This window comes from Bacillus sp. FCW2, assembly GCF_021228595.1.
GTDB lineage: Bacteria > Bacillota > Bacilli > Bacillales > Bacillaceae > Bacillus > Bacillus velezensis.
This window is the reverse complement of sequence record NZ_CP089436.1, coordinates 2912136-2969806: the sequence shown is the minus strand read 5'-3', so window position 1 is coordinate 2969806 and position 57671 is coordinate 2912136. Positions and strand designations below refer to the sequence as shown.

The following is a 57671-nucleotide window of genomic DNA, read 5'->3' as shown; positions in this document are numbered from 1 at the left end:
CTGATCTGTTGCCGGCAGTGTTTTCACTGTTTACAATCGGATGTATTGTCGCGTTTTATATGTTTTTTTCGCGCGAAAAGAAAGACCGGTTACCTGACAGCCGCTTAAGAAGAAACACTTACTCCTTCCGGGTTATAAATATGATAAATACAAATCTGGAAAAGAAATATCGTACACTGGCTTCTTTAGCGGGCGGTAAACAAAGTGATGATACACTCGAAGAAAGCATGAAGCAGATTAGCTCTTGTAAAAATGATGAAGAACTGATGAAATGTCTTGAAGAACAAGATACTGAGAAGTTATTCAAGCTGAAAAATCAGTTTTCCAAACCTGACTCCTCATTATTTGATTTTATGAAATGGATTTTTATCGGAAGCGTTATTGCTATGTTTCTGACTGCACTTTTCTCAGGTCAAGTCAGCTATGTTCATGTTCCCCGCCTGCTTCCGTATCTCCTGCTTTTTTTATTCGCCAGGGGCTTAATATATCTAATAAAACTGCTGAAACTGTACCAAAAAGGGCCTTTGCACTCCATTCCTCACTTTACAAAGAACGCTGAAAACACCCGTATCACCGGAATGATAGACTTTGTCCTCGAACAACGATACAAAGACATGATCAGTTAAAAACCCCTCTGCTTAAGGGGTTTTTTATTATGCAATTCCTTCACCCCCCTTATCAAAAAAGGCTCTTCCCCTTTGGAAATAACCGGAACACCCAATTTCGTTTTCAATATAATGAGGTAGTGGATCTGCAAAGAAAGAAGGGCGACATGATGGGTATCATTAATGGCAAAATGTTCATTGACCGATTAAATCAGCTTGGAAATGAGATTTGGCTCGATGGTGAAAAGATCGAGGGACAGATTTCTGAACATCCCGCATTTAAGGGCGTTCTGGAAACGAAGCGCTCTCTTTATGATTTGCAAACGAAACCGGACATGAAAGATCAAATGACTTACAGTCTTCCCGGTAAAAAAGAACGGGCCGGGCTTTCATACCTGCAGCCGAAAACGAAAGAAGACGTAAAAAGAAGAAGAAACATGTTCGAACATTGGGCCAGACACACGCACGGAATGATGGGACGAAGCCCGGATTATATGAATACCGTGCTGATGAGCTTCGCCTCCTCTGCCGCGCTTTTGAAAGACCGCGAGCATTGTTTTCCGGAACATGTTCAAGCGCTGTACGAACGCGCTGCTGCTCAGGATCTTTCTTTTACGCACACGTTTATCACCCCTCAGGTGAATCGTTCACAAATGGGTGTAAACGTATCGCCGACACCTATCTCGGCAAAAGTCGTCGATAAAAATGAAAAAGGCCTCATCATACACGGCGCCCGGATTTTAGCCACACAAGGCGGCCTGACGGATGAAGTGCTCGTGGTTTCTCTGCCTAAAATGTATTTTGAATCGGATGAAGCGTTCGCTTTTTCAATCCCTTCCAATACAAAGGGAGTAAAATTCATCTGCAGGGAATCTTTCGTACTCGGAAAATCATCGTTTGATTATCCGCTCAGCTCAAGATATGAAGAAATGGATTCTATCGTTGTATTTGATCACGTTTTGGTCCCTTGGGAACGCGTATTTTTTTATAATAATTACGAGGCGGCTTTTGATTTTAATATGAAAAGCTCTTTTAACGCCTTCGCATTTCATCAAGTTATCACGAGACAAATTGTAAAGACGGAGTTTCTCCTGGGCCTCGCCCAAACGCTTGTCGAAGCGATAGATGTGGGCGAATATCAGCATATTCAGGCTAAGATGGCTGAAATCATCACCGGTCTGGAAACGATGAAAGCCCTTTTGGAAAAGTCGGAGAATGATGCGGAAACAGATGAATGGGGTTATATGCGCCCGAGTGTCACTCCGCTTCGTGTGGTCAGCGCGATTTTTCCCGACATCTACCCGCGCTTCACGGAAATCATTCAGCTGATCGGGGCAAGCGGAATGGTGACTTTGCCGACTGAAAAAGCGTTCCGTTCTGACATCAGAGGAGACCTTGACCAATATTTGCAGGCGGCCGAATTGAACGCCGAAGACCGGGTAAAAGTGTTCCGCCTCGCATGGGATTTGACCATGAGCCCCTTCGGAACAAGACAGACACAATATGAGCGGTACTTCTTCGGTGACCCCGTCCGCTTAACCAGCCATCTGTACAGAAGCTATCCGAAAGAAGAACAGACCGCGGTCATCAAGGAATTCCTGCACATTCATAAATAAAACAAAGCAGAGAGCGCATCTCTGCTTATGATAGCTGGATCGGCTGCCGCCGATCCTATTTTTTATTTTGGCTGATCACCACCATCGTAATATGCGATAACGCGAAAGAGACAAGCGTATACACAACGGCCCACCCGATAAACGAGAAATTCAATACGGTAAATGTGCATATAAGGCAAACGGCTAAAGCGGCAGCCGGCATAATGAACGCGTTTTTAAACAAATACGTTCCGGCGACTGACAAGATGATGATACAAAGCGGCAGAACACCGAACGCAAAATCCAATTCATCAATCAACAGATGCACTCCCTTCGCTTTTCTTAGTTCGGCCTAACACATCTTATGCCTGAGTACAAAATCGAGTACTTCAAATCTTTCGCGCTCCGGCTGATATTCCCTCCGGTTATTTATTCAAAAAAATGAAAACTTTCCTTAAAGCGTTTACATTCACGTCAGACTGTGATAATTTAAGAAAGCGCTATCATACACAAGTTAATGATTTTTGGATGGAGATGAGGAGAACCAGGAAACCCCGCCCTTTCACAAGGGTGATTTCTGGTTCTTTTTGTCATTTTCAAGGAAAGGAGTCATACATACATCATGATAGACGTTCAGCAAAGGGGAGGATATGATGTTTCAATTGTTTAAGCCGGCTCCGCATATTGAGAGATTGGATGATTCAAAGACGGATGCGGCCTATAAACGGCTCAGGCTGCAAGTATTTTTGGGGATTTTCATCGGGTATGCCGGGTATTATTTGCTTCGCAAAAACTTTGCTTTCGCTATTCCTTATTTTCAGGAACAAGGGTTTTCAAAAGGGGAACTCGGCTTGGTGCTTGCGGCCGTATCAATCGCTTACGGCTTCAGTAAATTTATTATGGGGATGGTGTCTGACCGCTGCAACCCGAGGTATTTCCTTGCGACAGGTCTGTTTTTGTCAGGTGTCGTAAACATTTTATTTGTTTCCATGCCATGGGTCACGTCAAGCGTGACGATTATGTTCATTTTTATGTTTATTAACGGATGGTTTCAAGGAATGGGCTGGCCGCCTTGCGGACGAACGATGGCTCATTGGTTTTCCATCAGTGAACGCGGCACGAAAATGTCGATATGGAATGTCGCCCATAACATAGGCGGAGGTATTCTCGCCCCGCTCGTGACTCTCGGCATCGCCATGTTTGTTACTTGGAAAAGCGTGTTTTTCTTTCCGGCGATTATCGCCATCGTCATTTCATTTGTGATTGTTCTTCTCGTTCGGGACACGCCGCAATCCTGCGGGCTTCCGCCGATTGAAGAATACCGGAATGACTATCCGAAACATGCGTTCAAAGACCAGGAAAAAGAGATGACGACCAAAGAAATTCTTTTCAAATACGTGCTGAATAATAAATTTCTGTGGTATATCGCATTTGCCAATGTCTTTGTTTATTTCGTTCGGTACGGTGTCGTTGACTGGGCGCCGACTTATTTGACGGAAGCGAAAGGATTCTCTCCTGAAGATTCCAGATGGTCTTATTTCCTTTATGAATATGCGGGAATTCCGGGAACGATTTTGTGCGGCTGGATCAGCGACCGGTTTTTCAAAAGCCGCCGCGCGCCGGCAGGCGTACTGTTCATGGCCGGCGTATTTATCGCTGTATTGGTCTACTGGCTTAACCCTGCCGGTCATCCGCTCATCGATAATATCGCGCTGATCAGCATCGGCTTCTTAATCTATGGACCTGTCATGCTGATCGGGCTTCAGGCCATTGACCTTGCGCCTAAAAAAGCGGCGGGAACGGCAGCCGGCTTAACCGGGTTTTTCGGCTACATCGGAGGCTCTGCTTTCGCCAACGCCATCATGGGTTATGTCGTAGACCGCTTTGACTGGAACGGCGGCTTTATCATGCTTATCTCCTCATGCGTGCTGTCCATCGTCTTCTTGGCTATGACGTGGAATACGGGCAAGCGGGCGGAGCATGTGTAAGAAAACAACATAAAAGATTAATATTTTTGCAGTACAGCATTTACAACGATTTTCTACACTAGAGACAGATATTGATTTTTAAGGGGGAAGAAAACATGCGGAAACATAAATTGTTTGCTTTGGTATTGCTTTCATTCGGTTTATTGTCATTCATCGTCACGCCTGTATCGGCGGCGGGAAAAGGAAACCTCTTGTCTCCTGACAGAATTTTGACCATTGCCCATCGCGGTGCTTCGGGGTATGTCCCGGAGCACACGATCCTTTCTTATGAAACTGCGCAAAAAATGAAGGCTGACTATATTGAGCTGGATTTACAAATGACAAAAGACGGCAAGCTGATCGTCATGCATGATGAAAAATTGGACCGCACCACAAACGGACAAGGCTGGGTGAAGGATCATACATTAGCCGAGATTCAAAAGCTCGACGCCGGCTCTTGGTTCAATAAGGCCTATCCGGAAAAAGCAAAACCGCAATACGCCGGACTTCGCGTTCCCACACTTGATGACGTGTTAAAACGGTTCGGCAGACATGCAAACTATTATATTGAAACAAAGGCGCCCGAAACATATCCGGGTATGGAAGAAAAACTGATCGCTTCACTGAAAAAATACAAATTGGCAGGTAAGCATGCGAAACTTGGACAAGTTATCATTCAGTCTTTCAGCAGGGACAGCCTTCTGAAAATCAAACAGCTCGATCCGAAACTTCCCGCCGTCCAATTGCTTGAAGCGGAACAGATGACGTCAATGACTGACACAGATTTAACGGACATTAAAACATATGCCGTCGGAATCGGACCGGATTACAAAGCGCTGAACGCTCAAAATGTCCGAAACATTCGCAGCCACGGCCTTCTGCTTCATCCTTATACCGTGAACAGCGAGGCGGACATGCGCCGTCTGCTGAATTGGGGCGTAACCGGTGTGTTTACCAACTATGCGGATATATTCCAAAAGGTTAAAAAAGAATACAAATCATAAAGCCAGCATGGGTTCGGAGATGATGCCGAACCCGTGTTTTTTTGCCCGATAATGCAAACGCATCATGGGTTATGTAGCGGGCGGAGCATATTATTAAAAGGCTGAGACTCACCTTAATTGTAAAAAGGTATCACTGTAATGATGAATTACTTGTGATACCTTTTTAAACAAAAGGATATAATTATTTATTTCTATTATCTATTTTCTTTCTTATACTATTTGTAATAGACGATAATACAAGTGATACTAAACCATAGACAACCACCCATCCCCAGAAGGATAGATTAAAAACAGTGAACATTAATATGACTGAAACAACTATACTGACAAGCGGCATTATATACACTTTTTTGAAAATATAAGTGAATATAATCGATAAGACGATAATAGAAAGTGGTAAAATACCAAAAGCAAGATCTAGCTCATCCATTATTATTCTCCTTTGTGAATTTAATTTCCCCTTAAGTATACTCACTCAGCTGTCTAGCCATTTATATCTAATCACTCCATATTTCTTTGTTTTTCTTAATCATAAAAAAGTCATATTCAGAAACATGGGCATTGTTAATAATTTTTTCAAGTCCTCTGATAGGAGTAGATTTTAATTTTTTTCCGTTTTTATAAGAGTAAGAATTAATCACATATTTCCCGCCCTTGCTTATTTCTAACAAGAAAATTTTAGACTCGTCAAAATAAGTGAATTTTGCTTGGTTTTCAAATTTTGTCGACCTATTTAACGGGATTTTTTTTCCCGGCTTCATACTTTTCAGATCGAAAGTATAAAGTATTGAATTAGCTGCCAAATGATATAAAGTGTCATTTTTCACAAAAAAGTTATTAGTGGAAAGAGGAATTGCCAGTTGAGAAATTTCCTCAGGGATATTATAGCTGCCTAAAGGAAAAGCCCCTTTGTACTTATTATGCTTTAAATCAATTTCTGCTACTTTGAATTGTACTTTGTTTGATTTATCCGTTTGGTTATATAGTATAAAAAAGGCTGAGCTTTTTTTAACTATTATCTGTGAATAAACACTCCAATTTTCTTCATTTAATATAGGAATTGTTGTTCCTTTCCCTACTGTAACTTTATCTTTATCTATTTTAATACCCTGAAAAGTCGGTGTTTTGATTGAAGAATCTTCATTTATCACGTAAATATATTCACCGTCATTACCGGTACTTGTATAGAAACCCGGAATAATCTTTTCATGAAATCCACTGCCGTTACCCCATCTGATTAAACTATTATAATGGTTTTCACCGACTCCTTGATTATTCAAAAAATAAAAGATATTTCCTTTTATTAAATGGCCTGATGATTGCCCATAACTTGTATGTACTTGATGTTGCATCGGGAATTTTTTAAAGTTACCGCCTATCATATAAACTTCTTTTTTGTCCTGTCTAACTATGTTTTTTTCATCTTGTGCAATGGTTCCAACTTCAATAGCATCTCCTTTTACAGCTGTTGCCTTTCCTTTTTCATCAATATATACAGTATAACTCCCATCTTTAGGGTAATCTATTGTAGCTGAATAATATATAGCTGCAATTTTATCCTTCAAGAAATACTTTTCCTTTTCTGTTTCAGTTTGTTTAACATCAGAAACTGTATTAGTATATTTAAAAGTTCCGATACATATAAATATACCTATTAATACTATGACCGCAATTATAATTAACCACTTAATTTTGTTCAAATATAATCTCACTCCTTAAAATAATAATGACTCCCTAAATAAACTTAGGGAGTGACGATGCAGAATGTTACAAAAAATTTTCGCTTTTTCATACTTATTACCATCGACTATTTGTTCATTTTTCTATATTTTAATTTATTATACAATTATTTCAAACACGACTTACGTACTGTATTTTCTCTATGGTTAATTATTTGTTTTGTCTCTAAAACTTTGACTTGAAGTACAGGAAAAAGAATGAGCATGGAGAAGAAGGAAATACATAAAAGGATTAATAGTTGCCCAACATATCTTTACATTCATTGTTTAGTATGGAAGACAGTTATTGATAGGGTGGAAGAAACATGCGGAAACATAAGTTGTTTGCTTTAGTATTGCTTTCATTCAGTTTATTGTCACTCATCGTCACGTCTGTATCGGCGGCGGGAAAAGGAAACCTTTTGTCTCCTGACAGCCACGGCCTTCTGCTTCATCCTTATACCGTAAACAGCGAAGCGGACATGCGCCGTCTGCTGAATTGGGGCGTAACCGGTGTGTTTACCAACTATGCGGATATATTTAATTTTGTTAAATCTAATAGGGATCAATAGGTTTACGAATCTAAAGATTTCAAAACAAAAACTGCACGTATATCGCGTGCAGTTTTATAATATTAATTTTAAATATTTCTCCCTTTAAATAACGGTCTTAGTATATTCTTAACTTTTGCTTTAATAGATTTGCCCTTATAAATAACAGGAACACTTTGTTGCAAATGACCAATAATCACTTCTGCATTCTTTTTTAGCCTAATTTGTTTTAACTCCTGCTTAGTTACTTCAAAACTAAAGTCATATGACATTTTTTTTCGGGTAGAATCTTTAAGTACCACATCAGGTTTAAACACAAGAAACCTTCCAAAATTCACCTGGAAAGAATTCTGTTCTTCAAAACTTAAATCTGTTTCACAATCAAAATGTCCTTTAATCCTAGAACCGCTGCAGGTTAACACAAAGTTTTTAAAATGTAACATTTGATGTTTAACAACAAGAGAAAGATTACCCCATTTAGTTAGATACGAGTTTATAACGATAGGTTCTTTACATCCTTTTGCAATATAAGAAGCATTTTTTAAATAAACGCTTTCTTTCGATTTTAATCTCAATGATTTCGTATAATCTTCTATCTTACTAATTAATCTTAAATCTAATATACCATCTTCGCTATTTAAATGGAGTAAAGATTCTATAGAAATATATGCATAAAAATAAGTAACTTTTTCTTTTTTTATAATTTGCGTATCTATTTCAAAAGGATATTTTTTTTCAAAAAGGCTTCTATAAGCTGGAAATGAAATTGTTTTATCTTTTTGTTCTCTCAAAGAGACTTCGATAAATAAACGCTCATTTGAGGAGTCAACATGTGAATGATAACAAAAACCCTCTAACAAAACGGCATTCTCTAATTTCTCTATTTTTGTTATTTCTCCTTCAAATTTATTATTACGATGAAAGGAAATGGACTCATGCAAGGCCAAATTGTATGCTAATTCTGGTTTTGGATAGACCTTCCCATGTTGTACTACCATGTTACCAGGTTGTTTTTCAGCGTACCAGAAAGCAATTAAATCCTCCAATTGTCCTTTCTCAATTAAACGTAATAAGAGTTTATGGCGGGAAGAAAACTGCTGGTAGTAATCTAAGTATTGATACTTGTCAAGCATTTTCTTTAATGTATTAAAAATATAGATTTTATCTTCAATTAGAAAAGACTTTGAAATCAGAGCGCTTAACTCCACTTCCATAATCCTTTCCCAGTAATGAAAGAAAATCAGCCGTTTTTTATCTGTTTCAAGGTTCAGTAATTCAATAGATGCCAATGTTTCTTCGATTCTGAACATAAAACTTTTACCTGATAATGGTTTCTTAGTAAGTTGAACCCTTCCTATTGTTTGATGATTGGTCAAATAATAACACGGGTAATCTTTAACAAGGGCTATGGAATTTGAATATGCATACGCTTGAATCATAAACGGTTGATCTTCTCCTAGAGAGAAGTGTTCCGGAAAACGAATATTATGTTTAATTAATAACTCCCGTTTAAATAGCTTTTGAGCACTCATAGTAAAAAGAGCATTGGAACCAGGGAAGGAAAAACAATCTGGATTCTTTTTAAATACAGCCACAGGAACACCTCTATTAATTCCTTCATAACGGCCGATAATTATATCACTTTGATACTGAACTATTTTTTCTTCCATCTTTTCTAAAGCTTCAGGTCCTAAATAATCATCTCCGTCTAGAAAATAAATATAATCACCTGTTGCTGCTTCTATAGCTTTGTTCCTCGGTCTGCCAGGTGCGCCGCTATTCTGCTGGTGAATTACTTTAATAAACTTGTACTTGCTCATGTATTCATCTAAAATATTACCGCTTTTATCAGTTGAACCATCATTTACACAGATAATTTCAAGTTTGTCCTCTCCAACTGTTTGGTTCACTACGCTATCGAGACAATCTCTAATTGTGTTTTGATCATTATAAACCGGAATAGCTACAGTAAATATCATCTTTTTTCTCCTTAATTATTGTTTCCTATATAAAAACAAGTCCAGAATTATTCGAATCCAATTTTAAAAGTTTACCATAATTTCTTTCTTTTATAAATATGGGTTAAAAATTTTAATGTGTTTTTAAACCTAGCCACCGTAATCTAGATAATAAGATGGAATATTTCCAGTAATTAAATCGGATTTTCCATAAGATCCCTAACAAATGCTTTGATTCATTTCTCTTTGAATTTGGAAAGCTCACTTCATTTAATCCTAATTACGATACTTTGCGGATTTTTAATTTACCCATAAAAAAACACCTCTAAGTCGTTTTCAGGTATGATACCTGCTTTTCAACTTAAAGGTGCCTTTGTCCTGCGCTTACAGGCCCAGACTCTCAAAAACTTCAACTTTTTATAACTTACTCTTTTCCGGCAGCTGCTTCCGCCTGTCCGCCTTTTAATTGATCGTTGATTGCTTTGGCGTCTTTCAAATACTCAGTCTTGAATCCGCTCTTCAGCGCCCACGCATAGAAGGCAAGGGCAACGATTGCGATCAGCCCCATATCCCAGCCGTACGGAATGATGTTCAGACCGCCGAATTTTTCACTTCCGAGCCATGAAATGACCATCATGCTGAGCAGATAGACAACCATCCAGACGCCGCCTTTAAAGTTTCTGCGGAATCCTTTCCACTTCGCTTTCGCTTGGTAGTAGAAATAAATCGGAAGGCCGATCAAAATGATAAACAGCACCTGCCCTGTTAACGGCCAGCGCGCCCAATACAGCACGAGAGACGCGAACACGAAGCCGAGCGGTGCAACCACGCTGAGGCCTTTCAGACGGAGAGGCCGGTACAAATCCGCCGCCGTCCGCCGCAGCGTCATCACCGTCACGGGACCCGTGATATAAGAAATCAGCGTCGCAACGGAAATGATTTCAGCAAGCACGCCCCATCCTCTGAATAAAAACAAAAAGATAAACGATACGATCAGATTGAAAATCATCGCTTGGCGCGGCACGCCGTACAGCGGATGAAGCTTTCCGAAAATGCTCGGCATATATTTATTTTTTTCCATGCCGTAAATCATGCGTGACGTCGTAGCGGTATAAGTGATACCCGTTCCTGACGGAGAAACGAACGCGTCCGCATAAAGAATAATGACAAGCCAGTTGATATTCAATGCGATCGCCAAATCGGCAAATGGAGAGTTGAAGTTCAGGTGACTCCAGCCGTGAACGATCATGGAAGGTTCAACCGCACCGATAAATGCGATTTGCAATAGGACGTAAATGACGGTTGCGACCAGCAGCGAACCGACAACCGCAATCGGAATCGATTTGCCGGGATTTTTTGCTTCTCCGGCCATGTTAATCGGGCTTTGAAACCCGTTAAACGCAAATACGATACCTGATGTGGCCACCGCCGTCAGCACGCTTGCCCAGCCGTTCGGCGCAATGCTTGAACCGGATGTGAAGTTTCCGCCGTGAAAACCGGTAAACAGCAGCGCTCCGATTGTCAGCCCCGGAATAATGATTTTAAATATGGTAATCAATGAATTCGCTTTTGAAAATAAGTTAACTGTCCAAAAATTCAGTAAAAAGTAAATAATCAGTAATACGGATGCGAAGCCGAGCCCCTCTCCCGTAAGAGTGCCGTTGTGAACGAGATTGCTTGTCCATTTTGCCCATTCCCACGGCCATGAGCTCATATATTGAACAGACGCAACCGCCTCCACCGGAATAACGGAAACAATCGCAATCCAGTTTGCCCATCCTGCGATAAATCCAATAAATGATCCGTGAGAATATTGAGTATATTTTACCATTCCCCCGGCTTCCGGGAACATTGAACCCAATTCACTGTAAGAAAGTGCGATAAACAAAATAACGATCATACCGATAATCCAGGAAATAATTGCGGCAGGTCCCGCAATCTGAGCCGCCCGCCACGCCCCGAATAACCAGCCGGAGCCAATCATCGACCCAAGTCCGACCATCATGAGTGCAAACGTTCCCATTCTGCGATGTAATTGATTCATAAAGTTAACACCTTTCAATTAAAATATGACTCCAGCGCTATCATATATTTATAATATTATTCTGAAAATAGATTTGTCAATCTTTATCGCATTAAAGCGGAAAGCCAAAATTACCCTTCAGATGTTTAAACAGCCGTTAAGCGGGAATAACTACTGCAAGCCAGAAATAGAAAGGAGTTTTTATCGTGAAACAAAAACTGCTCATTTCAGGACTTGCCGTGTCGACTGTCGGAGTGACTTCCTACCTGCTCAAAGATAAATCAAACCGCCAAAAGGTGATGAACTTTATCCGCAATATGAAAACATCGCTCTCCGGGAAGCAGGATATTGAATCATTCCCCGTCAACAAAGCAGGCAACCCGCATCCCGAAGATATTGAAGATAACAAAATGGTATCCGAAGGCTCCATGTACCCGGTTCAATATTATGATGACAAGAAGAAATAATCTGTTCCCGGGCTGCCCGGCCGTATCAAACGGCGGCAGCTTTTTTTTATGCAGACGGCGTTTTATAGGTCCGCCAATATTGGCGCGATCCTTTCTCCCGCACAGTAATGCCCAGTTTGGATATTTCCGCTTTCAGCTCTTTCGCATCAGCCTTTTCCTCCTCTTTCAGCGCCTTTTCTCTCGCTTTTAAAAGAGCATTTGCCCCCGGCTCCAAATCCGGCGTGTCCGGCACCCACCGTTTGTATTCTTCTTTAAAAGGATCTTCCGTCCCCAGCCAGACATACCCATGCGCGCGAAACGCATCAGCCGCTTTTTCAACCGCCGGCTCAAGCTTCTCCCGAAAAAGCTCCTGTCCTTCAGTGCCTAATAAGACAAGATACTTCTCATCCGTAAACACACCGGAAATGCTGTCTTTCGAAAACACGCTTTCTTCATTATATATGGTTAAGGACACCTCGCTGTCCGTCACGACCGCCGTAAGACATTCTTTAAAAACAGTCCGCGTCAGCCACATTCCCCCGATTAAGCCGATAACGGCGATGACAGCCGCAGCCTTCCATCCGTGAAAAGAAGCGATCATTTCCAGCGGCCCGATAACAGGCAGCCAATCCAATGTTACGGCCCACTTCGCAATGACCGGCAGAAACCATCCGATGACCAGCCCCAATAATGGCGGCACCAGAAAAACCAAAGCTTTTTCAACCGATGATAACTCAAGAACCGTCTGTTTTTTTATTTCGTTCATGTTTCTCCTCCGTCTGTTTTTTTCACAACTATCCATTATACAAAGGGTTGGATGATTCTGTAAACTGTTTCCGAAACAATAAAAAGCCTCCCGACCGCCGGGAGGCTTTTTAAAACAGGAGCTCATATACTTCATTCAATTCCATCGTGCGCTTCTCATCCTGCTCGTTCTCAGCATATTTGATTTCCTTTTCAAGCACCTGATTCAGCGCATCCATTTCCAAATCATTTAGATCTTTCACAAACTCGCCCTCATTTTCATAATGCTTCACCTGAAGCTTTTTATAAATCCCTCGGCACACATCATGCTCCAAGTGGTTCGAAAGCGACTCGCGCAAATATCCGAGTGTCCTGTCCATCATGTAAGCCCTCCCTTTTCTTTAGGAATAGCTTCCCGGAAAGAGAGAAAAACTATACATGAAAGCACCGGGCGGCTGTTTTAACTCTGTACCTGAATGGAGAAAAATCCGCTGCTTAACGGTGTGTACGGCCCGTTCAGCCCCGTTGCGGAGAAAGAGAACGTTCCTGAACTGACATAAGAAAGAGGAACACTGTAATATTTAATATAGCCTGTAACGATATTGCCGTTTTTCGTATATTCATCTTCCAGCGCTTTTGACGTAAGATTTGTAATATTCGTTCCGTTGTTAAACGCCTGGATCGTGTTATTGTTCGGATAGCCTTGGAAATATACGGCTAAATAACCCGTTGTACCCTTCATCGGTTTTGATGCGCTGATTTGGTTCGGCCCGATATTTTCCCATTGGTAACTCTGACCGTCAGACGTCACACCGATAATGCGGATTTGTGTTAAAGCAGGAGCCGGCGCCGCAGACGCTGATGGAGCCCACAACCCGCTCACAAGCAACAAAACAGCGGCGGCCGCCGCGAATAGCGTAACGAGTCTCTTTTTCATGTTTTTTCCCCCTCTTATTCTTTTCGTAGAATCCTATACTATTTTACACGATTTACAAGGAAAAAGATTACATTTTATAAAAGAGTCCGGAACACTTTGTGAACTAGATATGAAACGCTCTTGAAACGCCGTTGATCATGAGAAAGATGCCGCAGATTCTTAACACGACTCTCGAACTTCTGTCATCTTTACCGAAAAAGGTTTTTCCGAGCCTCCCGATCCATACGTTCATTGCGGCTCCCGCGAGCAATTCTATGATTCCGATTATTTCTGCCATATACAAAGCAGCCACCCTTCTAACCGTTTTTTTTCATATGACGGTTTATCATATAAAGTGATAAGACTAATGACGCTGCACCGGCAGCAAGAAACAGGCTCAGCGGCACGATCTGCATGCTGCCTCCGCCATTGTTTTGAAATGAGCCGATCGCCCATTTTTCAGGAGTAAACAACGACAGCATCCGCATGTACTCCGGAGCCGCGTCTAAAGTGAAGAAAGCCCCTCCCAATAAACCCGTGACAGCTATAAAAACGGAAGCAAGCGACGTGAATTGCTTTTGGCTCTTCATGAACGGTATCACGGCCATCGTTACAGCAGTCAGCGCAAACGAGCAGGCCGCAAGCACCGCTCCCGCAGCAAAAACATGATCAGCAAAACGGATATGCAGCATGAATGTTCCGGCAGCGAGGATCACGATAATATGGAGAAGTCCGAAAAGATACGCCGCCGCAAACTTAGAGATTGCATATGCCGTATAGGAAACGGGCGTGCTCAGCAATCTGTCATATGTATGATTTTCTTGTTCATCTATAAATGATCGCAGGCTTTGGACTGCAACGAACCAGATAAACATCACTAAAAATCCGATAAGCCTGTCGGCTGCCTGTCCGCCTTCATAAACGTGATGGCGGTCAACATTGACGGCGGAATGATCCTGAATATCCTTCAAGAGATCAGCTGCCGCCTGCTTCCCGTCGGTGTGCAGCGTGCGGGATATCACTTTTGCATCGTGGACTATTTTTTTCAGCGCGCCCGCCTGCTGCGCAATCAGCTGCTCTGTCAAAACAGCATCACCCTTTTCTTCATTCTGAATAAATGAAACGTTCAATTCATCTCCGGAAAATAATTTTTCTTCAAAATGAGAGCCGATCAGCAATCCGAAGGAAATATCCTGATGATTAACCTTTGTTTTTAATACGTCCTCCGTGACCTTCGTGACTTTTATATGGCCGGCTGTCTGAATCATTTTCATAAATTGCGCTGAATAGGCGCTCTGATCCTTATCAGCTACATATACTTCCTTCTGCTGACTGCCATCCGCAGAAAAGGAAAAGAAATATGTGAGAAGGAGCGGGGCGGAAATCGTCGCAAAGATGGCAGCCCGATTTTGCAGCATCAGTTTCAGCTGATGTCTGATCATGAATAACAGCTGCGTCATGAAACAGCCTCCTTCCGTTTAAACACCCAGATGGTCAAACATAAAAACACGGCGCCGATGGCGGCAAGCTCTGCCAAATCCGCCAGAATACCGCTCAGACCGGCATGCTGCGTGACACTGACATAGCTGTTGATCGCTTTGCCGTTCGGTATCAGCTCCTGCACGATTTTCAAACTGTCAGGCAAGCCGTCTTTTGCGATAAAGCTTCCGCCTAAAAAACTGAATCCGTATAAAATGGGAGCCGCCATGCTTGAGACGGTCTCGTGGTTTTTTGCAGCAACCCCCCAAAGAAGCACGATACTGCCGATCGCAAATGAATAAACAATCGTAACCAGCAATATTTCAAACAAATTGCCCCATTTTACCTGATACAAGATGCTGCTTGCGATGATGACGGCAGCCATTTGCATAAGGATGGCAAGCATGATTCCCAAAAGCTTACCCGCCACATACTGGATACGTAAAACAGGCATTGATTTGATTCTGAATAACGTGTGCTGCTGTCTCTCTTCCACTATCCCGTGAATGAGCGCAAACGCGGTCATAATGGAGAACATGACGACCATTGCGATTGAATAATACTGCATCGCATCAATCGGGGCCGCGTGATTGCCGGCCGACTGTTTCGGAATGGTGACAGCCTGTTCACGTTCACCCGAAAGGCCGCTGATGATTTTGCTGGCATCTCCCTTTGACAGATGTTCCGACTTCTTCAGCACCGCTTTTTCTTCACTGATCTCCGCTTTTACTCTGGTGACAAACGAATCAGCCATCATTTCCACAATGTCTCCGTTTACAGAGCCTTGTTGGTCCGAGATGACTTTGATACTTGTTTTTTCATTGTGTTCTGCCGCTTTTGCAAAGCCTTTCGGCACGTATACAAAAACGGAGACTTTGCCGCTTTCGACAAGCTGTTTCCCTTCTTGGTAACTGCCTATGTCTTTTACACGGATGAGATCAGTTTGTTTCAGCACGTCATTTTTTAATACGTCGCCTAAAGAACTCTCCGCGTGATCCGCATTATAAAACGCGGTCTGAAATGGCTTCACTTTCGAATCGCCGTGAAAAACCGTTCCTAAAATAAAAATCATCAGTGCCGGAAACAGAATCAGTTTTATATAGAAAGACTTTGCTCCGGCCAATAACCGAAAATCTAATAAGATCAGCCTGAATAATATTTTCATGACGCCCCCTATGAATCCCGCAGCGTTTTGCCGGTGAGCCGGAGGAAAATGCTTTCCAGATTGGCTTCCTCGAAATGAATGCCCTTAATGGTGATACCGGTTTTCCTGATATCATCCGCAATATCAAGGATATTGCGATCTGCCGCAGAGACGAGCATCGTAATGGTCTGCTGGCTGACAGCAGCCTCGGCAACACCGGGAATGCGGCGGATTTTTTTAACGGCATCATCATTCAGCCCCTCTGCATTCACGATCAAGGTATCAGAGGCTTTGGCTGACTGCTTCAATTCGTCTTTCGTCCCGCAGGCAATGATTGAGCCGTGATCCATGATCGCCGCTTTTTCACAGAGGTATTCGACCTCTTCCATGTAATGACTCGTGTAGATGACGGTCATCCCTTTTTCTTGATTTAACGTCTTCACGGTTTGAAGAATATGATGTCTGGATTGCGGATCAATTCCGACGGTCGGTTCATCTAAAATGAATAGTTTCGGTTCATTCATTAGCGCGGCACCGATATTCACCCGTCTTTTCATACCGCCTGAAAATTCAGATATCCTTTGATTTCGCTGTTCCTTTAATTCGATGATGTCCAGCACTTCATCAACCCGTTTACAAAGCTCCTTACCGGAAAGTCCGTACAGACTCCCGAAAAAAGCCAGATTATCCTTTGCGCTTAACGCTTGATATAAAGCGATTTCCTGCGGGACGACTCCCATCACTTTTTTTATGGCCGCAGGCTGCTCCTGTAATGAGGTTCCGTCAATGCAGATTGTTCCGCCCGTCGGCGGGAGCACGGTGCTGATCATCGACACCGTTGTTGATTTACCGGCGCCGTTTGGTCCCAGCAGACCGAATATCTCGCCTTTTTCGACGCGCAGTGATATATGATTGACAGCGGTAAAATCGCCGTACTTCTTTGTCAAATCCGTTAATTCGAGCATTCATGCAGCACTCCTTGTGTCATGTCTGCACTTATTCTACTCTCGGCAATCCTTGTTTTCTATTCACTTTCGTACTCGATATGGATATTACTTTCGTCATATGTTTAGTGATAAAAAGGGAGAGAGGAGGGTGAAGCGGGGTTATACCATTTTTTGCAAATATAAAGTAAGCTCGGTTCTGTTTGACACTTCAAGTTTATCGAGGATTCTGGATACATAGTTTTTCACAGTGCCTTCAGTCAGAAATAAGTCTGCGGCAATGCGTTTATTGCTTTTGCCTTCCATAATGTGTTTCGCCACATCAAGCTCTCTCGGCGTGAGAATCTCCGTCAGCTTTGACTGCGGCTCTTCCTGCACCGCAGGGATCTCCATATTGTTCAGCGCTTTTACGACGGAAACCGTGATTTTGGGATTCAGCATCATCTTCCCTTCATAAACGGCTTGAAGGGAGGCGATAATTTCATCTGAATCAGCATCCTTCAAGAGATAGCCGTCGGCTCCGCTTTTCAGCCCGGCAAAAATATAGTGATCATCTTCAAACGTTGTCAGAATGATGACTTTTACGGACGGATATCGCGCTTTTACCGCTTTTGTCGTTTCGATTCCGTCCATACCGGGCATTCTGATATCCATCAAAATCACATCAGTTTCGGATTGAGAAAGCAGCCGGAGCACCTCTTCGCCGCAAGAAGCCTCTCCCGATATTTGAATTCCTTCGTGAAGACTCAGAATCATTTTCAGCCCCTCTCTCACAATGGACTGGTCGTCTGCAATCATGACATTCACTTGATTAATCCTCCTTGCACGGAATCCTTATTTTCACGTCAAAACCCGTTTCCTTCCCAGACGAGAAAACAGCCTCTCCGCCAAGTGCGGCTGCTCTTTTCTCAATTCCTTTCAGACCATTTGATTTTATGATCGTTCCGCAGGCTGAGCCGTTATTATGAATATGCGCCAATATCATGTTTCGGTTTTTTTGAATCCGGACAGAAACATATGAAGCATGTCCATGCTTTATCGCATTCGTAATCGTTTCCTGAACGGATTGATAAAGACAATGCTTCACATCCGGCTGTTCCGCTTCTATGGCCGCATCCATCTCCAGCTCGAAGCGTATGCCTCCCGCCTCTTGAAAATGGCTGAAAATGTCACGAAGCTCTTGCTCAAATCCCCGCCCCGGCAAAGAGCCCTGCAGCAGCATAACGGCCTGGCGAAGCTTTAAAATGGATTCTTTCGTAAGATCATGCGCCTTATGAATGATCTGCTTCACTTTGTCCGGCTGATGCCCGGCTGTCTTCCCGGCAAATTCCAAATTCATTTTCAGAGCAGCCAGATAATGACCGAGAGAATCATGCAGCTCCTGCGCAATTCTTGTTCTTTCTTTCGTAACGGCCAGTTCCTCAATCCGGTCTGAATATTCCTTCAGTGTATCATTAGCGATCTTCAGCTCTCGGTTCAGCAATTCAACCTTCGACTTCTCCTGCAGGTTTTTCCTATATAAATAAATCACCGCAAACATGATGAAGTATGGCGGCACGATATCACTGACACCCGCTCCGCCGGCGTATAAAGCTGCGGCAAATGCGGCGGCATTCATCGTTAACAAAACAGCCGAAATCTGCTTATCAGTAATAAGCACCTCCGCCAATAAAAGCACCATTACGGCCTGTGTCCCCACACTATAGACATTGTACAAAAGAACTCCCGCGATAACGCTGCTCAGGAGAAAAGAGCCTTGATATATAGCCGGTCTTCTCTTCATATACAGCGGCCGCAGGCAGTCATTAGCCGTCAGCATCATCACGAGCACAGACAAAAAAACCTTCAGCTCCCCCCGGCCGGGAGGAAGCTGAAGAATCGCATGAAAGATTGATAGTAATGCAAAACCCCTGATCAGTAACTTCGTATGTGCAATCTTCATCGTATTCTCCTTACAAATGAGCGGCGGCTTTCCGCTCCACGTTCAGCACATCATACAGCTCATCAAGCGAATGAATCTCGTATGTCGGGATGATTCCGGACTCATTTGCTTTCTTTCCGGGATTAAACCAGCACGTATCAATTCCCGCCATCTGACCGCCTTTTATGTCCGCGCTCAGTGAATCGCCGATAATAAGTCCGCCCTCGGCAGAAAAACCGGGAATTCTCGCAAACACGTAATCAAAGTATTCCTTCATCGGCTTTTGAAAACCCGTGTCCTCAGATACAAACACATCTTTAAAGAACGGATACAGACCGGAGTCGCCCAGCCGCTTATATTGTGATCTTGAGACGCCGTTCGTCACGATGTATAAATCAAATAAAGGACTCAGCCGTTCAATCAGCTCATAAGCTCCGTCTATCATCTGGTGCCCTTCTTCTAAGTATTGGCGGTACGCCTGATTCAACAGCACGCCGTCGGCTTCGAGGCCGTATTCTTTAAACAAAAGGGCAAACCGTGTATTCACCACTTCATCGCGGGTCATTTCCCCCTCTTCAAACGCTTTCCACAGCCCCTGATTTAACGCTTTATAACGGGCTTCCACCTCTGCCGTCAGCTCCAGCTTTGAACCTTGAAACAATTTTTGAAGAGCATCGGTTTCTGAAGCGGTAAAATCCAGCAGCGTATTGTCTATATCAAATAATAACGTACGGTAATGACTCATCGATGTTTCCCCCGGTTCTGCTTTTTTAACCAGTATACCACTCGCGGACAAGCCGAAAAAGACACCCCTGTAAGAGAGGTGTCTTTTTGAATTATACAGCGTCTTCTATTTTCGATTTTTCACCAGGCATGCGCTTGCCGATACCGAACGCATAATAGCTGACCGTCACAATCGCCAGGAAAATCACCCCGACAACCAAAGAAATCCGCGTATCTTTGTTAAACCACATGCCGATCAATACCATGAGTAAGAAAGCGATCGTCAAATAGTTTGTAAACGGCGCAAAAGGCATCTTAAACGGATGCTTATCAAGCTCAGCGCCCTTCGCTCTTCTGAAACCGAGATGGCTGATTAAAATGACGAACCACGGAATCATTCCCGGTAGCACACTCGCGCTGTACACATAGACAAAAACTTTCGGAGGCGCGATGTAGTTCAGCACGACACCGATCACAAGTCCGATTAATACCGCAAGCGTACCGAATATCGGCACACCGCTCGAAGAAACTTTCTTAAAGAATTTCGGGGCCTGTCCGTTCACGCCCAATGTATAAAGCATGCGTCCCGCACTGAATATCCCGCTGTTGCATCCGGACATCGCAGCGGTAATCACAACAAAGTTAATCAAACCGGCCGCCGCCGTAATCCCGACTTTCGCAAATGTCGAAACAAACGGACTGCCGAGTGAGTGAAGCTCATTCCACGGATATACGGTAACGATGACGAAAATCGCACCGATGTAGAAAATTAAAATCCGCCAAATAATACTCTGAATCGCGCTTCGCAGCGTTTTTTGCGGGTCCTTCGCTTCTCCTGCCGTAATCCCGATCAGCTCGACCCCTTGATAGGCCGCAACGACCAAAGACAAAGCAAAGAAAAATCCTGAAAAACCATTTGTAAAGAAACCGCCGTGCGACCATAAATTAGATAATCCGATCGCATGCCCTCCGTTACCGAAACCGAAGAAAATAATCCCGATTCCGGCCACAATCATCAGAATAATGGTGACGATTTTGATCATGGCAAACCAAAATTCAAACTCACCGAAAGATTTTACCGAAATTAAATTCGCCGCACCGAGAATGGCCATGGCGATAATGCCGGGAATCCATGCCGGCAGATCAGGAAACCAATATTTCATATACGAACCGACGGCGATAATTTCAGACATCCCGACGATCACCCATTGAAACCAGTTGCTCCACGCCGTCATATAGCCGGCTAACGGATGTATATACTTATGGCCGAATGTCGCAAACGACCCTGTACTCGGCTCTACATAGAGCATTTCGCCCATCGCACGCATGATAAAAAAGATAAAGATACCTGAGATCGCATAAGCCAGCAGGACAGACGGCCCGGTCCATCCGATCGTGCTGGATGACCCCATGAATAAACCGACACCGATCGTGCCGCCCAGCGCAATCATCTGTATATGACGCGCGCCTAAGCCTCTCTTTAATTCTTTGTTTGCCACTTCGCTTCCTCCTCTTAACAGCTCTGATATATGTGAAATAATGAAGCAGAAGGTGCACCTGTTGAACCTAACTCACTCTTCATTTCCCGCAATATTAGAAATATTTTAGCTTTCTATTGTTATATAATCTCCAATTTCCTTATTCCATCATAATAAATTTTCGTGGAAAATACAATTGTTTTTTTCAGGTAAACACCTTGCACCCTAAACCAACAGACTAAAAATAAAGCGCTTTCATTTTTATTGAATTATGAATATTGAGATAATAAATGTCGCAGCCTCCGAGAAACAGGATGTCCCTGGAGAAACATGTTCCGCCCCCTATTCAATATTATTTTTGCTAAGCAGAATGGCGTAAAGTCTTACTCTCTTCCATTCTCCCTTGTATACGCCATAATCCTGCTTAACCCGGCAAAAATCATGCATTAATCGATAAATGCCTCATTCAGCCGCAGCAAAAGCCGGCTGAACATTTCTTTTTCATCGCCTGACCAATCGTCAAGCATATGTCGGTATCGATCAAGACGCATCTTTTTATCAGCTTTTAACCTCTGTTTGCCAAGCTTCGTAATCGCAAACAGACTGACCCGCCCGTCAGAAGGATCGGAAAAACGCTGGATCAGCTCTTTCGACTCCAAGGCCGCGGCCTGGCGAGACAATGTGGAAATATCCAGCTTAAAAGATTCGGCTAATTCCTTTACACGCGCCGGTCCGAATTCATCCAGCTGCCGTAATAACAAATACGCAGCCCTTTCCAGATGTCCGATTTTACGGTCGGAGTTATCAAGATAAACAGCTCTCCTGATAAAAGTGGTGAGCTCATATTCAATTAATTCAATCGGATCTAGTTTTGACAACAGCCTCACTCCTTACAATTGACAACAGCAACATTAGTTGTATAATACAAACATATGCACATTTACTCAGAAAACATATAGAAAGATTTTGCATACATATATTTGTATAGTACAAATATATGCGCAAAAAGTAAAGAAACATATCGAAGCATCAAGAAAGGGGGAAGCTGCTCTTCTCCAAAGAACAGCATTGTCGTGAAAGTCATACGCATCATCTTGCAAATCATTATTTTATTCGCATTTTCCTTTATCGGGGGAGCCGTTCAGCAGTTCTTTCACCTGCCCATTCCCGGAAGTATCATCGGTTTGATCCTGCTGATCATATGTTTATCGGTTAAGATCATTCCCGTCAAAATGATTGAAGACGGAGCCGGATTTTTGCTGTCTTTTCTTCCGCTGTTATTCATTCCGGCCATGACGGGCGTCATCAATTACCCGTCACTGTTTTCCGCCAGCGGGGCTGCTCTGTTTCTGATCATCGTGCTGAGCACCATCGTCACAATGATCGCCGCAGGGTACGCCAGCCAGCTGTTAGAGCACAAAGCCAATCAGAGAAAGGAGAAAAAGAAGTGCAGCAAACATGTATCGCAATCTTTATAATTTTGTTCACGGCCGCCGCCTATCTGGCTATGGTGAAATTATATGTGCGCTTTCCATATCCCTTTCTCATACCGGTTTTGACGACTACGATTTTCATTATCGCCGTGCTGCTTGTTTTTCATATTTCGTATAAAGACTATATGATCGGCGGCCAATGGATCAATTCACTGCTCGGCCCCGCCGTGGTGGCTTTGGCATACCCGCTTTATAAGCAGCGCCGGGTGTTAATCAAGTATATGTTTCCGATCATCGGCGGCGTGTTGGCCGGTTTATTCTCCGGAATGGTCAGCGGCCTGCTATTTGCAGAGCTGTTCGGCATCAGCCGGAGTTTGATTTTGTCAATTATCCCAAAATCAATTACGACGCCTGTCGCCATACAGATTGCGTCCGGTATCGGCGGTGTCCCTTCCATGACAGTCGTGTTCGTCATGATCGCAGGGTTTTCCGGCGTTATCTTAGGACCGCTGCTTCTCAAGTGGATCCGCATCCGCAGCTCACTCGGGAAAGGAATTGCATTCGGGAGCGCTTCCCATGCGCTCGGCACCTCAAAAGCAATGGAGTACGGAGAATTAACGGTCTCCATGAGTTCTGTTTCCATGACGCTCTGCGCCGTGTTAGGGTCGGTCTTCGGCCCCGTCGTAGCATGGATGTTTCAAATTTAAAGCTGACGGTTCTCCGTCAGCTTTTTTCATGTGCGGATCATCTCATTTCCTTCCATTATTATGTTTCATTTGTAAGAATAATGGTAAAGTAGAAAACAAGGAGGGATTTAATGATGACTGGAGCAATTCCGCAAAAGAAACTGCTGGATGGGACAAGCATTCCCGCGATCGGCTTCGGTACATACGCTCTTAATGGAAACAATGGCGTTCATGCCATTACCAGCGCCATTGATATCGGCTACCGTCTGATTGACACCGCTTATAACTATGAAAATGAAGGGACGGTCGGAGAAGCCATCCGCAGAAGCTCTGTTCCGAGAGAACAGCTATACGTGACGTCCAAGATGCCCGGACGCTACCATGACTATGACAAAGCTGTACAAACCATCCAAGAATCTTTATACCGCGCCGGTCTGGACTACTATGACCTGTATCTCGTCCATTGGCCGAATCCGAAACAAGACCGCTACACGGAAGCATGGCAGGCACTGATTGATGCGAAAAAATGGGGCCTGATCCGATCCATCGGCGTCTGCAATTTCCTGCCTGAGCATATCGAACGGCTCGAACGTGAAACCGGCGTAAAGCCAGGCATCAACCAAATTGAACTGCATCCCGCTTTTAATCAGCAGCAGCAGCGCCAATGGCACGAAGAACAGGGCATCGTGACAGAATCATGGAGTCCGTTATCCCGCGCCGGTGAAGTATTGAACGATCAAAAACTCGGACAGATTGCGGACAAATACGGCAAAACCATTTCTCAAGTCATTTTACGCTGGCATATCCAGCTGGGCGCCATCCCGATTCCAAAATCAGCATCGCCCGAGCGCCAGCTTGAAAACATCTCCGTTTTTGATTTCTCTCTTGATGAAAACGACATGAGCATCATAGACTCGCTTACCCGCCCCGACGGACGCATAAACGGCCAAGACCCGGCGGAGTATGAGGAGTTTTAAGAAAACACATAAAGAAAAGCTGACGGCATCATTTGTCAGCTTTTTTCTCATTTTATATACGCACACCCAGCTCCCGTTTCCATTCAGAAAGCCAATCTGTATCCCCAGATCCGTATTGCCTGCTTTGGCCGACATCACGCAGAGATCCGTTTTTATACTCAATGGACAGCACCAAATCAGGAATGGCATCATAACCCGTTCTCGCAAGCTTCGCGAGCGCCTGTCCGTAATGGGCGGCCGCTTCTGCCGCCGTATGTTTCAACAAAGGATCGAGCTGCAGCGCTTCCTTATAGACGTCTAAAAGGTCACGGCCGTCTTCTGTGACGTACTTTCCGTCCACGATCTGCATGTCTTTCAGATGATAGCCGGTCACCTCATACATTTCCCGAACGACTTGATATTTCTCATATGTTTCCGGCGTAAACTGCGAGGAGTCATCACCCCGGCTGCGAATGATGTGCGCAAACAGCTCTTTGCTGTTTTCCCCGGAGTTTAAGACGGCTTCAATCTGCTGAGTGAGCTCTTTATCGTCAGTCCCATTCACTTTTAACAGATAATCAATCGGTGATATCGTAAATGTAAGATTCGCACCCTCCGGAATCTGAATATGATTCCGATGAAAAAGCATATCAATCTGCTGATTCACCTGCGCCCGCTGAAACACCCTTTCATTTTCGACTTGAATCTCTCCGTTGAGCGTTTCACCCCGAAACGCCGCATCACGGAAATCATAGCTCTGGGCTTTCCCCTTAAACAGCCATTCCGTTTCGTTATGATAAGCGGCCTGACGCTCTGATTCTGATAAATCACTCCTGAAATAAGGTGAATCGGCACGCTGGTATTTGTCCTTAATATAACGCAAAGGATCTGATTTTCGTTTATTGATTTCATTGATACGGCTGTATTTCTCATCAAGAATCCTGCTCGCAATATCACTCTCAGACTCATACGGATTATCAGCGTCTATTACCGTCTCATTCCCATTATCCGTAATCGTTTTCTGATTTGCAGATTGATATAAACGGGACAGGCTGCTCCCTTTCTCAGTGACACCGCTCCTTGAATAATTCATCTGGCTCAGATCGCGGGTCCCGCTTGCCTGAATCAATAAGCTGTCCGGCCCTTTTGCCGCATCTTTCCCATTTGTTTTGGAAGAATACCGCTGAAGCACTTGCTGAGCCATTATTTGATTTTTTATATAACGAGCGTTTAGGCGCATGTTTTTAACCTCCGCTTGAGATGATGTTCTAGTGTTTGTATCGGCTGTTTTCCAGTTGATTTTAACCTAAAATAACAAATGTTTACATCATGAGGGTTTTTATGTATGATGTAGTCAAAAAGGGGGATTTTTCCATGAAAAAGTATGTATCTATGCTATTTGTCAGTGCAATCGTATTATCAGGCGTATTGATTGCACCTTCAGCCTCAGCCTCTGCGTCTCAAAAGAACTCATCACAAATAAGCGCTATTACAGGAAATCACTCATTTGAAACTGCCAATCCAGTAGGCTACTGGAAATATAAAAATATTGATACAGCCGTATTGCCGAAAGGGGAAAAAGAATCGTACTTCACTTTCACGGCAAATAAGGGAGAAAGACTCTATGTCAGGAGCTCAACAAGAAGTGAATACAAGGGAATGAGCATTGAAATTTATAATAAAAACAAAGTGCTGATCAGTAAAGGCACAGAAGTGATAAACCCTGATACGCCGCTTCCTTTTATCTATGCCATTACAGATGCGAAAGAAAACAACGAGACGTTCTACGTGAAAGTGTCCCGCGGCTCATACACTGACGATATATACTTTACACTCTCCATTTACGATCGAATCAAAACCGGAAGCGAGACCTTCTCATTCAGCGGCACGGCTGAAAATAAAGGAAATACAAGCCTCAGTCCGAATGGATCAGATTCAACCGTTCTCAGGCTCGACTTAACCAAACAAACAAGCATTCCAAAAGACGCCATAGTGAAAAGAATCAGTACCGCCGCGACTCAAACACCAAGCCAAGGAAACACAAGACACTGCATAATGTCTGAAGAGAATAAAGTGTGGCACCGCGCACTCGCAAACAGCTCCACTCAAGGCAATTACGATATCACACTGGATGATAACCTCTCAGTCTCAAGCATCTGGAATTTTAAATACAACACACTCGCAACAGCAAAATCGACTATGAAAAATGTGAAATTGAAGATTGATTATGAGTACGATGTGACAACGCAGTTTTAATTAGAAGAACAGCCGCCCATTGGGCGGGCGGCTGTCTGCTTGAAGTTTAAGTGAATTTATGAGCCCGTTCCTTTCCTTATCCTGTTATAAATTCTTTTTTATGATAGATAGCCGCAGCAATGAAAAATGAAATGATATATAAGATAACGCCGATCATGAGATATATAATCGGGATATATAAAGAAGGATTTATGTGCAAAAATGACAGCGGTACTTGTTCTGCTACATACCCAACGACACTTTGCAATCCAAAGGTAGCAAAAAGTCCCCCCATTGCACCTCCAATCACGATAGCATCGGATTTTTCCGGGCCTATCATGTAGAGAAGAGGATAAACGATTGCACCGGCAAAGAGAACGATGAACGTTCCAAAAGAGACAATATTCAATATGCCGTCAATTGGTTCATCAGAACCCAGGCTGTATACAAGGAAAATACCATAAGATATTACAGCTCCGATCACAACAATCAAAAGATAAAAGACATAGTGACTTTGAACAATATTTGTTCTGCTGACCGGTAAAGTCAGGACATACTTATCATAGCCAGACTTGCTCTCATACTTTATTACCTCAAGTGCGGGCATAACGACAAACAAAATAATCAGCATAGCAACAAAACGATGCATTGAAGCATCCCCAAAATAAAAAATGACTGCTGATACCAATATGGCCAACCCCGTGTATGCAAAGAAACTTCGATAAACCAAGTAATAGTTAGTCAGTAACAGACCTCTCAATGTTTTCACTCCTCGTTAAAAAGACGCTGATTTCTTCTATGGAAATGGTGTTGGCCGTTACGCCATTTGGCAATTTCTGTCGATCCGATACAAGCACACTCCAATAAGATCCATGATTCCTTTTTGCTAGAACGATATCCTCCTCAAGCTCAGCCAATCGGCCTTCATCAACGTCTATAACAGTATAGCTTTCAAGAACCTTATCTTTCTCTTCATTTAATAAAATTTCGCCATCTTTCATCATAATGATATGGCTGGCTATCTTCTCGACATCAGTCATAATGTGCGATGAAAGTAAAATACCGCCGTTGCTTTTACTCACAAAGCTTTTTAATTCATTTAACAGATCATCTCTTGAAGAGGGATCAAGCCCTCCCGTTGCTTCATCCAGGAGTAATAATTTTGCATTATGCGACAAAGCAACAGCTACGGATAACTTCATTGACATGCCGCGCGAGAATGTATTCACTTTTTTGTCCATAGGTAAAGAGAAAGAATGAACCAACCGATAAAAATTGTCTTGGTCCCAAGCACCGAATAGTTTTTTAAATACATGATTCAGCTGTTTTATCGTAAGATGCGCGGGCAGATTCATCGCATCAAATACGACCCCAATATCTTCTTTGAACTTTATATGTTTATCCAGATTCTCTTTACCAAAGATTTTCACTTTACCTCTATCCTGAGAGATTAACCCTAATATCGTTTTAAATGTTGTTGATTTGCCTGCGCCGTTATCACCGATAAAACCGACAATGGATCCGGCAGGCACATTGAATGTGACATCTTTTAAAACAGCTTTATGACCAAAAGATTTGCTGATGTTTCTGATTTCTAAAAGGTTTGACATCATTCCACTCCTATCATTCTTGTCAGGACTTTTTTAAAAATTGAACCGGATTATTGCAAAAATATTATGATTTTTATATCTAGTCGAGGTATTCATAAAGAGGCAGGAGTCGGCAAATACAACAGGGATTTTAAAGTCTTTTAATCATAATTTGGATGTGTAATCGATTGATTACGTTTATATAATGGATATTCATGATGAAAAATACTGGAGGTGATTACTTTCCGATGAGGCATGCACAAAACAATTTACTAATGATTACATTTATGGATTTTAACCGGAATGCATCTCGTATTATAAAGCAGGTGTTAATCCTTTTCAATATATAAAAGGGGATTTCTTTACAATCGCAAAGAGTATGTATTTCTAATTTCTGCATTAAAAAACCCCTCTGGCTAATAACCAAAGGGGTTAAATATATTATTCCACCGTAACACTCTTCGCAAGGTTGCGCGGTTTATCAACGTCACAGCCGCGGTGCAGTGCAGCGTAGTAAGCGATCAGCTGCAATGGCACAACAGAAACCAGCGGAGCAAGTGCAGGGTTGACTTCCGGCAGGATGAATCTGTCGTCTGCGTCTTCTAAGCCTTTCAGCGAGATGATGCAAGTGTTGGCGCCGCGGGCTGCGACTTCCTTCACATTTCCGCGGATGCTCAGGTTGACGTGTTCTTGTGTCGCAAGCGCAAAGACCGGTGTTCCTTCTTCAATCAGAGCGATTGTTCCATGCTTCAGCTCGCCGCCGGCGAAGCCTTCCGCCTGGATGTAAGAAATCTCTTTCAGCTTCAGGGCGCCTTCGACACACACGAAGTAGTCAAGGCCGCGGCCGATGAAGAAAGCGTTTCTTGAAACAGTCAGGTACTCACGCGCGATCATTTCCATTTCGTCCTTCTGGTCGCAGAGGGCTTCCATGGCGTTTGCCGCGATACCTAATTCTTTGACTAAATCAAAACCGATATCAACGCCGTTGCGTTCTGCTGCAACGGATGCAAGGATCGCGAGGACGGCAATCTGAGCCGTATACGCTTTTGTTGATGCAACCGCGATCTCAGGGCCTGCGTGCAGAAGCAATGTGTAATCCGCTTCACGGGAAAGCGTTGATCCCGGAACGTTTGTAATCGTCAGCGCTTTGTGACCCAGCGCTTTGACTTGAACAAGCACGGCGCGGCTGTCCGCTGTTTCTCCGCTTTGAGAAAGGAAGATAAAGAGCGGCTTCTTAGACAGAAGCGGCATGTTGTAAGAGAATTCACTCGCTACATGCACTTCAACCGGTACGTTTGCCCACATTTCAATATATTGTTTCCCGACAAGACCGGCATGGTAGCTCGTTCCGCAAGCCACGATATAAATGCGGTCCGCTTCCGCCACGGCGTCAGCGACATCGCCGGCCACGGCCAGTCTGCCGTTTTCGTCCTGATACGTTTGGATGATTTTGCGCATAACAAGCGGCTGCTCATCCGTTTCTTTTAACATGTAGTGAGGGTATGTGCCTTTTTCGATATCACTGGCGTCAAGCTCAGCGATATAAGATGCACGTGTCATGACTTCACCGTCAAGGTTTTTAATCACGGCTTCGTCTTTTGTCACGATCACCATTTCTTTGTCCAAAAGCTCAACGTATTCATTCGTTACTTGAAGCATAGCCATCGCGTCAGATGCCACGACGTTAAACGTATCTCCAAGGCCGATTAACAGAGGGCTTTTGTTTTTTGCAACGTAAATGGTGTCTGTGTTTTCACCGTCAAATAATGCAATTGCGTAAGAGCCTTTTAACAGAGTCAGTGTTTTGCGGAACGCTTCTTCTGTGCTGAGTCCTCCCGCCACAAATTGCTCGATCATTTGAACGACTACTTCAGTGTCCGTGTCGCTTTTCAGTTCAACGTTTTCAAGATATTCGCGCTTCAGCTGAACATAGTTCTCGATCACACCGTTATGAACAAGTGTAAAGCGGCCGAGTGCGCTTTGATGCGGGTGAGCGTTCAGGAAGCTTGGTTCGCCGTGAGTCGCCCAGCGTGTATGGCCGATTCCCGCTTGAGATTCAACCGTGTGATCCACCACTTCACGAAGGTCGGCGATGCGGCCTTTTTCTTTGTACACATGCACGCCCTGCTCATTCGCCACAGCGATACCGGCAGAGTCATAACCGCGGTACTCAAGCTTCTCTAATCCTTTTAACAAAATCTCTTTCGCATCAAGCTGACCGATGTAACCTACAATTCCACACATATTTTCTTCCTCCTAAAGGTGTAAAAGGAGACGAAGAAAGTCAAATTACAAGGGGACTTTCAATCGTCCCCTCCCACATGTTTTTTTGGAAGATCATGTGATTTCCCTTTGTTCGGAGAGTCGCCCCTCCGGTTTGAAGAAATCCTTACGGCTGTGATCTAAATGAATCAGCCGGGAGGCATCCGCCGAAAATTCGATAACCTCCATCCTCGTCAACTAAGCCGTTTTTCGGGCGCTTAGTTCGGGCGCTGTAATTATAAAAGATGCAAACAATCCCGCCTTTCCTGCAAGTGAAAAACAAAGGCTGAACAAGCTTGATTTTACAGCATGTGCCAAGGACGGTCAATTATTTTTTGCCGCCCCGGCATCATGTTTACTATCATATTATGCTGATCGCACTTGTCTTGTTCGCTCTCTGCTTATAAACTTCGCTACTCCGCTCCCATTTCTGTCCGCACGACATCCACGATTTTTGTGACATATTCGTCACAAAGCTCTTTTGTTCTCGCTTCGGCCATCACGCGGACGAGCGGTTCGGTGCCTGACGGGCGCACTAAAATCCGGCCGTCTCCGTTCATTTCTTTTTCCACTTCAGAAATAACGGCCTTCACCTTAGCGTTTTCTTCTACCTTATATTTATCCGTCACTTTCACGTTCACTAAAAGCTGCGGGAATTTTTTCATTTCATCGGCAAGTTCTGAAAGGGTTTTGCCGGACGCCTTCAGCGTATTCACAAGCATGATCGCAGACAAAAGACCGTCGCCGGTAGTGTTGTAATCAAGGAAAATAAGGTGCCCCGACTGCTCGCCGCCGACATTATAGCCGTCTTTTTTCATCGCTTCTACGACATAGCGGTCGCCGACTGCCGTTTGAACGCTTTTGATTTCTTCTTTTTCAAGCGCTTTGTAGAAACCGAGGTTGCTCATCACGGTTGATACGACGGTATCATCCTTCAGACGGCCTTCTGATTTCAAATACTTCGCGCATATGTACATAATCTGATCACCGTCGACGATGTTTCCTTTTTCATCGACGGCAATGAGGCGGTCGCCGTCTCCGTCAAACGCAAGGCCTATATCGGCGTTTTTTTCTTTGACGAAAGCACTCAGCGCTTCCGGGTGTGTAGAACCGACGCCATCATTAATGTTTAATCCGTTCGGAGACGTCCCCATTGTAGATACGTCAGCATCGAGATCGGCAAAAAGGTGCGTCGCAATGGAAGATGTCGCACCATGGGCGCAGTCAAGCGCTACATGAATGCCTGTGAAATCTTCGTCCGCCGTCTGCTTTAAAAATTGCAGATACTTTTGAACGCCTTCAAAATAATCGTTCACAAGCCCGAGGTCCGCGCCTGTCGGTCTCGGCAGCTTATCTTCCGGTTCATCCATAAGACGTTCAATCTCGGCCTCCTGCTCATCAGAAAGCTTAAAGCCGTCCCCTCCGAAAAATTTAATCCCGTTATCCTGTACGGGGTTGTGAGAAGCGGAGATCATGACGCCCGCCTCAGCATCCATGGCTTTCGTTAAATAGGATACCCCCGGCGTAGAAATAACGCCGAGGCGCATCACTTCAGCTCCGATCGATAAAAGTCCGGCGACAAGGGCTCCCTCCAGCATATGTCCGGAGATACGTGTATCACGGCCGATCAGCACTTTCGGGCGCTGCTTATCTTTGGTCAGGACATAACCGCCAAAACGCCCAACTTTAAAGGCCAGCTCTGGCGTAAGCTCGCTGTTGGCAACACCTCTTACACCATCTGTTCCAAAATACTTGCCCATTTTGTATCGCTCCTTTTTCATTCTGTTGAAGAAGAATCAGCGCTTGATCCGTCTTCATCCTGGTCTTGATTTTGATCCTGGTTTTGACTTTTATTCTGATCGCTGTCAGTGTCGTCTTCCCGGTTCTTGTTCTTGTCTTTGTCTGCATCTCCGCTTGTGCCGTTCTTATTGCCGGAATCAGCGGAACCGCCGTTATTTTTATTTGAACTTGTGTTTTTCTTAGAAGTCAGCTTGATCTTAACCGTGTCTTTTGACAGGGACCATGTGACGTTTTGCGGGCCGTTTACTTCAAGCTTTACAGAGTGCTCTCCGTCCTCCAAGTCCGAGACATTGGCATACAGTTCAATGTCCGACTTTTTCAGCGCCTTAATGTTGGCGGGAGAGCCTTTGGCCGTAATATTTATCGCCTGCGATTCAGGATCGAGAAACTCAATCTGCTGTGAGCCTCCCAGTCCGACCGTCTTGATTCCGACATTGTCAAAATCCTTTTTGTCTTCACTGTCCACTTTAACATGAAGCGTGATTTTTTCCGGTGATACCTTAGTGACACCCTTAGGAAGCGGGATATCGGCATTGATATCGGTATCTTTATCAATTTTGCCTAAATCAAGAGATACGCCGTCAATAAATTCCAGTGAATCCAGCACATCCTGCGGGCCGTAAACCGTCACCTCACTCGGATTCGAGTCAATACTCGCAACGCTCACCCCGTCCGGAAGACTTCCCTTCCTTTCGATTTTGAAAGGAAGCTTTTTGCTCGGACTGGCTACGGGAACCGTCACTTTAATGACTGACGGTTCAACATCAACAGGAAGTGCGTTGCCGTCTTTGTCATAGACGGTCACCTTCACTTCCTTTTCAATGGTCTCATTTGCATTTTCAAGGTTCACGGATGCTTTGACAAGTGAAATGTTATCAATCACATTTTTCGAACCTGTAATCTGCACGTTTTTCGGGCTGATAATCGGCTGCTGAGGGGTGTATCCCTTTTTCATTTTGCTTTTATTGTAGTATTCAACTTCCACGGGAAAACTCTCAGCCGTTTTTTCCTGAATCGTAACCGTCGTGACTGACGGGTTAATGGAGATCGTCAGTCCGTCCGATACGTTTTTCGCTTTCAATTCGACCTTATGAGTCCCGGTCTTCAGCTTATTCATATCGGCGTATATCTCAAAATTCTTCGTCTGTCTCGCCTTTTTCACCGCGCTTGTCGAGCCTTTAATCGTGACATTTACGGTCTGAGGCACGCCGGTGACGACATAGTTCGCTTCATCATAGTATGCTTTTACAGGAATATCAGTAAGCGTAGCCTCGTCAGTCGTTGATGTCGGAAAAAAGGATTCCCCCGGCTTTTTCGGAGTCGGCGCCTGGTTGTTGTTAACCGCAACGTAAAGCAGCAGCGCAAAGAGCAATGCAATGATCTTTACAGCCCAGCGGTTGTTTAAGAATTTATCCATTTTTCTTGCCCCTCCAGTACCAGCGGTTAGAAGAAGTATCTCTGGCGTTCTTCTTAAACTCGGCTTCAAGCATTTCTTTCAGTGCTTCTTCCGTCAATTCTCTGTGAAGGTCTCCGTTTTTGGCCACACTGATGGCGCCCGTCTCTTCAGATACAATAATGGTTAAGCTGTCCGTCACTTCACTGATGCCGACAGCCGCTCTGTGACGCGTCCCCAGCTCCTTTGAAATAAACGGGCTTTCAGAAAGCGGCAGATAACAGGCAGCCGCCGCAATCTCGTTATTTTTCATAATGACCGCTCCATCATGCAGCGGTGTATTCGGGATGAAGATATTAATCAAAAGCTCCGAGCTGACCTGCGCATTAAGCGGGATGCCCGTCTCAATATAATCGCCCATTCCCGTATCGCGCTCAATCGCGATGAGTGCGCCGATGCGGCGTTTCGCCATGTAGCTGATCGATTTTGTAATCGCTTCAATTGTCTTATGCTGCGCTTCCTCCACGGGGGTTCCGCTCCTGGAAAAGAACCGGCCCCGTCCGAGCTGTTCAAGCGCCCGTCTCAGCTCAGGCTGGAATATAATGATGATCGCTAAAAATCCCCATGTTATCGCTTGGTCCATCAGCCACTGAAGCGTGCTGAGTCCCAAATATGAACTGGCCATCCGGACCAATACGATGACGACGATTCCTTTTAAAAGCTGAACCGCCTTCGTCCCGCGTATGACCATGATTAATTTATATATCACATACCAAACAAGGAGAATATCAACGGCATTGCCGAGGTATTGCAAAAATGGGATGTCCTCAAAAGCCATTTCCTCGTCCTCCAAGAATTCAGTCATTTCGTTTTTCTGTTATGAATTGTGCTGCATGAGCAATATGTACATCATATAGCGTGCTCATTATACCACATTTTGATTTCTCAAGTGAAATGAGCCAGCGCGGCGATGCACAAAAAAAGAGTAAAGCGATTATACGCTTTACTCATCTTCATTCGGGTCCAAAGCGCTCACGACGCCCTGGCCCGCCGATTTCAGTTCGTACCAGACCCAGTCAAACAATTGGTTAATCTCTTCAATCTGCCCGGTGACTTGTCCGGCTGAGGCCATGTATTTTTCTCCGTTGACGACGGTCACATTGCCGTCGACTTTTCCTTCAATGAACAGCTTGCCGTTTTTTACTGTGACATCGCCTTTTACGGTCTCGCCTTCAGGGACGGTGACCGTGTGATTCTGCACGACAAGGTTCGGCTGTTTGGACACACTGAAATTGTGGTCATTATGCCAGCTGTTGAAAAAACCGCCGCCCATTAAAATCACAAAAACCGCTGCGGCTGCAATCATCGGATGAGTTTTGATCCATCGTTTTACAGAAGCGCGTTTTTTCTCTTTTGGAAGATTCGCCATAACTTTGGCAGTAAAATCAGCAGGGGCCGTGACATGCGATGTGCTTCGGACGAGTGCTACGGATTTCTCCATTTCATGAAAATGCCGTTTGCAATTCCCGCATGACTGCAAATGTTGTTTTAATACGTTTTCATCTTCAGGAAGGATATCTCCATCAAGATGCTTATGCATAAGCTGCACGATCTGTTCAGGACAGCTCATTTCATCACCCCACTTAAAGATCCCTTAATTGTTTTCTAAGAGCCTCTCTGCCTCTGTGTATCCTTGTCTTGACGGTGCCGACAGGGATATTCAGAATCTCCCCGATTTCAATTAAAGAGAGTTCGTCAATATACTTTAATACAATTACCGTTCTGTACTTGTCAGGCAGCTTTAAAATCTTTTTCTGAATTGTGTCCGACAGCTCCAATGACAATACGGCGTCTTCAGGGAGAACCCCGTCCGCGGCGATCTGCGAATACATCGTCAGCCCTTCTGCTCCCGCTACTTCTGCGTCCAGATAGTAATCAGGCTTTTTCTTGCGGATGCGGTCAATGGTCAGGTTGGTCGCAATTCTGTAAAGCCACGTTGAAAACTTTCTGTTGATATCGAAACTGTCGATATTGACATACGCTCTGATAAAAGCTTCCTGCGCAATATCTTCCGCTTCGTGAACATTGCCGAGCATGCGGTAGCAAAGCTGGTAAATCTTATCTTTATAAAGGTCAACGATTTCTGCAAACGCATTTTGATCGCCTTTTTTGACTTGCTTGATTCTTTTTTTAATCAGGTTTTCCATGTTTTATCTTACCTCTGCCCTTCACCGGTCTGTATCTATACGTTGATTGTTTTAAAAGGTTTCATTTTTTTATTACATTTATTTTACCAAATTTCAGGCAGGGTGTAGATGGAAAATACAGAATATACTGCCTTAACAGCAGCTTAAAAATAGTATATCTGATGAACAATCAGAAATCGAAACAAAATGCTGATAAAAAAAGACACCTTTATGCAAAAGGTGTCTGATACTGGGCTAGCTGGATTCGAACCAACGCATGACGGAGTCAAAGTCCGTTGCCTTACCGCTTGGCTATAGCCCAAAAATGGTGGAGGGGGGCAGATTCGAACTGCCGAACCCTGAGGGAGCGGATTTACAGTCCGCCGCGTTTAGCCACTTCGCTACCCCTCCGTATTTTTTTAAAAAACAGTGCCGGCCAGAGGACTTGAACCCCCAACCTACTGATTACAAGTCAGTTGCTCTACCAATTGAGCTAGGCCGGCAAATATGGTGGAGGATGACGGGCTCGAACCGCCGACCCTCTGCTTGTAAGGCAGATGCTCTCCCAGCTGAGCTAATCCTCCATATGACCCGTACGGGATTCGAACCCGTGTTACCGCCGTGAAAGGGCGGTGTCTTAACCGCTTGACCAACGGGCCGTTGTGTCCGCGTCGAGCTGACAAAAGTTATTATATACAGGTTGTACCCCATTTGTAAAGAGAAAAATTATTTTTTTTATTTTCAAACTTTTTTACCCGTTTTTTAACTGAAAAACTCATCCCTCCTCTCTTATTTCATTTATGATGAAAGTATCAAAATATTGAAGGGAATGGACACAGATGATCTTAGTCAGCTCTTGTCTCGGCGGTATCGAATGCAGGTATAACGGCTCTCACGCCGCTTCGGAAAAAATCCGCAGACTCGTAGAAGAAAAGAAAGCTGTTATGGTCTGCCCCGAACTTTTGGGCGGCTTCACCACTCCCCGCGAACCGGCGGAAATCATCGGCGGCACGGGCGAAGACGTGCTGAACGGAACGGCAAAAATCGTAACGGCATCAGGCGAAGACGTTACGGCTTTATATATGGACGGCGCGGAAAAAACATTAGCATACGCAAAAGAAATAGGCGCCGCCACGGTCATCCTTAAAGAAAACAGTCCGTCCTGCGGCAGCAGCTTTATCTATGACGGCACTTTCTCAGGAAAAAAAATACTCGGAGACGGCATCACTTCCGCTCTTTTAAAACGGGCAGGCTGCCGTGTTCTATCAGAAGATGAATTGGATCAATTATAAAAAAGGAGAGTAGATATCATGGATGTAGCCCTGTCCTTTTATAAACCGGAGCATGCAGACGGGCTTAACGGGTTTGTGCTGAGTGAAGAAGATAAAAAGTTCACAGCTCTGCCGATAGATGTCCTGCCGCAGGCTCTTGTCATCCGGGATCGCTACCCGACAGTCATTTTAAAAGAAGACCACCCCGTCGGTTTTTTTATTTTACATACCTCAAAAGAAACCATTGCCCCGTATTCGAACAATGTGTCTGCCATTTTGCTGAGTGCGCTGTCCTTACATGCGCCGCATCAGGGAAAAGGTTATGCCAAACAAGCGATGCTGCAGCTCCCCGCTTTTGTCGCAAATTACTTTCCTTGGTGTGATGAAATCGTGCTTGCAGTAAACCATCGCAATCATCGTGCAAAGAACCTGTACAGGTCTTCCGGTTTTATTGATAAAGGGCGGCGCAGGATCGGCCCGATCGGTGAACAGCACATTCTGCATCATTTTTTGTGAAAGCGCTTGATTATCCATCTCATCCCTGCCGATTTTTCTTGAAACATCTATTCAGAAGCCCATATACTTCAAGTATTAACGACTTGGGAGGGTACAATCATGACAGACCGGCTTAACATTCACAGATTGACCACAGAAACCAGAAATCCGCAGACCGCTTCAATCCATCAAGCAGACACGATGGAAATTCTCCGCATCATTAACGAAGAGGATTTCAAAGTGGCTGAAGCCGTTCAGCAGGTGCTGCCCGATATTCAGATTGCCGTTCAATTCGCCCATCAGTCCTTACGGCGAAACGGCAGGCTGATTTATGCGGGAGCGGGCACAAGCGGCAGACTCGGTGTACTGGATGCGGTTGAATGCCCGCCTACATACAGCGTAAGTCCCGACACCGTCATCGGTCTGATGGCCGGAGGGGCAGACGCCTTTTTGCAAGCGGCTGAAGGTATAGAAGACAGCGAGGAAACCGGCGCTCTCGATCTCAAAACGATCGGGCTTACCTCAGAAGACACCGTGATCGCCATCGCGGCAAGCGGGCGCACGCCGTATGCGGCCGGTGCGCTGAAATACGCAAAAACAATCGGCGCCAAAACCGTCGCGCTCACATGCAATAAACACTCATTGATCAGCACTTATGCCGATCACAGCATTGAAGTCGTCGTCGGCCCCGAAGTGATTACAGGGTCAACACGAATGAAAGCGGCGACGGCACATAAAATGATTCTGAACATGATTTCCACGGCCGTGATGATTAAAAGCGGCAAAGTGTACGAAAATTTAATGGTGGACGTTCATGTCAGCAACGAAAAATTGAAAGAACGCGCAATCGGCATTATCCAAAGCATCACGGGCGTTCCGTACGACAAGGCAAAAGAAACGCTTGAGGCCGCAGGCAGCCATGTCAAAACGGCAATCGTCATGCTGAAGACGAATTCGGACGAAACACACGCGAAGGCACTGCTCAAAGAATCAGACGGCTTCATTGACAAAGCCATTGAACAGCACGTTTCAAAAGAAAAAGAACGCTGATCGTTCTTTGGTGGAAATAATGTGTTTTTACGAGCCCGCGCCGTTTTCATAATCGGCGCAGGGGCTTTTAGAACGCGTTTCATGCACAGCTCCCCGGGAAAAATCGCACGGACAAAGGAGGATCTCCATGAGCAAAGAGGCATTTTATCAGTCACTGGCCAAAGATATCCTGGACAATTGCGGCGGTTCATCGAATATTTCAGGCTTTACCCACTGTATGACACGCCTGAGGATTACACCTTTAGATCAGGACAAAACGGATATTGAAGCGCTGAAACAGCTTGACGGGGTAATAGGCGTCGTCGAAGCCGAAACACTGCAGATCATTCTCGGCACGGGTGTCGTCAATCATGTCGCCGACGCTTTCGCAAATCTTATGTCATCCGGAAAAAACATTGATTTAAAAGAAGCCGCCTCACGGAAAAAAGCCGATCTCAACAGAAAAAACACCACACCCATCACACTGTTTCTGAGAAAAATATCAAGCATCTTCATTCCCCTTATTCCCGCACTCATTGCATCAGGTTTAATCACCGGTATTACGAAAGCCGTCATTCAGGCCGGCTGGCTCCCGAAAGAATCCCAAATCGCACTTATTTTAACGGTTATCGGTTCAGGCTTATTCGCTTACCTCGGCGTCCTTGTCGGCATCAATGCGGCGAAGGAATTCGGCGGGACACCCGCGATGGGCGGCCTTGCGGGCATATTGATCCTTAACCCTGAGATCGCCAATATCAGTTTGTTCGGAGAGAATCTGCTCCCGGGCAGGGGAGGATTAATCGGCGTTCTTTTCGCTGCGGTTTTTATCGCTTATACCGAACGGTTTATCAGAAAGTACGTCCATCAATCCATCGACATTATCGTCACGCCTACATTGTCTTTACTTATCACCGGGCTGGTGACATATGTCGTGTTTATCCCTGCAGGCGGTTTTATTTCTGATCTGATTACATCAGGTTTATTGTCACTGCTGAATGTCGGGGGAGTGCTCTCAGGGTTTGTACTGGGAGCCGCCTTCCTGCCGCTTGTCGTCACCGGCCTGCATCAAGGCTTGACTCCCGTACATTTGGAATTAATCCGATCAATCGGAGATGACCCGCTTCTTCCGATTCTCGCGATGGGAGGCGCGGGTCAAGTAGGGGCAGCCTTCGCCATCTTTATGAAAACAAAAAAAGCCTCATTGAAAAGAGCGATCGGCGGCGGACTTCCATCCGGTCTGCTCGGAATCGGAGAGCCGCTCATCTTCGGCGTCACGCTCCCGCTCGGCCGGCCGTTTTTGACGGCGTGTTTAGGGGCGGGAATCGGCGGCGCCTTTCAAGCCCATTTTCAGGTGGCTACTTTTTCAATCGGTGTCTCCGGCCTTCCGCTCTCCTTTCTCGTACAGCCGGCTCAAATCGTTTTGTATATCATCGGTCTCTTCATCTCTTACGCGGCGGGCTTTGTCTTCACTTATGCGTTTGGATTTAAGGATGACATGGCTGCTGAATTTGAATAAACCGGGAGGGATCAGAATATGAAAACACTGACAGCCGCCATACTCACAATGGTCATCAGCCTCTCTTTTCTGCCGCAGCACAAAGCCGAAGCCCAATCCAAATTATACGACGCAGCAAAGCTCAGAAAGGTTGATCAAATGATTGAAAAAGACATCGCAGCTGGATTCCCCGGAGCCGTCCTCGTCGTCGTAAAGGACGGACGGGTGATCAAAAAGAAAGCATACGGCTACAGCAAAAAATATGACGGGAACACCCTTTTATCCCGTCCGAAAAAAATGAAAACATCAACCATGTTTGATCTAGCTTCCAATACAAAAATGTACGCGGCCAATTTTGCATTACAGCGACTCGTCAGCCAGGGAAAGCTTGATGTGTATCAAAAAGTCTCGGCTTACCTTCCTGATTTCAAAGACAGAAAAAGCGATCCGATTCAAGAAAAAGACCGCATTCGCGTCATCGATGTGCTCCAGCACCAATCCGGTCTGCCGGCAAGCTTTTATTTCTATCAGCCGGACACCGCAGGCCCTTTGTATTCACAAGAACGGGATAAAACGATCCGTTTTCTCACCCAAATCCCGCTTGAATACAAACCGGGAACAAAACACGTATACAGCGATATCGGTTACATGCTTCTCGGCTGCATCATTGAAAACATAACCGGAAAAACCCTTGATGCCTATGCGGAACAAGAACTGTACAAACCGCTGAAACTGACGCACACACTGTTCAACCCGCTGCAAAAAGGCTTTAAAGAAAAAGCATTCGCAGCTACTGAACGTTTAGGCAACACACGTGACGGAGTCATCCATTTCCCTCACATCAGGACGTATACGCTGCAGGGGGAAGTTCACGATGAAAAAGCATTTTACTCCATGGGAGGGGTGTCCGGTCACGCCGGGCTGTTTTCCAGAGCTGATGATATGGCCGTCCTTCTTCAAGTCATGCTGAACGGCGGCAGTTATAAACACGTTTCTCTCTTCAATAAAAGAACGGCCGATTTGTTCACAACGGCGGCATCCTCTGATCCGACTTTTGCTCTCGGCTGGCGGAAAAACGGCAGCCCGGATATGGAGTGGATGTTCGGCCCTTATGCAAGCAGGCAGGCATACGGCCATACGGGATGGACCGGCACCGTCACGATTATTGATCCCGCTTATAAGCTGGGGATCGCACTTTTGACCAATAAAAAGCATTCCCCCGTCGTCAGCCCCGGTGAAAACCCGAATGTTTTTGAAGGGGATCATTTCCCGACCGGAAGCTACGGCAGCGTCATAAAAACGATTTATGAAGCCATTGAATGACAACCCATGTCTTTTGTCCAAACTATGACGGCAGGAGGGCACCATCATGAAACTTGTCATTTCAGCTGTATTACTGTTGTTCATTGTTTTCGGCACGCATCATGCATCGACAAAACCGGACATTCCGTCACAGGCGGAACAAGCGGTATCCCGTATGACATTAGATGAAAAATTAGGGCAGATGCTCATGCCTGATTTTCGCAATTGGCAAAAAAAGGGGCATTCATCACCTGAGGCTCTTACCCAAATGAATGACGAAGTCGCAGGGCTTATTCAAAAGTACCGGTTCGGCGGCGTTATCTTATTTGCAGAAAATGTAAAAAAAACTGAGCAAACGGTACGCCTGACAGATGCCTTTCAAAAGGCGAGCCCTGACATTCCGCTATTATTAAGCATTGATCAGGAGGGCGGCATCGTAACTAGACTTGGTGAGGGCACTCATTTCCCAGGCAATATGGCGCTCGGAGCCGCTAGAAAAACAGCCTACGCGTCCCAAACCGGCGCCATTATCGGCAAAGAACTGAAAGCACTGGGCATTAATACGAATTTCGCGCCCGTTCTCGATATCAATAATAATCCCGGAAACCCTGTCATCGGCGTCAGGTCGTTCAGTTCAGACCGAGATCTGACAGCTTCACTCGGTCTTGCCTCAATGAAGGCTCAGCAAAAGCAGGATGTCGCTGCCGCCGTCAAACATTTCCCGGGACACGGCGACACGGATGTCGACAGCCACTACGGCCTTCCGCTTGTCACCCACAATCAAGAAAGGCTGCGTCAAATTGAACTTTATCCGTTCCGGAAGGCCATTCAGGCCGGAGCTGATATGATCATGACAGCCCATGTGCAATTTCCCGCTTTTGACGATACAACCTATAAAAGCAAGCTGGACGGTTCAGACATCCTCGTACCCGCCACACTCTCGAAAAAAGTGATGACTCATCTTCTCCGTGAGGAAATGGGATTTAACGGCGTCATCGTTACGGATGCATTAAATATGAAAGCCATTGCCGATCATTTCGGCCAGGAAGAGGCGGTCGTCATGGCAGTAAAAGCAGGAGTCGATATTGCCCTGATGCCGGCCCAAGTGACATCGCTGCAAACGGAAAACCGCTTTGCCCGGGTTCATTCCGCTTTAAAAAAGGCGGTACAAAAAGGGGAAATTCCTCTTCAGCAAATTAACAAATCGGTGAAACGCATCATTTCCCTGAAAATAAAAAGAGGGATATATCCCGCACCGAAAGAGACAAATCTGAAAAAGAAGATTGCAAAAGCAAAGAAAACCGTCGGCAGCAAAAATCACCTGAAAGCTGAAAAACAAATCGCGGCAAGGTCCGTCACCGTCTTACAAAACAAAAACCGTACGCTCCCATTCAAACCGAGAAAGAACAGCCGCGTTCTCATTGCCGCTCCTTATGAAGATCAAACAGCATCAATGGAACAAACCATTCGGCAGCTCATCAAGAAGAAAAAAATCCGGCCGGTAACCATCAGTAAAATGAACTTCGCCGAGCGCACTTTTCATGATGAGCACAAAAAGCTGGTATCCGACGCGGATTACGTGATTACAGGCTCCTATGTCGTGAAAAATGACCCTGTCGTAAACGACGGCGTCATTGATGATTCCGTCACAGATCCCGGCAAGTGGACGACTGCATTTCCGCGGGCCGTCATGAAAGCCGCACAATCAAACCAAAAACCCTTTGTGCTGATGAGCCTGCGTAATCCATATGACGCTGCGAACTTTGAAGAAGCTGAAGCCCTTATCGCAGTCTACGGCTTTAAAGGATATACAGACGGACAATTTCTCCAGCCAAACATTCCGGCAGGCGTTGAAGCGATATTCGGACAGACAAAACCGCAAGGCAGGCTGCCCGCTGACATTCCTTCCGTCACTCATCCGGGAACGACACTCTATCCTTATGGTTTCGGTATCAATCTGAAGACCGGAAAACCGCTTTAAACAGGAGGACTGATCATGAAAAAACAAACGGCTGCGCTTCTTGCCGGATTAGTCGTCATCAGTGCCATGACGGCAGTCTCGGCGGCTTCTGACAGAAACCTTCATACCGCCAAGAAACCAAGCATCCAAACAGGCATCGACCGCCTGCTGAAAGATTATAAACAGGAACTGAAGGGAAAAAGGGTCGGGCTGATCACCAACCCGACCGGTGTGAACAATTCATTGAAAAGCAGCGTTGACGTGCTGTATGAGGCACCAGACATCCAATTGACGGCATTATTCGGTCCGGAGCACGGTGTCCGCGGCGATGCTCAGGCCGGAGACAAAGTCACATCCTATATAGACGAAAAAACAGGGCTTCCCGTCTATAGCCTGTATGGGGAAACGAGGAAACCGACGCCTGACATGCTGAAAGATACAGATGTGCTGATTTTCGATATTCAGGATGTCGGAACACGATACTACACCTACATTTATACAATGGCCTATGCCATGGAAGCGGCCAAAGAAAAAGGCATTCCTTTTTATGTCTTGGACCGGCCGAATCCGCAAGGCGGACGAAATCCGGACGGTCCGGTTCTTGAACCGGATTACGCATCATTTGTCGGACTGTATCCGATCCCGCTGAAGCACTGCATGACGATCGGTGAACTTGCTCTTTTATTCAATAAAGAGTTTCATATTGGCGCCGACCTCACCGTCGTAAAAATGAAGCGCTGGAAGCGGACGATGACGATTGAAGATACCGGCCTGCCGTTCGTCCTCCCTTCGCCTAATATCCCGACCCCGGACAGCATATTCGCATATTCGGCGACAGGACTAATCGAAGGCACAAACGTATCCGAAGGAAGGGGCACGACAAAGCCGTTTGAACTGATCGGCGCGCCTTATATGAAAAGCACCGAGCTCGAAGAACGCCTGAACAGTCTCAAGCTTCCGGGCGTCACCTTCAGAGCCGCATCATTTATCCCCAGCTTCTCCAAGCACCAGGGCAAGCTGTGCCACGGCGTACAAGTCTACGTAACAAACAGAAACACATTTGAAGCGGCAAAAACAGGGCTTTCCATTCTGAAAACCATGCATGACTTATATCCGAATGACTTTTCATTCTTGCCGACAGGCTCTTTTGACAAGCTGATCGGTAACGGCTGGGTACGCAAAAAAATAGAAAAAGGCGCTTCCATTGAAGACATCACCGGCACATATCAACGCCGGCTGGACCAATTCAAAACTCTAAGAAAACAATACCTCATATACTGACAAAATTCGTGTTACACGTGTAACATTTTGACGCATTTCACATTTCCGCTTTTTATAGGAAAACATTCATTTATTTGGTACAATTTCATTGATAACAGTTATCATTTAAATGAATGTTTCCTAAAAGGTGGTTTCTCATGAAAAACACATTATTCTTTCAGCCCATTGATATCATCTCCGTAAAAAAAACAGCCGACCTTCTGTCAGAGCATCAGCTCACTGATTCTCCCGTATTGATCTTTCATGTGAAAGGCGAGGGACAAATTGATATCGGAACAGACAGCTTTCCGCTGCAGAAGGAAACGCTCTACATCTGTCCTTGTGATGAGACATTCAATATTGCCCCTATATCGTCAGGCGGCATCCATTTGTATATCGTCAGACTCCGTGTTTTCTCCTATTCATCAGATGATGAAGCGATGCTTCCGGATAACGGGGAAGACATCTTCCACGGACTTCAGCAAATGAATATACAAACGGTTGATCATTTGACAAGCCGGCTTCAGTCACTTTCTGAAAACGTGCGATCGGCGGATGCATTGCAGAAAATGAAATATACAGCCGACTTTCAGCAGCTGATGTACGACCTTTATGCCGCAAAAGTATGCCATCAAAATAATACGAAAGCGGCGATCGAACAGACAAAACAATTCATACATGCTCAGTCCGACACAAAAATCACGCTCACCCAGCTCGCTCATATGGCGGGAATCAGTCCCAAGCATTACAGTGAAACCTTTAAAAAACTATACGGGCAGAGCGTAACTGAATATATCACAGACATCCGCATAACCAATGCGAAAAAAATGATGGCCAAGGCAAACTGCAAACTGCGGGAAATCGCTCATCAAATCGGCTACCAGGACGAATTTTATTTCAGCCGCATCTTTAAAAAACATACCGGCAGCTCACCTACAAGCTATATGAAAAAAAGGCGCATAAAAATGGCCGCGTACGGAAAAGAAACGATGGGGCATCTGATTCCTCTGCATCACGTGCCTTACGCTGCGGCGCTGCACCCGAAATGGACGGCCTATTATTACAAACAATTCTCTTCCGATATTCCGGTTCACCTGAGTGCTTACCGTTATAATGCAAATTGGGAAGAGAACCTGCACACGCTGTCCCAAGCTGCTCCGGACATCATTTTCAGTCTTGATTCTGTCAGTGAAGAAGAAAAACAGCGCCTGAATGACATCACTGACGTTTTTTACCTTCCGGCTCAAGAGAATTGGAGAGACCAGTTTCTTCGCACAGCCGCATATTTGAATGAAGAGCAGGAAGCGCGGCACTGGCTTAAAGCTTATCAAAGTCTCGCCCATTCAGCGAAAGATGCTCTTAAACACGTGCGGCATCAGCGGTTCTTATTTGTCCGTGTATATAAAGAAAATATGTACATCGCCCATAACAACAGTATTGAGGATGTCTTCTTCGGTGATTTAGGCTTTGCCTCCGCAAAACCGGAAGCTTTTGCTCCTGACGAAAAGATTTCCTTGGAAATGCTGGCGGATTGCCAAGCTGACTGCATCATGCTTTTCACTTGTAAAGAACCGGAAACGCTTCGTTATTTTCAGCGGATTCAGCAGACCGGGATATGGCAGAACCTTAGAGCCGTCAGCAATAAACGCGTGTTTCCCATTTCATCTGACCCGTGGATTGAATATTCTCCAAGCGGACATCAGCGGATGATCGAGCAAAGCATTTCCATTTTATCCGAAGATCGTCCATGGTAATGCCGGAAATTATCCATGGTCTTATCCCAATTCATTCTCTATAATTCCAATTGATAATAGTTATCAATTGAACAGGAGGAACAATAGATGAAGAAATTGGCATTCGCTTTCATGATTTTGCTTTTGGCTTTCACGGCCGCGGCTTGCGGAAGCTCAGAAACATCCGATACAGCAAGTAAAGGAAAGGACGCTTCTTCAGATAAAAAGAAAATCGAATATCTAGGAAAAACATATGAAGTAAAAGCGCCGACTGACAAAATCGCCATTACAGGCAGCGTAGAATCAATGGAAGACGCCAAATTGCTTGACGTTCATCCGGCAGGAGCAATTTCTTTCTCCGGCAAATTCCCGGAACTGTTTAAAGATATTACAGATAAATCCGTATCAACGGGAGAAAAAATGCAGCCGAACATGGAAAAAATTCTTGAGCTGCAGCCGGACGTCATTCTGGCATCAACCAAATTCCCGGAAAAAACGTTGAAAAAATTGAGCGGCACCGCTGAAACGATCCCTGTCTCTCATATCTCATCAAACTGGAAAGAAAACATGATGCTGCTCGCCCAGCTTACAGATAAAGAGAAAAAAGCGAAAAAAATCATCGCAGATTACGAACAGGACCTGAAAAAGACAAAAACAAAGATCAACAGCAAAGCGAAACAGTCAAACGCGCTGGTCATCAGAATCAGACAAGGCAATATTTATATTTATCCTGAACAAGTATATTTCAACTCCACACTTTACGGTGATTTAGGCCTGAAGGCGCCGGACGAAGTCAAAGCGGCGAAAGCGCAGGAACTGATTTCTCTTGAAAAATTAAGCGAAATGAACCCTGACCATATCTTCGTACAATTCTCTGATGACGAAAACGCAGATAAGCCGGACGCTTTGAAAGACTTAGAGAAAAATCCGATCTGGAAGAGCCTGAAGGCAGTCAAAAAAGACCATGTATACGTCAATACGATTGATCCATTAGCCCAAGGCGGAACCGCATGGAGTAAAATCAGCTTCTTACAGGTTGCGGCTGACAAATTGACTCAAGACTAATAAAGAGTAGGTTTTTCACATGTATGCAAAACGGCGGACACACATTATTATCATTGCTTCACCGATTGCCATTGTTCTGTCACTGCTGCTTTCCGTTTTATACGGCGCAAAGCAGCTTGACTTCCATACCGTGTTCTCCGCATTGCTGCACTTTAATCCGGAGAATACCGACCATCAGATCATATGGCATTCAAGAATCCCGAGGGCTGCCGGCGCTATGTTTATCGGCGCCGCCCTTGCTGTTTCCGGAGCGCTCATGCAGGGAATCACACGGAACTATCTGGCCTCGCCTTCGATCATGGGTGTGTCGGACGGCTCCGCTTTTATCATCACCCTTTGCATGGTATTGCTCCCTCAATCGACATCCATTGAAATGATCATATACTCGTTTATCGGTTCCGCATTCGGCGCCGCTCTTGTTTTCGGGCTGGCCTCCATTCTTCCCGGCGGTTTTACCCCGGTGCAGCTTGCCATTATCGGAACGGTGACCAGTATGCTTCTCAGCAGTCTGTCGGCTGCGCTTTCGATTTATTTTCAAATTTCGCAGGATCTCAGTTTTTGGTACAGTGCGAGACTGCATCAAATGAACCCTGATTTTTTGAAACTGGCCGTCCCGTTTTTTGCGATCGGAATCATCACGGCCATGATTCTCAGCAAAAAGGTCACTGCCGTATCATTAGGAGACGACATTTCAAAAAGTCTGGGACAGCAGAAAAGAACCATCAAACTCATGGCGATGGCGGCCGTTGTCATATTGACCGGAAGCTCGGTGGCACTCGCCGGAAAAATTGCCTTTGTCGGTTTGGTCGTTCCGCACATCACACGTTTTCTCGTCGGATCGGACTACAGCAGGCTGATCCCATGCGCGTGCATCATCGGCGGCGTCTTCCTGACCCTTTGCGACCTTGCCAGCCGATTCATCAATTATCCGTTTGAGACGCCTATTGAAGTTGTCACTTCTATCATCGGTGTTCCTTTCTTTCTTTATTTGATTAAAAGAAAAGGAGGGGATCAGCGTGGTGCGTAAAATGGCCGGAATTTATATCATTCTGATTGCTCTCATATTGCTCGTAAGCTATTTCAGCATGACAAGCGGTTCTTTTTCCGCAAAGCCGGGTGAACTGCTCAGTACGCTTTTCCGCATCCATCCGAATCCGCAATATGACATTTTGCTGTTTCAGCTGAGGCTGCCGCGCATTGTCATGGCGGCTGCCATCGGGCTCGGGTTGGGGATAGCCGGAGCCGTTATTCAGGCCATTACCAAAAACGGGCTTGCCGATCCCGGTATTCTGGGCATTAATGCAGGGGCCGGAGCGGGAATCGTCGCGTTTATGCTTCTGTTTCAGGGACAATCTGAAGCGACGGCACTTGCCTCTGCGATGGGTATGCCTGTCTTCGGCCTCATCGGAGGATTGATGGCGGCCGTGCTGATCTATATTTTCGCCTGGCACCGGGGGCATCTGGAATCGGGCAGAATTATTCTCGTCGGGATCGCCATGAATTCAGGATTCAGCGCGCTGTCTTTATTTCTTTCATTAAAAATGGACCCGCAGGATTATGAGATGGCGATAGTTTGGAAAAACGGCAGCATCTGGTCGGCAAACTGGATGACCATTACGGCGATCCTTCCGTGGCTGATCTTGTTCATTCCTCTTCTTATGGCGAAAACGTCATTGCTGGATACCATTCGTTTCGATGAGGACACGGTGAAAAGTCTCGGTGTTTCAACCAATAAAGAAAAAACGATTTTACTCATTGCCTGCATCGCTTTGATCAGCGCATGTGTAACCGCAGCGGGCAGCATGGCATTTGTCGGGCTGATCGCGCCCCATATTTCCCGCAGGCTCGCCGGGATTGAGCACAGATACTCATTACCGGTCAGCGGATTGGTCGGTATGCTCCTCGTCATATCCGCCGACTTTGCGGGCAAATTATTCTTTCAGCCTTCAGAAGTGCCGGCGGGAATTATTCTTGCGATTCTCGGCGTTCCTTATTTCTTTTTTCTTCTGTTTAAGCAAAAGAAGGGGCTGGATGCATGAGGGGCACACTTACAGCACACCGGATAAACGGAAAGGAATGCACTGTGTATCTTCCTCCCTCCTATTCGGTTCAAACAGGGGCTTTACCCTGTGTGTACGTACTGGACGGGGGTTCTTTGTTTTTAGAACAGATGGATAAGCTTGAATCCCAATTTGCGAACGGAACACTTCCCGAATTGATTTTTGCCGGCATCAAACCGGCTGACAGGCTCGATGAGTACACACCGTGGCCCGCGCCTTCCCTGAGCCCTGCATTTCATGATTTCGGCGGCAAAGGGAGGCTCTTTCTCGAGGAGCTGACAGATGCCATCATTCCAACTGTAGAAGATATGCATCACATTTCTGCACATCCGGAAACAAGAGGACTGATCGGCGCGTCATTAGGCGGACTGTTTTCGATATACGCGATGCTACAAAAGCCTGTAATATTCGGCAGAATCGGCTGTATTTCCGGTTCCTTCTGGTATGAAAAATCAGCAGATTATGTCCGCTCCGCATCTTTGCGTCCGGCACGGCGGCGTATCTATATGTCTGTAGGCAGCCGCGAAGCTGAGCATAAAAACAACATCCAAAACACCATGATCCGACAAAATAAAGACGTGCATGAAAGCCTGAGGCAAAAAGGCTTTTCTCAATCTCAGCTCTCTTTCACTGTTGAAGAAGGCGCCGTGCACCATCAAGAAGCATTCAAACGACAATTCAATGCAGCACTAAGCTGGCTGTACGGAAAAAACCGCTCACGTAGCTGAGCGGTTTTTTTCATACTTCATCACGACCGGCTTAAGTTCAAAGCGTCTCAGCAAATAGCCGAACAAAGCGGCAAGGATTTGCTGAAAGAGCATCCCGATGACGACCGGAACCGCCACTTGAGACGGAAAGAAAGACACGGCGAGAACGGCTCCGGCGCTGATATTGCGCATGCCCCCTGTATAAATCAGAGACACGATTTCATCCTGGCTCCGCTTCATCAGTCTTCCGATCAGCCAAGCCACGGCATAACCCGTCATGGCAATAAAAAATACCATGCCTGCGATGCCCGCAAATTTGATATCCACGTGCGTGACATACGGCGCGATTTCCGAACTGTTAATGGCAATGACAATCATCAGACAGATTTTTGAAAAAGGAGACAGCGACCGGCTTATCGCCTGAGTCCTTACCGGCGGGGAAAACTGGTTGACCATCATCCCTGCGATGGACGGAATCACCACCATCTCCGCCAGCCCTTTCATCATTCCCCACACATCCATCTGAACATTCGCCCCGGCCAGGACAGACAGGCTTAACGGTACGATAAAAGGAGAAAGCACGGTATCAACCAGGATAATAGACAGCGTCAATCCGACATTTCCCTTATACATCGCAGCCCAAATCAAACTCGTAATTCCGGTCGGAATCACCACACCCATAATCAGCCCCGTCACAGTTAAAGGGTCACCGCTGAAAATCAGATGGCCGCTTCCCCATGCAAAAACAGGCATGAAAATATGCAGAACAAACAATGCCATGATCATCGGGAGCGGCTTCTCGATACTGCGCTTCAGCGATTGAAAATTGGCACTCAGACTGCCCGTAAATGTAATAAATGCAAATATCCACGGCACAGCGCCGGCCATCCAGCTGATATGCTGAGATAACAGCACACCCGCCGCCACACTTGACGGAGTCAAAAGCGGCATGATTCTCCCCAACACTTGGTTCAACTTCTGTAGCCACATCATATGCAAGTCTCCTATATACGGTTTTCAAATCTCATTCATTATAACAATGCAAACCCACAAATTTAACCGAAAAAAAGCCCGGATATATTCATCCGGACTTCACAAATTCTATGCCATTTGTTTCATTAAATCTCGGCTTTTCTGATTTAATCCCTTTAATTCAGCCTCAATTCCGTATTCTTTACATTTGGCGACAATTTTCTCAAGAGCCGCCGCTCCCGAATCATCCCACACGTGGGCATCGGTCAAATCAATGACAATTCGTTTCACGTCTTCATCATAAACGATGGCATTCATCAGTTCAGACACGGAAGCAAAAAAGATTTGTCCCGTTACCTTATATGTTCTGACATCTTTCTGTTCGGAATGTGACACAATCTTCAGCTTAGAAATTTTAGCCGTAAAAAAGATCGCGCTTAGCAGCACACCCGCGAAGACACCCTTTGATAAATCATTTGTCAGGACGACCGTCACGACGGTAATAACCATAACGATCGAATCAGTAAGGGGCGCTTTCCGTAAACCTTTAATCGATGACCAGTCGAACGTGCCGATGGACACCATAACCATCACGGCCACCAGCGCAGCCATCGGAATTTTCATGACGATACCGCTTAATACGGCAATTAAAAACATTAAAAACGCGCCGGCCGTAAAAGCCGATAACCGGCCGCGTCCGCCGGCTTTCGTATTAATGACAGACTGGCCGATCATGGCGCATCCGGCCATGCCTCCGAAAAATCCGTTCACAATATTGGCGATGCCTTGTCCGCGGCTTTCTTTGTTCTTATCACTAACCGTATCCGTCATTTCATCAATGATCTGGGCTGTCAGCAATGACTCGAGCAATCCGACGAATGCAAGCGCCAGTGAATACGGGAAAATAATCCGCAATGTCTCAAACGTCCACGGAACATCCGGTATCAAGAAATGCGGAAGTGAACTTGTAATCCCGCCCATATCACCGACCGTGCGGACATCCGCATGGAAGACCACCGCAATGATCGTCATGACAATAATCGCCACCAGCGGAGACGGCACAGCCGTCGTAACCTTCGGCAATAGATATATGATAGCCAGTGATCCGGCAAGCATGGCGTACATGACCCATGAAGCTCCTTTGAACTGCGGCAGCTGCGCAGAAAAAATCAAGATCGCCAAAGCATTCACAAATCCGATCATGACCGAACGCGGAATAAATTTCATCAATTTCGCTATCTTACTGACACCAAGAATAAATTGAATAATACCTGTCAAAATGGTTGCCGCAAACAAATACTGCAGCCCGTAATCAGCCACCAATGTCACCATGACAACCGCCATTGAACCCGTAGCGGCTGAAATCATTCCCGGTCTGCCGCCGAAGATAGAAATAATAATCGCGATACAAAATGATGCATAAAGGCCGACCATCGGATCGACACCTGCAATAATTGAAAATCCGATCGCCTCAGGGATCAGAGCGAGAGCAACCAGAATACCGGCCAGAATGTCTTTACGGACATTCCCGAACCATTGCTGCTGTAACGTATAATCTTTCAAATGATAACGACTCCTTTTCACTGTAAATATCCGCACCCTATCAGTTGGAAACATTGATTTTCATCTGGGGAATATGAGGCAGGCTTACGGGGAAAAAGAGGACACGCTCAGAGTATAATGTCATTGAGGAAAGGAATTGTTAACAAAGAGTATCATATTAAACTTTAAAGAAATGTGCAAGACCGTATAAATAAGAAAAGAAAACGACTCTCACTGGAGCCGTTTCCGCTTTTATAAAAGTTCCGGATCAGACACAAGAATCGTTTTTATTGCGCTGATATCCTTTCTTTCTTTTGTCACCGGGTCGATGCCCATGAGATGATCAATGGCTTCTTCATAATTCTTCAGTTCCGTCTTTTCCGTAATAAAATCATAGAGCTGCGGAAGGTCGGACGCGCATGCTAACGCGGCCTCCATGATCTGGCGGGCTTCACCTGTGCCCACAATCGTCACGCCGTTTGACAGCAGCTGGTACGGCCTGACCGTCATCTCATACGTATCATCAAAGCCCATCGGCACGATTCTGCCTCCCTTTTCAATAAAAGGATAAGCCCAATCAAGCTGGTTGCCGATCGCGTCAAAAATCACATCAAATTTTCTTCCTTGATTAATCCGTTTCACTTCATCCACGGTTAATGCTTCAGGGTGGTAGACATAATCCGATATCCGGCTCGCCGCCTCGCTTCGGAAACTGCCTATTTCAGTCGCAACCGTCAATCGCGCCAGTTTTTTCACCATCATTTGCACAAGCAATCCGATTGGTCCCGACCCCAAAACCAAGACCGAGTCCTCCGGCTGAATCGAAGCCTTGTCCACAACATTCAGCACACAAGAGAGAGGCTCAACCAATGTGGCCCGCTCCCATTCCATTGAATCCGGAATTCTGTACATGAACCTGTCTTCCCCCACGTAATATTCCGCAAACGTTCCGTGCGCCCCGATTCCGAGCTGCCAATCCTCGAAGGTTTCGCAATAACACGTCAGCCCTCTCCGGCAATAATGACATTTCCCGCAAAACTGCGTAGGATCTATCACGACGCGGTCTCCGACTTTTACATTTGTCACGTCCGGTCCGATTTCCACGACCGCTCCCACCGATTCATGCCCCATAATCATATGATGGGTTGCATTCATTTTTCCTTTCAGCACATTTAAGTCCGTTCCGCAGATACCGGTTCCGAAAATTTTCACTTTCACATCATTGGATTTCCGAATTTGAGGCTCGTCCACCTCTTGATATTCAAGCTTATCATTAGGAGTCCAGACCAACGCCTTCATATTTCTCTTCCTTTCTGCCCCAGCGGATTTGGTCTAACAATGTTTGATGAAGCTCCTTCGTTGATGCCGCAATACATGATTGCTGATTCTGATAACTTAAATCTGTCAGAAGCGTTTCGTCCAAAGACCGGCCGTATGCATCCGTAATGACCACTCCCGCCTTCTTCGCCAAAAAGACGCTTGCGGCAATATCATAAGGAAACAAATGCAGCACCTGCCCGTTCCCGACCTGCTGAAAATCTGAAAGCAGCTTCGGATCATCTTTCAGCAGACGATTGCCGATATCCACATAAGCATCCATCTGCCCCGTGATAATTCGCGAAATCGAATAAGAAGCGCTGTTGAAAACAAAAACCCCGCCATTATTGGCCGACTGGTCAATCAGATGGCCGTATGCGTCCGTCATCAGCTGCGCCGGATGCCCGTTAAATTCAAGGCTCCAAAACATATTTTTAATATCCCGCACTCCGCTCAAATTCGGCAATTCTCCATGATACCCTTCAAAATGAATCGCATCGCTGTATATATCACCGTACATATAAGCGCCTGATTTCAATTCAAGTAAAAAAGCAAATTCGATATCCTTAATCTTTGCGTTTGGCTTATACGAAGCAAGCGCAATCGAAATACACGACATTTCAAGCCCCGCGGCGGCCGGGCGCGTTCCGTCTATCGGATCTACAATTAAAATATATTGCGGATCTTCTCCAATCAGCTTCAGTCCGCCATCCTCCGTGTAAAAAGCAACCGGATGGCCCTTTTCTTGAATATAATCCAGCACCGCCTCCTCAGCAGCGGCGTCTATGTTAAATTGGGCGTCGCCTCCCGGAGAATAGCCGTTTACGAGCCGGTTTTTCAGCGTGCCTTTTTGATTTTTCACCTTTTGATAAACAAATTGTCCAAGCCCAATGATATAGTCTCTCACTTGATTTCCTCCAATAGCTTGCGAAGTCTGTAGCAGAGCACTTCGGCTTCACTAAGTGTAATGGTTAAAGGCGGACGGATTTTAAATACATTTCCGAATCCGTAACGGGATGTCCGGAGAATCAGCCCGTAATCCATTGCCCGTTTAGCAATATAATTGGTCAGCTCCACATCCGGTTCATTGTTCTCTTTAACAATCTCCACACCGATCATAAGACCGACGCCTCTTACCTCAGAAATAAAAGCGAAATCCTCTTTCATCGTTTCTAAGCGATCCATAATATAATGACCGACTGTCGTTACATTTTCCAAAAATCCCGGGCGCTGCATAATATCTATGGTTTTACACGCGGCAGCGGCGGCCATCACATTTGAGCCGTACGTGAAGGAGTGCGTATACCCCGGAAGCCCGGTATACTTGTCCTCCGTCAGAGTGGCGGCGACTTGGAAGCCTGTGCCCCCGAGCCCTTTTGCTACCGTCATCATATTAGGTTTCACATCGAAGTGGTCCGCGGCAAACATTTTACCCGTCCGTCCGAACCCGGTCTGAATTTCATCAAAAATCAGGGCGATATCATGTTCATCACAAAGCTTTCTCAGCTGTTTAAAATACTCTTTAGGCGGAACGACGTTTCCACCGTTTCCGGATATCGGTTCAATAATCATGGCGGCAATTTTTCCATTGCTCGCATACTCAATAAAATCATTAATTCTTTCTACGCACAGCATACCGCATGAATCAGGTTTCTGATTATAAAAACAGCGGCTGCAATACGGATCGGGGACTTGCAGGCCAAAAGAAATTTGCGGCGGGAAAGGTTCTTTTCTGAATGAGTTGCCGGACAAAGCGGAAGTCATATACGTTTGTCCGAGGTGGCTTCGAAATAAGGAGATGACATCGGTTTTTCCGGAGTAATACTGAGCCATTTTAATAGCTCCTTCATTTGCACCGGAACCGCTGCTGACTTTAGGGTGTACTTTTGTGAGATTATCGGGGGCGATTTCTACTAGTTTTTCTGCCAGTTTATTTACGGCGTCTGTTTGAAAGGATGATGTCACATGGATCAGCTTATCGGCTTGTTCTTTAACCGTATCAATCACTTCTTTGTTACCGTATCCTAAATTCAAGTTAAATGTGGCAGAAGCGCAATCAATGTACTCATTTCCCTCTTGATCGTACAGGTAAATCCCTTCTCCGCGCTCCATTACTACATCGTCAACACTGTAATACAAGCTGTCTGGATTCGTGATTTCCTTCGTTCCCACAAATACCACCCCTATGAAATTATTAGAATTTCGCTTTTTATCGTATAAATTATTGAAAATAATGTCAACGATCTTTCTTGTAAAAAATGTTAACAATTTGTTAACGTTACCATAAGGGATGTACGAGAAAAAGTTATGTGATATAGTAACAATACTTGGATTTTTTGTAAAATCATCATGTCATATGAGTAGAGAGAAATATTATTTTACCAATAAGGAGATAAAATGATGAAAACTCGTCTGCTGTGGATAAGCTGTTTTTCTTATGGATCGATTGCTTTTACACTTGTTATTCTGGGAGCCGTACTGCCTGAGTTACTCACACATTATTCACAAAGCTACAGTAATGGCGGAGTATTGGTATTCTCTCAGTTCATGGGCTTTCTCATCGGTGTCATCGGAATGCCATACATGGTGAAAAAGCTTGGGCGCAAAAACGTCGTTATCTTTGGCCTGGCACTCATCAGCTGTGAAATGTTCATCACCTTCCTGCCGCCCTGGCCGCTGCTCTTTTTTCTCGTCAGCATCGCAGGGCTTGGCGCCGGACTGGTGGAATCCTGCGTAGGCACGATCATCCTCACCGCTATTAAAGAAAGACAGGCTGTGGCCATGAGCAAGATGGAAGTGGCCTACGGATTAGGTGCGCTGTTCATGCCTCTGCTCTCAGGCTTTCTTATCAACAACCACATGTGGACAATTGCTTTTTTAGTATTAGGGTTATCCAGTTTTGCACTTCTAATCGCATGGAAGCAGATGAGTTTCGGCAGTATTGATCAGCTTCTCATCCGCAAAGAGGTCTCTTCTGCTGACACTCAAAAAGAAAGCACCGGTTATCGGTCACAAGGATTGCTGTTTATTGCCTTGGCGGGTGCTTACTTCTTCTTTTACGGCGGCAGTGAAGTTTCCATTGTACATTTTATCCCCTCCATCTTCGCTGAGAAATGGGATATCCCCAACTCTTTGGCAACAATAACAGTTACAGTGTATTGGACGGGTATGATCATCGGAAGGTTATTAACAGGCCCGGTATCAGAAAAGCTGACATATCACCGTTATCTCCGTCTCATAAGCATTGGCGGTCTGGCAGCACTTACCGTATTAGCATTAAGTAAAAACGTATGGTTCGGTTTTGCCCTTTGCTTCTTTTTAGGACTGTTCATGGCAGGCATGTTTGCAATAGCCCTAATCATCACGAATCATTTTTATCCCGGAAAGACAGAAACAACTACCAGTATTCTGCTCGCTTCAAACGGATTAGGAGGTTCACTCCTTCCGATCGCCGTCGGCTGGAGCTTAGATGAATATCCCGCACAAACTGCATTCTGGCTGTTTACTGCACTGATGCTCCTTATGCTGCTGATTGTGTTCAGTTTAAGAATGCTCGAGACAATAAAATCAAACAATCTTCAAAATCATAACAGCAAAGCAAAATCAATGTAAACAAAAAAGCTAATGCCTTTCAAAGGCATTAGCTTTATATATCTATGTGATCTTCCATATAAAAAACCCAGTTCATCATAAACTGGGTTAAGATA

Annotated in this window: 53 protein-coding genes, 5 tRNA genes and 1 pseudogene; 23 read left to right on the top strand and 36 right to left on the bottom strand. The window is 45.2% G+C overall.

The genetic code is table 11. The features are described from left to right. The first annotated feature begins 140 nt into the window (after positions 1-140). On the top strand, positions 141-626 hold the full coding sequence (locus K3G25_RS14990) for a hypothetical protein (RefSeq protein ID WP_232489373.1): 486 nt from the start codon (positions 141-143) through the stop codon (positions 624-626). Between the two features lie 149 nt (positions 627-775). Beyond that, positions 776-2221, top strand: coding sequence for a 4-hydroxyphenylacetate 3-monooxygenase, oxygenase component (gene hpaB / locus K3G25_RS14985; RefSeq protein ID WP_232489750.1), 1446 nt, complete (start codon positions 776-778; stop codon positions 2219-2221). 55 nt (positions 2222-2276) lie between these two features. Here hpaB and K3G25_RS14980 read toward each other — a convergent pair whose 3' ends face one another. Next, the gene (locus K3G25_RS14980; RefSeq protein WP_007408994.1) at positions 2277-2519 is read right to left on the bottom strand and encodes a DUF2651 family protein; all 243 of its coding nucleotides are present in this window, start codon (positions 2517-2519) and stop codon (positions 2277-2279) included. Positions 2520-2853: 334 nt separating this feature from the next. Here K3G25_RS14980 and glpT point away from each other — a divergent pair, with 334 nt between their 5' ends. Together glpT and K3G25_RS14970 are read left to right on the top strand one after the other, a co-directional pair. Beyond that, the gene (gene glpT, locus K3G25_RS14975) at positions 2854-4188 is read left to right on the top strand and encodes a glycerol-3-phosphate transporter (protein ID WP_003156725.1); all 1335 of its coding nucleotides are present in this window, start codon (positions 2854-2856) and stop codon (positions 4186-4188) included. A gap of 95 nt (positions 4189-4283) precedes the next feature. Next, positions 4284-5171, top strand: coding sequence for a glycerophosphodiester phosphodiesterase (locus tag K3G25_RS14970; RefSeq protein WP_014416802.1), 888 nt, complete (start codon positions 4284-4286; stop codon positions 5169-5171). Between the two features lie 181 nt (positions 5172-5352). Here K3G25_RS14970 and K3G25_RS14965 read toward each other — a convergent pair whose 3' ends face one another. Beyond that, the gene (locus tag K3G25_RS14965) at positions 5353-5601 is read right to left on the bottom strand and encodes a DUF2651 family protein (protein WP_014720665.1); all 249 of its coding nucleotides are present in this window, start codon (positions 5599-5601) and stop codon (positions 5353-5355) included. Positions 5602-5668: 67 nt separating this feature from the next. Next, complete coding sequence (locus K3G25_RS14960; RefSeq protein ID WP_232489372.1) at positions 5669-6871, bottom strand: hypothetical protein; 1203 nt, start codon at positions 6869-6871, stop codon at positions 5669-5671. Between the two features lie 449 nt (positions 6872-7320). Here K3G25_RS14960 and K3G25_RS14955 point away from each other — a divergent pair. After that, positions 7321-7461 (top strand): annotated as a pseudogene (locus tag K3G25_RS14955) (glycerophosphodiester phosphodiesterase family protein); the annotation flags it as partial. 68 nt (positions 7462-7529) lie between these two features. Here the strand turns inward: K3G25_RS14955 and K3G25_RS14950 are convergent. Then, complete coding sequence (locus tag K3G25_RS14950) at positions 7530-9419, bottom strand: glycosyltransferase family 2 protein (RefSeq protein ID WP_021495317.1); 1890 nt, start codon at positions 9417-9419, stop codon at positions 7530-7532. Between the two features lie 403 nt (positions 9420-9822). Next, on the bottom strand, positions 9823-11442 hold the full coding sequence (locus K3G25_RS14945; RefSeq protein ID WP_014416799.1) for a glutamate/serine transporter AimA: 1620 nt from the start codon (positions 11440-11442) through the stop codon (positions 9823-9825). Positions 11443-11627: 185 nt separating this feature from the next. Here K3G25_RS14945 and K3G25_RS14940 point away from each other — a divergent pair, with 185 nt between their 5' ends. Next, positions 11628-11888: a hypothetical protein gene (locus K3G25_RS14940; RefSeq protein WP_003156732.1), complete on the top strand. Its 261-nt coding sequence runs from the start codon at positions 11628-11630 to the stop codon at positions 11886-11888. Positions 11889-11934: 46 nt separating this feature from the next. Here K3G25_RS14940 and K3G25_RS14935 read toward each other — a convergent pair whose 3' ends face one another. The 12 genes from K3G25_RS14935 to K3G25_RS14880 all read right to left on the bottom strand — a co-directional run bounded on the left by K3G25_RS14935 (position 11935) and on the right by K3G25_RS14880 (position 22094). Further along, entirely contained in the window at positions 11935-12633 is a 699-nt protein-coding gene (locus K3G25_RS14935) for a YqeB family protein (RefSeq protein WP_100261577.1), read from the bottom strand. Between the two features lie 109 nt (positions 12634-12742). Next, a complete protein-coding gene (locus K3G25_RS14930) occupies positions 12743-12991 on the bottom strand; it encodes a sigma-G-dependent sporulation-specific acid-soluble spore protein CsgA (protein WP_029974790.1) in 249 nt (82 codons plus the stop codon). Between the two features lie 80 nt (positions 12992-13071). Continuing rightward, the gene (locus tag K3G25_RS14925; RefSeq protein WP_017419311.1) at positions 13072-13548 is read right to left on the bottom strand and encodes a DUF4879 domain-containing protein; all 477 of its coding nucleotides are present in this window, start codon (positions 13546-13548) and stop codon (positions 13072-13074) included. 103 nt (positions 13549-13651) lie between these two features. Beyond that, positions 13652-13831: a hypothetical protein gene (locus tag K3G25_RS14920; protein ID WP_017419310.1), complete on the bottom strand. Its 180-nt coding sequence runs from the start codon at positions 13829-13831 to the stop codon at positions 13652-13654. A 13-nt stretch (positions 13832-13844) separates the two neighbouring features. Further along, entirely contained in the window at positions 13845-14987 is a 1143-nt protein-coding gene (locus K3G25_RS14915; RefSeq protein WP_022552516.1) for an ABC transporter permease, read from the bottom strand. Further along, a complete protein-coding gene (locus tag K3G25_RS14910) occupies positions 14984-16171 on the bottom strand; it encodes an ABC transporter permease (protein ID WP_022552515.1) in 1188 nt (395 codons plus the stop codon). The genes K3G25_RS14915 and K3G25_RS14910 overlap by 4 nt, the downstream gene beginning before the upstream one ends. An 8-nt stretch (positions 16172-16179) precedes the next feature. Continuing rightward, positions 16180-17115 (bottom strand): ABC transporter ATP-binding protein, encoded by a 936-nt coding sequence (locus tag K3G25_RS14905; RefSeq protein WP_014416792.1) that lies wholly within the window; start codon positions 17113-17115, stop codon positions 16180-16182. Positions 17116-17256: 141 nt separating this feature from the next. Beyond that, positions 17257-17901 (bottom strand): response regulator, encoded by a 645-nt coding sequence (locus K3G25_RS14900; RefSeq protein ID WP_232489371.1) that lies wholly within the window; start codon positions 17899-17901, stop codon positions 17257-17259. A 4-nt stretch (positions 17902-17905) separates the two neighbouring features. Beyond that, positions 17906-19036, bottom strand: coding sequence for a sensor histidine kinase (locus tag K3G25_RS14895; protein ID WP_232489370.1), 1131 nt, complete (start codon positions 19034-19036; stop codon positions 17906-17908). Between the two features lie 10 nt (positions 19037-19046). Beyond that, on the bottom strand, positions 19047-19760 hold the full coding sequence (locus K3G25_RS14890; RefSeq protein ID WP_021495325.1) for a YjjG family noncanonical pyrimidine nucleotidase: 714 nt from the start codon (positions 19758-19760) through the stop codon (positions 19047-19049). 91 nt (positions 19761-19851) lie between these two features. Next, the gene (locus tag K3G25_RS14885; RefSeq protein WP_022552512.1) at positions 19852-21237 is read right to left on the bottom strand and encodes an amino acid permease; all 1386 of its coding nucleotides are present in this window, start codon (positions 21235-21237) and stop codon (positions 19852-19854) included. Between the two features lie 425 nt (positions 21238-21662). Continuing rightward, positions 21663-22094 carry a MarR family winged helix-turn-helix transcriptional regulator gene (locus tag K3G25_RS14880; RefSeq protein ID WP_103527195.1) on the bottom strand — a complete coding sequence of 144 codons (432 nt, stop codon included), beginning with the start codon at positions 22092-22094 and terminating at the stop codon, positions 21663-21665. A gap of 195 nt (positions 22095-22289) precedes the next feature. Here K3G25_RS14880 and K3G25_RS14875 point away from each other — a divergent pair, with 195 nt between their 5' ends. The 3 genes from K3G25_RS14875 to K3G25_RS14865 all read left to right on the top strand — a co-directional run bounded on the left by K3G25_RS14875 (position 22290) and on the right by K3G25_RS14865 (position 24312). Next, a complete protein-coding gene (locus K3G25_RS14875; RefSeq protein ID WP_003156751.1) occupies positions 22290-22694 on the top strand; it encodes a CidA/LrgA family holin-like protein in 405 nt (134 codons plus the stop codon). Then, positions 22664-23356, top strand: a complete 693-nt coding sequence (locus tag K3G25_RS14870; RefSeq protein WP_065180906.1) for an LrgB family protein — start codon at positions 22664-22666, stop codon at positions 23354-23356. The genes K3G25_RS14875 and K3G25_RS14870 overlap by 31 nt, the downstream gene beginning before the upstream one ends. A 110-nt stretch (positions 23357-23466) precedes the next feature. Then, the gene (locus tag K3G25_RS14865) at positions 23467-24312 is read left to right on the top strand and encodes an aldo/keto reductase (RefSeq protein WP_109566653.1); all 846 of its coding nucleotides are present in this window, start codon (positions 23467-23469) and stop codon (positions 24310-24312) included. Positions 24313-24364: 52 nt separating this feature from the next. Here K3G25_RS14865 and K3G25_RS14860 read toward each other — a convergent pair whose 3' ends face one another. Continuing rightward, the gene (locus K3G25_RS14860; protein WP_109566652.1) at positions 24365-25531 is read right to left on the bottom strand and encodes a DUF4885 family protein; all 1167 of its coding nucleotides are present in this window, start codon (positions 25529-25531) and stop codon (positions 24365-24367) included. A 134-nt stretch (positions 25532-25665) separates the two neighbouring features. Between K3G25_RS14860 and K3G25_RS14855 the strand changes: the two genes are divergently transcribed. Then, entirely contained in the window at positions 25666-26547 is an 882-nt protein-coding gene (locus tag K3G25_RS14855; RefSeq protein ID WP_232489369.1) for a hypothetical protein, read from the top strand. Between the two features lie 76 nt (positions 26548-26623). Here the strand turns inward: K3G25_RS14855 and K3G25_RS14850 are convergent, their stop codons facing one another. The 13 genes from K3G25_RS14850 to K3G25_RS14790 all read right to left on the bottom strand — a co-directional run bounded on the left by K3G25_RS14850 (position 26624) and on the right by K3G25_RS14790 (position 36415). Continuing rightward, positions 26624-27286 (bottom strand): ABC-2 transporter permease, encoded by a 663-nt coding sequence (locus K3G25_RS14850; protein ID WP_109566650.1) that lies wholly within the window; start codon positions 27284-27286, stop codon positions 26624-26626. Then, the gene (locus K3G25_RS14845) at positions 27264-28136 is read right to left on the bottom strand and encodes an ABC transporter ATP-binding protein (RefSeq protein ID WP_232489368.1); all 873 of its coding nucleotides are present in this window, start codon (positions 28134-28136) and stop codon (positions 27264-27266) included. The genes K3G25_RS14850 and K3G25_RS14845 overlap by 23 nt, the downstream gene beginning before the upstream one ends. Positions 28137-28556: 420 nt before the next feature. Continuing rightward, entirely contained in the window at positions 28557-30359 is a 1803-nt protein-coding gene (gene glmS / locus K3G25_RS14840; protein WP_003156758.1) for a glutamine--fructose-6-phosphate transaminase (isomerizing), read from the bottom strand. Positions 30360-30790: 431 nt separating this feature from the next. After that, on the bottom strand, positions 30791-32137 hold the full coding sequence (gene glmM / locus K3G25_RS14835) for a phosphoglucosamine mutase (protein WP_007408011.1): 1347 nt from the start codon (positions 32135-32137) through the stop codon (positions 30791-30793). A 17-nt stretch (positions 32138-32154) separates the two neighbouring features. Continuing rightward, positions 32155-33594, bottom strand: a complete 1440-nt coding sequence (locus tag K3G25_RS14830) for a CdaA regulatory protein CdaR (RefSeq protein WP_022552504.1) — start codon at positions 33592-33594, stop codon at positions 32155-32157. Further along, entirely contained in the window at positions 33587-34408 is an 822-nt protein-coding gene (cdaA, locus tag K3G25_RS14825) for a diadenylate cyclase CdaA (RefSeq protein WP_003156763.1), read from the bottom strand. Before cdaA ends, K3G25_RS14830 begins: the two co-directional genes overlap by 8 nt. A 165-nt stretch (positions 34409-34573) precedes the next feature. Further along, positions 34574-35200 (bottom strand): anti-sigma-W factor RsiW, encoded by a 627-nt coding sequence (gene rsiW / locus K3G25_RS14820; RefSeq protein ID WP_003156765.1) that lies wholly within the window; start codon positions 35198-35200, stop codon positions 34574-34576. Between the two features lie 13 nt (positions 35201-35213). Further along, complete coding sequence (gene sigW, locus K3G25_RS14815) at positions 35214-35777, bottom strand: RNA polymerase sigma factor SigW (RefSeq protein ID WP_003156766.1); 564 nt, start codon at positions 35775-35777, stop codon at positions 35214-35216. 229 nt (positions 35778-36006) lie between these two features. Then, positions 36007-36078 (bottom strand) — tRNA-Gln (locus K3G25_RS14810). Between the two features lie 4 nt (positions 36079-36082). After that, positions 36083-36167 (bottom strand) — tRNA-Tyr (locus K3G25_RS14805). 19 nt (positions 36168-36186) lie between these two features. Beyond that, positions 36187-36259, bottom strand: a tRNA-Thr gene (locus tag K3G25_RS14800). 5 nt (positions 36260-36264) lie between these two features. After that, positions 36265-36340, bottom strand: a tRNA-Val gene (locus K3G25_RS14795). A 3-nt stretch (positions 36341-36343) separates the two neighbouring features. Next, positions 36344-36415, bottom strand: a tRNA-Glu gene (locus K3G25_RS14790). 180 nt (positions 36416-36595) lie between these two features. On the opposite strand from K3G25_RS14790, the gene K3G25_RS14785 reads away from it, so the two are divergent. The 12 genes from K3G25_RS14785 (at position 36596) to K3G25_RS14730 (ending at position 50154) form a co-directional block, all read left to right on the top strand. After that, positions 36596-37048 carry a 2-thiouracil desulfurase family protein gene (locus K3G25_RS14785; RefSeq protein WP_014416775.1) on the top strand — a complete coding sequence of 151 codons (453 nt, stop codon included), beginning with the start codon at positions 36596-36598 and terminating at the stop codon, positions 37046-37048. A gap of 18 nt (positions 37049-37066) precedes the next feature. Beyond that, the gene (locus K3G25_RS14780; protein ID WP_232489367.1) at positions 37067-37543 is read left to right on the top strand and encodes a GNAT family N-acetyltransferase; all 477 of its coding nucleotides are present in this window, start codon (positions 37067-37069) and stop codon (positions 37541-37543) included. A 99-nt stretch (positions 37544-37642) separates the two neighbouring features. Then, entirely contained in the window at positions 37643-38572 is a 930-nt protein-coding gene (gene murQ, locus K3G25_RS14775; protein ID WP_061861787.1) for an N-acetylmuramic acid 6-phosphate etherase, read from the top strand. 127 nt (positions 38573-38699) lie between these two features. After that, positions 38700-40067 carry a PTS transporter subunit EIIC gene (locus K3G25_RS14770; protein ID WP_061861786.1) on the top strand — a complete coding sequence of 456 codons (1368 nt, stop codon included), beginning with the start codon at positions 38700-38702 and terminating at the stop codon, positions 40065-40067. 18 nt (positions 40068-40085) lie between these two features. Further along, positions 40086-41369: a penicillin binding protein PBP4B gene (pbp4b, locus tag K3G25_RS14765; RefSeq protein ID WP_014416772.1), complete on the top strand. Its 1284-nt coding sequence runs from the start codon at positions 40086-40088 to the stop codon at positions 41367-41369. Between the two features lie 46 nt (positions 41370-41415). Beyond that, positions 41416-43329 carry a glycoside hydrolase family 3 protein gene (locus K3G25_RS14760; RefSeq protein WP_232489366.1) on the top strand — a complete coding sequence of 638 codons (1914 nt, stop codon included), beginning with the start codon at positions 41416-41418 and terminating at the stop codon, positions 43327-43329. A 15-nt stretch (positions 43330-43344) separates the two neighbouring features. Continuing rightward, entirely contained in the window at positions 43345-44589 is a 1245-nt protein-coding gene (locus K3G25_RS14755) for an exo-beta-N-acetylmuramidase NamZ family protein (protein WP_109566647.1), read from the top strand. 137 nt (positions 44590-44726) lie between these two features. Continuing rightward, entirely contained in the window at positions 44727-46322 is a 1596-nt protein-coding gene (locus K3G25_RS14750; RefSeq protein ID WP_232489365.1) for a bacillibactin transport transcriptional regulator Btr, read from the top strand. Positions 46323-46409: 87 nt separating this feature from the next. Then, positions 46410-47366 carry an ABC transporter substrate-binding protein gene (locus K3G25_RS14745; RefSeq protein WP_003156778.1) on the top strand — a complete coding sequence of 319 codons (957 nt, stop codon included), beginning with the start codon at positions 46410-46412 and terminating at the stop codon, positions 47364-47366. Positions 47367-47385: 19 nt separating this feature from the next. Beyond that, a complete protein-coding gene (locus K3G25_RS14740; RefSeq protein ID WP_007609051.1) occupies positions 47386-48393 on the top strand; it encodes a FecCD family ABC transporter permease in 1008 nt (335 codons plus the stop codon). Position 48394: 1 nt separating this feature from the next. Then, a complete protein-coding gene (gene feuC, locus K3G25_RS14735; RefSeq protein ID WP_232489749.1) occupies positions 48395-49405 on the top strand; it encodes an iron ABC transporter permease FeuC in 1011 nt (336 codons plus the stop codon). Beyond that, positions 49402-50154, top strand: a complete 753-nt coding sequence (locus K3G25_RS14730) for an alpha/beta hydrolase (RefSeq protein ID WP_109566646.1) — start codon at positions 49402-49404, stop codon at positions 50152-50154. The genes feuC and K3G25_RS14730 overlap by 4 nt, the downstream gene beginning before the upstream one ends. Here the strand turns inward: K3G25_RS14730 and K3G25_RS14725 are convergent. From K3G25_RS14725 to K3G25_RS14705, 5 genes are all read right to left on the bottom strand, one after another. Continuing rightward, a complete protein-coding gene (locus K3G25_RS14725) occupies positions 50143-51084 on the bottom strand; it encodes a bile acid:sodium symporter family protein (protein WP_088056555.1) in 942 nt (313 codons plus the stop codon). The genes K3G25_RS14730 and K3G25_RS14725 overlap by 12 nt on opposite strands. 150 nt (positions 51085-51234) lie before the next feature. After that, positions 51235-52668, bottom strand: a complete 1434-nt coding sequence (locus K3G25_RS14720; RefSeq protein ID WP_021495342.1) for a SulP family inorganic anion transporter — start codon at positions 52666-52668, stop codon at positions 51235-51237. Positions 52669-52899: 231 nt separating this feature from the next. Then, entirely contained in the window at positions 52900-53946 is a 1047-nt protein-coding gene (locus K3G25_RS14715; protein WP_003156784.1) for a zinc-dependent alcohol dehydrogenase, read from the bottom strand. Further along, positions 53921-54871: an inositol monophosphatase family protein gene (locus K3G25_RS14710; protein ID WP_014416764.1), complete on the bottom strand. Its 951-nt coding sequence runs from the start codon at positions 54869-54871 to the stop codon at positions 53921-53923. The genes K3G25_RS14715 and K3G25_RS14710 overlap by 26 nt, the downstream gene beginning before the upstream one ends. Further along, positions 54868-56136, bottom strand: coding sequence for an aspartate aminotransferase family protein (locus K3G25_RS14705; protein WP_007408029.1), 1269 nt, complete (start codon positions 56134-56136; stop codon positions 54868-54870). Before K3G25_RS14705 ends, K3G25_RS14710 begins: the two co-directional genes overlap by 4 nt. A 228-nt stretch (positions 56137-56364) precedes the next feature. Between K3G25_RS14705 and K3G25_RS14700 the strand changes: the two genes are divergently transcribed. Next, positions 56365-57576 (top strand): MFS transporter, encoded by a 1212-nt coding sequence (locus K3G25_RS14700; RefSeq protein ID WP_174242833.1) that lies wholly within the window; start codon positions 56365-56367, stop codon positions 57574-57576. The last annotated feature ends 95 nt before the right edge of the window (positions 57577-57671 follow it).

Excerpts from the sequence above, each read along its gene's own strand:
- K3G25_RS14990 (WP_232489373.1), top strand. The coding sequence starts at position 141 with ATGATAAATACAAATCTGGAAAAGAAATATCGTACACTGGCTTCTTTA.
- hpaB (WP_232489750.1), top strand. The coding sequence starts at position 776 with ATGGGTATCATTAATGGCAAAATGTTCATTGACCGATTAAATCAGCTT.
- glpT (WP_003156725.1), top strand. The coding sequence starts at position 2,854 with ATGTTTCAATTGTTTAAGCCGGCTCCGCATATTGAGAGATTGGATGAT.
- K3G25_RS14970 (WP_014416802.1), top strand. The coding sequence starts at position 4,284 with ATGCGGAAACATAAATTGTTTGCTTTGGTATTGCTTTCATTCGGTTTA.
- K3G25_RS14965 (WP_014720665.1), bottom strand. The coding sequence starts at position 5,601 with ATGGATGAGCTAGATCTTGCTTTTGGTATTTTACCACTTTCTATTATC.
- K3G25_RS14950 (WP_021495317.1), bottom strand. The coding sequence starts at position 9,419 with ATGATATTTACTGTAGCTATTCCGGTTTATAATGATCAAAACACAATT.
- K3G25_RS14945 (WP_014416799.1), bottom strand. The coding sequence starts at position 11,442 with ATGAATCAATTACATCGCAGAATGGGAACGTTTGCACTCATGATGGTC.
- K3G25_RS14935 (WP_100261577.1), bottom strand. The coding sequence starts at position 12,633 with ATGAACGAAATAAAAAAACAGACGGTTCTTGAGTTATCATCGGTTGAA.
- K3G25_RS14930 (WP_029974790.1), bottom strand. The coding sequence starts at position 12,991 with ATGGACAGGACACTCGGATATTTGCGCGAGTCGCTTTCGAACCACTTG.
- K3G25_RS14925 (WP_017419311.1), bottom strand. The coding sequence starts at position 13,548 with ATGAAAAAGAGACTCGTTACGCTATTCGCGGCGGCCGCCGCTGTTTTG.
- K3G25_RS14915 (WP_022552516.1), bottom strand. The coding sequence starts at position 14,987 with ATGACGCAGCTGTTATTCATGATCAGACATCAGCTGAAACTGATGCTG.
- K3G25_RS14910 (WP_022552515.1), bottom strand. The coding sequence starts at position 16,171 with ATGAAAATATTATTCAGGCTGATCTTATTAGATTTTCGGTTATTGGCC.
- K3G25_RS14905 (WP_014416792.1), bottom strand. The coding sequence starts at position 17,115 with ATGCTCGAATTAACGGATTTGACAAAGAAGTACGGCGATTTTACCGCT.
- K3G25_RS14895 (WP_232489370.1), bottom strand. The coding sequence starts at position 19,036 with ATGAAGATTGCACATACGAAGTTACTGATCAGGGGTTTTGCATTACTA.
- K3G25_RS14890 (WP_021495325.1), bottom strand. The coding sequence starts at position 19,760 with ATGAGTCATTACCGTACGTTATTATTTGATATAGACAATACGCTGCTG.
- K3G25_RS14865 (WP_109566653.1), top strand. The coding sequence starts at position 23,467 with ATGATGACTGGAGCAATTCCGCAAAAGAAACTGCTGGATGGGACAAGC.
- K3G25_RS14860 (WP_109566652.1), bottom strand. The coding sequence starts at position 25,531 with ATGCGCCTAAACGCTCGTTATATAAAAAATCAAATAATGGCTCAGCAA.
- K3G25_RS14855 (WP_232489369.1), top strand. The coding sequence starts at position 25,666 with ATGAAAAAGTATGTATCTATGCTATTTGTCAGTGCAATCGTATTATCA.
- K3G25_RS14845 (WP_232489368.1), bottom strand. The coding sequence starts at position 28,136 with ATGTCAAACCTTTTAGAAATCAGAAACATCAGCAAATCTTTTGGTCAT.
- glmS (WP_003156758.1), bottom strand. The coding sequence starts at position 30,359 with ATGTGTGGAATTGTAGGTTACATCGGTCAGCTTGATGCGAAAGAGATT.
- glmM (WP_007408011.1), bottom strand. The coding sequence starts at position 32,137 with ATGGGCAAGTATTTTGGAACAGATGGTGTAAGAGGTGTTGCCAACAGC.
- K3G25_RS14830 (WP_022552504.1), bottom strand. The coding sequence starts at position 33,594 with ATGGATAAATTCTTAAACAACCGCTGGGCTGTAAAGATCATTGCATTG.
- cdaA (WP_003156763.1), bottom strand. The coding sequence starts at position 34,408 with ATGGCTTTTGAGGACATCCCATTTTTGCAATACCTCGGCAATGCCGTT.
- rsiW (WP_003156765.1), bottom strand. The coding sequence starts at position 35,200 with ATGAGCTGTCCTGAACAGATCGTGCAGCTTATGCATAAGCATCTTGAT.
- sigW (WP_003156766.1), bottom strand. The coding sequence starts at position 35,777 with ATGGAAAACCTGATTAAAAAAAGAATCAAGCAAGTCAAAAAAGGCGAT.
- K3G25_RS14785 (WP_014416775.1), top strand. The coding sequence starts at position 36,596 with ATGATCTTAGTCAGCTCTTGTCTCGGCGGTATCGAATGCAGGTATAAC.
- K3G25_RS14780 (WP_232489367.1), top strand. The coding sequence starts at position 37,067 with ATGGATGTAGCCCTGTCCTTTTATAAACCGGAGCATGCAGACGGGCTT.
- murQ (WP_061861787.1), top strand. The coding sequence starts at position 37,643 with ATGACAGACCGGCTTAACATTCACAGATTGACCACAGAAACCAGAAAT.
- K3G25_RS14770 (WP_061861786.1), top strand. The coding sequence starts at position 38,700 with ATGAGCAAAGAGGCATTTTATCAGTCACTGGCCAAAGATATCCTGGAC.
- pbp4b (WP_014416772.1), top strand. The coding sequence starts at position 40,086 with ATGAAAACACTGACAGCCGCCATACTCACAATGGTCATCAGCCTCTCT.
- K3G25_RS14760 (WP_232489366.1), top strand. The coding sequence starts at position 41,416 with ATGAAACTTGTCATTTCAGCTGTATTACTGTTGTTCATTGTTTTCGGC.
- K3G25_RS14755 (WP_109566647.1), top strand. The coding sequence starts at position 43,345 with ATGAAAAAACAAACGGCTGCGCTTCTTGCCGGATTAGTCGTCATCAGT.
- K3G25_RS14750 (WP_232489365.1), top strand. The coding sequence starts at position 44,727 with ATGAAAAACACATTATTCTTTCAGCCCATTGATATCATCTCCGTAAAA.
- K3G25_RS14745 (WP_003156778.1), top strand. The coding sequence starts at position 46,410 with ATGAAGAAATTGGCATTCGCTTTCATGATTTTGCTTTTGGCTTTCACG.
- K3G25_RS14740 (WP_007609051.1), top strand. The coding sequence starts at position 47,386 with ATGTATGCAAAACGGCGGACACACATTATTATCATTGCTTCACCGATT.
- feuC (WP_232489749.1), top strand. The coding sequence starts at position 48,395 with ATGGCCGGAATTTATATCATTCTGATTGCTCTCATATTGCTCGTAAGC.
- K3G25_RS14730 (WP_109566646.1), top strand. The coding sequence starts at position 49,402 with ATGAGGGGCACACTTACAGCACACCGGATAAACGGAAAGGAATGCACT.
- K3G25_RS14725 (WP_088056555.1), bottom strand. The coding sequence starts at position 51,084 with ATGCCGCTTTTGACTCCGTCAAGTGTGGCGGCGGGTGTGCTGTTATCT.
- K3G25_RS14715 (WP_003156784.1), bottom strand. The coding sequence starts at position 53,946 with ATGAAGGCGTTGGTCTGGACTCCTAATGATAAGCTTGAATATCAAGAG.
- K3G25_RS14700 (WP_174242833.1), top strand. The coding sequence starts at position 56,365 with ATGAAAACTCGTCTGCTGTGGATAAGCTGTTTTTCTTATGGATCGATT.